This window comes from Streptomyces sp. NPDC002867 (genome assembly GCF_053591895.1).
The window spans coordinates 1-57,671 of record NZ_JBSFUR010000022.1 but is presented as its reverse complement, the minus strand read 5'-3'; the positions used below and the strand labels follow the sequence as shown (position 1 = coordinate 57,671).

The following is a 57,671-nucleotide window of genomic DNA, read 5'->3' as shown; positions in this document are numbered from 1 at the left end:
CTTCGACGACCGCGCCGCGATCATCCTGCGCGCCGCCGAGCTGCTGGCCGGCCCCTGGCGCGAGACCCTGGCCGCCTCCACCATGCTCGGCCAGTCCAAGACGGCCCAGCAGGCCGAGATCGACACCCCCTGCGAGCTCGTCGACTTCTGGCGCTTCAACGTCAAGTACGCCCGCGACCTGCTCGCCGAGCAGCCCCCGGCCAACTCGCCGGGCGTGTGGAACCGCCTCGACCACCGCCCGCTCGAGGGCTTCGTGTACGCGATCACGCCGTTCAACTTCACGGCCATCGCCGGCAACCTGCCGACCGCGCCCGCGCTGATGGGCAACGTCGTCGTCTGGAAGCCGTCCCCGACCCAGACCCACGCCGCCGTGCTGCTGATGCAGCTGCTGGAGGAGGCCGGTCTGCCGAAGGGCGTCATCAACCTGGTGACGGGCGACGGCATCGCGGTCTCCGAGGTGGCGCTGAACCACCCGATGCTCGCCGGTATCCACTTCACCGGCTCGACCAAGACCTTCCAGCACCTGTGGAAGACGGTCGGCAACAACATCGAGAAGTACCGCTCCTACCCGCGCATCGTCGGCGAGACGGGCGGCAAGGACTTCGTCGTCGCGCACCCGAGCGCCGACCGCGCCGTGCTGAAGACCGCGCTGACCCGCGGCTCGTTCGAGTTCCAGGGCCAGAAGTGTTCCGCCTCCTCGCGTGCCTACGTCCCGGCCTCCATCTGGAACTCCGGCTTCAAGGAGGAGTTCGCGGCCGAGGTCGACGGCATCAAGATGGGTGACGTCACCGACCTGACGAACTTCATCGGCGCCGTGATCGACGAGCGCGCCTTCGCCAAGAACAAGGCCGCGATCGACCGCGCCAAGTCCGACCCGGCCTGCACGATCGTCGCGGGTGGCAGCTACGACGACTCGGTCGGCTACTTCGTCCGTCCGACGGTCATCGAGTGCACGGACCCGGAGAACGAGGTCTTCACGACCGAGTACTTCGGCCCCATCCTCGCCGTCCACGTCTACGAGGACGACCGGTACGACGCCATGCTGGAGCAGATGGAGTCGGTGTCGGACTACGCGCTGACCGGCTCGGTCATCGCGAACGACCGCGCCGCCGCCGCGCACACGATGGAGAAGCTGCGGTACGCCGCGGGCAACTTCTACATCAACGACAAGTCGACCGGCGCCGTCGTCGGCCAGCAGCCCTTCGGCGGCGGCCGCGCCTCCGGCACCAACGACAAGGCCGGCGCCCCGCAGAACCTGATGCGCTGGACGCTGACCCGCGCGATCAAGGAGACGCTGGTCCCGCCGACCGACTACTCCTACCCGCACATGGGCTGACGCCCGGCGCCCCTAGGACACCGCCCCCCTTCTGGCCCCCCGAGCCAGGACGGGGGCGGTTCTCAGGCCGCGATCCTGCCCGACTCGCGCAACGAGGCGATCGTGCCCTCCAGGTGGCCGCCTCCCACGTTGTCCACGTACGCGTCGATGCCGGTCGGCGCCGCCTTCGCCGGCAGTTCGGCCACCGGTCCGTCGTGGTAGTCGAACGCCGCGTCGTACCCGACCCGTTCGGTCAGGTACCCGACCTTCTCCGCGGACCCCGCACTTCCTACGATCCGGTCGGCGCCGAGCAGTCGGGCGATGCGTCCCGCCGCCGTGCCGACCCCGCCCGCGGCGGCCGAGACGAACAGGTCCTCGCCCGCCTGCAGACGCAGCGTGCGGGTCAGCGCCGCGTACGCGGTCAGCCCCGTGCCGCCCAGGATGCTCAAGTACGCGAAGAGCGGGACGCCTTGGTGCTCCCGGAGCCTGCGGGCGCCGTCGGCGCCGGCCGTCACCAGTGCGTGGGTGCGCCACCCCGCCCGGTGGAAGACGAGATCGCCCTCGGTCAGACCGGCGTCCCGGGACGCCACGACCCGGCCTGTCGTCCGCCCCTCCAGCGGGCTGTTCAGCGCCCATCCGCCGTCCATCTCCTCGCGGTGGTACGGGTCCACGGACCAGTACACCTTCTCGACCACTGCCTGGCCGGGCCCCGGCGAGGGCAGCGGCGCCTCGGTGAAGGCGAGATCGGACGCGGTGGGGAAGCCGGTCGGCCGGGCGATCTGCTGCACGGTCAGCGCGGTGTCAGGCGTCATGATCGTGACGGTGGTCAGGATTGCCCCGGCCCGGCAGGGCGTGCCTCGGGTCGTCGCCGTCATGACGGTCCCCCTTGTGGACGATGTCCACGGGGCGCGGGTCACGGCGGGGCCGGCCGTGACCCGAAGGCGGTGGCGTCTCAGATAGTAGGAAGTCCGAGTAATTGTGGAGACAGGAGAGCGTGGCTGGCCTAACTTTGTAGGAGCCGAACGTCTCGCTCGATCCAGCGAATGGCGGCCGTGAGTCCGTGCCCGAGGCAGGCAACCCCTGCGGCACCGCTCCCCGCCCCTTCCGGCGCCTTCGAAATCTCTTCTGATTCCAAGGAGTCGATCATCATGCCCGCTGAGACCGTCCGCCGCGTCCGTCACTCCTCCCGCATGAGCGAAGCCGACCGCAAGAACGCCGCCGCCGCCCTGCAGCGCGCCCTGGACCGCCGCGACAACGGCGGCTCGACCGGTCACTGATCCGCCGCGGCCCCGTGCCGACATGTGTGTCCACATGGCGGACATGGCGTGTCAATGAATGGGACGGGGAGTAGGGTGCCGACATGTCTCGCAGCATCAATCTCGCAGTAGTCCCCGGTGACGGCATCGGCCAGGAGGTCGTGGCGCAGGGCCTGAAGGTCCTTGCCGCCGTCCTCCCGCAGGATGTGAAGCTGGAGACCAAGGAGTACGACCTCGGCGCCAGCCGCTGGCACCGCACGGGGGAGACCCTCCCCGACGCGGAGCTCGACTCCCTCAAGGGCCACGACGCGATCCTGCTCGGCGCCATCGGCGACCCGTCGGTGCCGTCCGGCGTGCTGGAGCGCGGCCTGCTGCTGAAGCTGCGGTTCGCCTTCGACCACTACGTCAACCTGCGCCCGTCGAAGCTCTTCCCGAACACCGCGACCCCGCTCGCCGGCCGTCCGGACATCGACTTCGTCGTCGTCCGCGAAGGCACCGAAGGCCCGTACACGGGCAACGGCGGCTCCCTGCGCACCGGCACGGAGCACGAGGTCGCGACCGAGGTCAGCCTCAACACGGCGTACGGCGTGGAGCGCGTCGTCCGCGACGCCTACGAGCGGGCCAAGGCCCGCCCCCGCAAGAAGCTGACGCTCGTCCACAAGAACAACGTCCTCGTGTACGCGGGCCACATGTGGAAGAACATCTTCGACAAGGTCGGCCAGGAGTACCCCGAGGTCACGACCGACTACCTGCACGTCGACGCCGCGACGATCTTCTTCGTCACCCAGCCGGAGCGCTTCGACGTCATCGTCACCGACAACCTCTTCGGCGACATCATCACCGACCTCGCCGCCGCCGTGACCGGTGGCATCGGCCTGGCGGCCTCCGGCAACATCAACCCGACGGGCGCGTTCCCGTCGATGTTCGAGCCCGTCCACGGCTCGGCGCCCGACATCGCGGGCACCGGCAAGGCGGACCCGACGGCCGCCATCCTGTCCGTCGCCCTGCTCCTGCGACACCTGGGCTACGAGACCGAGGCCGTCCGCATCGAGGACGCGGTCGCCGCCGACCTGGCGGAGCGCACCCCGGAGACCGTCCGCACGACGGACGTGATCGGCGACGCGCTCGCGGTACGAGTAGCGAGCTGACCCGCCGGACCGACTGTCCGGGGGTGTCCCCCGGACCCCCCAGAAGCCGCCGGGTCGCATTCCCACAGCGCCCGGCGGCTTTTCCTGTGCGGCCACCGGGTGCCACCATCGAACCCTGGGCCGCACCCACGCCTCCCTGACCGGTCCCCCGCGCGCGATAATCGGGCGTGGGCCGTGTCGGCCGGCAATGCTCGGACGTCCAAGCAGTCGGCGTGAGCGCGGTCCGCCACTGACAACCGGTGAAGGACACTGCACTCATGACGACGCCCACGATCGAGCTCAAGCCCTCCTCGCATCCGCTGTCCGACGCGGAGCGTGAGGCGATCCTGGCCAACCCCGGATTCGGCCGGCACTTCACCGATCACATGGTGACGATCAAGTGGACCGAGGGCCGCGGCTGGCACGACGCCGAGCTCGTCCCGTACGCGCCGCTGTCGATCGACCCGGCCAACATGACCCTGCACTACGCGCAGGAGATCTTCGAGGGGCTCAAGGCCTACCGCCGCCCCGACGGCTCGGTCGTCACCTTCCGCCCCGAGGCCAACGCCAGGCGCTTCCAGGCCTCGGCCCGCCGCCTGGCCATGCCCGAGCTGCCCGTGGACCTGTTCATCGCCGCCTGTGACGCGCTCGTCGAGCAGGACAAGGCGTGGGTGCCCGCGCACGGCGGCGAGGAGTCGCTCTACCTGCGTCCGTTCATGATCGCGACTGAGGTCGGGCTCGGCGTGCGCCCGGCCAACGAGTACCTCTTCCTCGTCATCGCCTCGCCCGCCGGCGCGTACTTCCCCGGCGGCGTCAAGCCCGTCTCGATCTGGCTCTCCGAGAACCGCGTCCGCGCCGTCCCCGGCGGCATGGGCGACGCGAAGACCGGCGGCAACTACGCGGCTTCCCTGCTCGCCCAGGCCGAGGCGGCCGCCAAGGGCTGCGACCAGGTCGCCTACCTCGACGCCGTCGAGCACAAGTGGGTCGAGGAACTGGGGGGAATGAACCTGTACTTCGTGTACGGCGACCGCATCGTCACGCCCGAGCTCACCGGTTCGCTGCTCGCGGGCATCACGCGTGACTCGCTCCTCCAGCTGGCCAAGGACCTCGGCTACACCTCGGAGGAGGGCCGCGTCTCGATCGACCAGTGGCGGGCCGACACCGAGAACGGCACCCTCACGGAGGTCTTCGCCTGCGGCACCGCCGCGGTCATCACCCCGGTCGGCCGGGTGAAGTCCGCGGGCGGCGAGTGGACGCAGTCCGGCGGCGAGCCGGGCGAGGTCACGATGAAGCTCCGCGAGGCGCTGCTGGACATCCAGACCGGCAGGGCCGAGGACGTCCACGGCTGGACCCACCAGCTCGGCTGAACCGGCTCAGGCCCCGGGCCCCGCACCCTGCACCGCAGGCTGCGGGGCCTGCTGCGTACGGGCGCCGAGTGCCGCGTAGGCGACCCCGCCCACCAGTCCGGAGAGGATGAAGCTGCAGTCGACGCCGCCGGTCAGGGGCAGCAGCGGGCCCTCGTGGACGGGGGTGGACACGGCCGCCAGACCGACCACCGCACCCACCGCCCAGGACGCCGTGGCGCGCGGGTGCCAGCCGGCGCGGAACCAGTACGCGCCGCCGCGCGCACGGCGGTTGTAGACCTGCAGCGCCTCCGCGTCGTACTCGCCGCCCAGGCGGACGTGCGCCATCAGTGTGATGACCGCCCACGGCGTGCCGATCGCGGTCAGCAGCAGCACGAACGACGTCATCGCGGACTGCGCGTCCCACACGAAGTGGCCGGCGAAGACGAATCCGGTCGCCACGACGGCGACGACGAGCGTGGCCCGGGTGCGCGTCGCCTTCGGCAGGATCGCGTCGAGGTCGAGGCCCATCGAGTACAGCATCAGACCGGCGTTGCCGACCGAACCGGCTGCCGCGGCGACCAGCAGCGGGATGACGTACCAGGCGGGGGAGGCGGCGACCAGCGGGCCGGCGTAGTCCAGTCCGGCGCGGGCGGACAGCGCCGTGTACGTGCCGAAGAGCTGCGGTACGAGCAGGCCGGCCGTCAGACCCACACAGGTCGCCCGCAGGACCTGACGCGGGCTGTGCCGCGCGGGCGAGATGTAGCGGGTGTAGTCGCCGAGCAGGGTGATGAAGGCGATGGGACCGCTCAGACCGGCGGCGACGGCGGACAGCAGCCAGGTCGGCCAGAACGAGCCGAGCAGGTACGGGGTGTCCGGCGGGGCGGCGGTGGTCAGATCGGGCGCGTACGCGATGAGGCCGAGCAGCAGCAGCACCGTCATGCCGACCGCGAGAATCCGGCTCAGCCGCAGCAGCAGCCGGTAGCCGTAGACCGCGCCGACCACCGTGCAGGCGGCGAGCGACGCGTAGACCACGGTGTGCGCGACGCCGCCGGTGGGCACGCCGGCGATGCGGGCCAGCGTGCCGAGCATCACGTCCCCGCCGATCCACAGGGTCAGCGCCGTGTAGCCGAGCGAGAGCAGCAGGCCGACGACCGAGCCGACGAGCCGGCCGCGCACGCCGAACGCCGCGCCGCTGGATGTCGACAGATTGGTCGCGGTCTGCAGGGAGATGAGCGCGAGCGGGGCGGTGACGGCGACGCCCACGACGGTGCCCGCCACCACGGAGGTGACCGCGGGCCACAGGCCGAGGCCGAAGGAGACCGGCAGCCAGCCGAACACGATCACCCCCAGGCAGAGGTTGGACCCCAGCAGGATCGATAGGAGATCCCTGGGAGTGCTGGTGCGCTCCGACTCGGGAATCGTGTCGACTCCGCGCTGCTCCACCGGCATGAGGTGCCCCCGTCGCTCGCTGTTTGAGTGGTGCTCTAATTGAGTGCTGCTCAATGTGAGCGATACCCGGGTGTAAGTCAATGGTTCCGTTCGATGGCATGGGCTTGTTAGAGTGACACTCAAACCTGGAGGTGTGGTGACGTGAGACTGACCCCGACCGAGCGCGACCGGCTGCTGCTGTTCGGCGCCGCCGAGCTGGCGCGGGCCCGCCGCGCCCGCGGGCTGCGGCTCAACGTTCCGGAGGCGACCGCGCTCATCGCCGACACCGTCTGCGAGGCCGCCCGCGACGGGCGGCGGCTCGCGGAGGCGATCGAGGCGGCCCGCTCGGTGCTCGGCCCCGACGACGTCCTCCCCGGCGTCGCGGACGTCGTCACCGAGGTCCACGTCGAGGCCGTCTTCGAGGACGGCTCACGCCTCGCCGTCGTCTCCGACCCCATCGGAGGCGGCGGGTCCGGAGCGGACGCGCCCGGTGCGCTGCTGCCCGGCCCGGCGTACGACGAGCCCGAACCGGCGCTGCGGCTGACCGTCCGCAACACCGCGACCGTGCCCGTCAGCGTCACCTCGCACTTCCACTTCTTCGAGGCGAACCCGCGCCTGCGCTTCGACCGGGCCGCCGCCTACGGCATGCGGCTCGCCGTTCCCGCCGGCTCGTCGGTCCGCTTCGACCCCGGCGGCGAGGCCGAAGTGGGCCTCGTGCCCATCGGCGGCGACCGCATCGCCATTGGCTTCGCCGGCCTGGTCGACGGCCCGCTGGACGCGCCCGGCGCGAAGGAGGAGGCCCTGCGGCGCGCGGCGGCCTGTGGCTACCTGGGATCGGAGGCCCACTGATGGACCCCTACGAATACGCGTCCGTGCACGGGCCGCGCGCCGGGGACCGGGTCGTCCTCGGCGACTCGGGACTGGTCGTGCGCGTCGAGTCGGACGCCCAGAAGCCCGGCGACGAGTTCCTGGCCGGCTTCGGCAAGACCGCCCGCGACGGGCTGCACCTCAAGGCCGCGGCCGTACGCGAGACCTGCGACGTCGTGGTGAGCAATGTGCTGGTGATCGACGCCGTGCAGGGCATCCGCAAGGTCTCCATCGGCATCCGCGAGGGCCGGATCCACGCGATCGGCCGGGCCGGCAACCCGGACACACTCGACGGCGTGGACGTCGTCGTCGGCACCGGCACGTCGATCGTCTCCGGCGAGGGGCTGATCGCGACCGCCGGCGCCGTCGACACCCACGTCCACCTGCTCTCCCCGCGGATCATGGAGGCCTCGCTCGCCTCCGGCGTCACGACCGTCATCGGCCAGGAGTTCGGCCCGGTGTGGGGCGTGGGCGTCAACTCTCCGTGGGCGCTGAAGCACGCGTTCAACGCCTTCGACGCCTGGCCCGTCAACATCGGCTTCCTCGGCCGCGGTTCCTCCTCCGATCCCGCCCCGCTCGTCGAGGCCCTCGCGGAGGGCGGCGCGTCCGGCTTCAAGGTCCACGAGGACATGGGCGCCCACACCCGGGCGCTCGACACCGCCCTGCGCGTGGCCGAGGAGCACGACGTCCAGGTCGCCCTGCACAGCGACGGCCTGAACGAGTGCCTGTCCGTCGAGGACACGCTGCGCGTCCTGGAGGGCCGTACGATCCACGCCTTCCACATCGAGGGCTGCGGCGGCGGGCACGTGCCCAACGTCCTCAAGATGGCGGGTGTACCGAACGTCATCGGCTCCTCCACCAACCCCACCCTGCCCTTCGGCCGGGACGCGGTCGCCGAGCACTACGGCATGATCGTCTCCGTCCACGACCTGAAGACCGACCTGCCCGGCGACGCGGCGATGGCCCGCGACCGGATCCGGGCCGGGACGATGGGCGCGGAGGACGTCCTGCACGACCTCGGCGCGATCGGCATCACGTCGTCCGACGCGCAGGGCATGGGCCGTGCGGGTGAGACCGTGCGCCGCACCTTCGCCATGGCCGGGAAGATGAAGGCCGAACTGGGGCCCATGGACGGCGACGGCGCGCACGACGACAACGCGCGCGTCCTGCGCTACATGGCCAAGCTGACCATCAACCCCGCGATCGCGCACGGCCTCGCGCACGAGATCGGCTCCATCGAGGTCGGCAAGATGGCCGACATCGTGCTGTGGCGGCCGGAGTTCTTCGGCGCGAAGCCGCAGCTCGTGCTGAAGTCGGGCTTCCCCGCCTACGGCGTCGTCGGCGACCCCAACGCCGCCACCGACACGTGCGAACCGCTCGTGCTCGGCCCCCAGTTCGGCGCGTACGGGGCCACCCCCGCCGACATCTCGGTCGCGTTCGTCGCCCAGGCGGCCGTCGACCTCGGGGCCGACCGCATGCCGACCCGCCGGCGCCGCGTCGCCGTGCGCGGCACCCGCGGTATCGGCCCCGCCGACCTGCTCCTCAACTCCCGTGTCGGAGACGTCTGTGTGGACGGCAGGACCGGACTGGTCACGCTCGACGGTGACCCGATCCGCTCCGAGCCCGCAGAGTCCGTCTCCCTCAACCGCCTCTACTTCCTCTAGGACGTGACGTGACCTTCCGCATGCCGGCCGAATGGGCCCCGCACGAGCGCACCTGGATGGCCTGGCCCGGCCCCAACCCCACGTTCGCCGACGACGGGGAGCTGGCCGAGGCCCGCGCCGCCTGGGCCGCGGTGGCCCGCGCCGTACGCCGCTTCGAACCGGTCACCGTGATCGCGGGCACCGGCCAGTCAGCTTCGGCCCGTGACCTGCTCGGCCCGGACATCGAGGTCGTCGAACGGGACCTGGACGACGCGTGGATGCGCGACATCGGCCCCACCTTCGTCACCGACGGCAGCCGACTGGCCGCGGTGGACTGGGTGTTCAACGGCTGGGGCGCGGCGGACTGGGCCCGGTGGGAGCACGACTCCAAGATCGCCCGTCATGTCGCCGACCTCGCGGACGTACCCGTCCACGCCTCCCCGCTGGTCAACGAGGGCGGTGCGATCCACGTCGACGGCGAGGGCACGGTCCTCCTCACGGACACCGTCCAGCTCGGGCCCGAGCGCAACCCCGGCTGGACCCGGCAGCAGGTGGAGAACGAGATCCACGCCCGCCTCGGCACCACGAAGGCGATCTGGCTGCCGCGCGGCCTCACCGGCGACTACGGCATGTACGGCACCCGCGGCCACGTCGACATCGTCGCCGCGTTCGCCGGTCCCGGTGTCGTCGTCACCCACACCCAGCCCGACCCGGCCCACCCCGACCACGAGATCTGCAAGGCGAACGTCGAGCTCCTGAAGTCGCAGACGGACGCCAGGGGCCGCCGGATCGAGGTCGTCGAGGTCCCGGCGCCGACGGTGCTGCGCGACGAGGACGGAGAGTGGGTCGACTACTCGTACATCAACCACTACGTCTGCAACGGCGGCGTGGTGCTGTGCGCCTTCGACGACCCGCGGGACGAGATCGCGGCAGGCATCTTCCGCCGGCTCTACCCGGGCCGTACGGTCACGCTCGTGGACGCGCGGACGATCTTCGCGGGCGGCGGCGGCATCCACTGCATCACGCAGCAGCAGCCGCAGGTCTGACATCCGCTGGTGGCCGCCGCGGGCTGCGTGTCGGCCTGCGGCCATGCCACCCATCGAACCCGCGACGGACCCCTACAGGCCGCCTGCGGGACCCGTCTCGCGGACCTGGCCGCGGACGCGGGCAGCGCCTCGCCCGAGGAGGTCCGGGCCCTGAAGGAACGGATGGCGGAGGACGGGTGGAGGATCAGGTAGAACGTACGAGTGAACGCATCCTTCCCGGTGGTCGCCGCATGACCCCCGCATCCCGCCGCCGCAATGTCGCGCCGCCGCGCGAGGCACTGCTCGCCGCGGCCATGGACACGATCGCCGAGCGCGGCCTCGAAGGGCTCACCATGGCCGGGCTCGGCCGCGAGGTCGGGATGAGCAGCGGACACCTGCTCTACTACTTCCGTACCAAGGACGAGCTCCTGCTGCAGACCCTGGAGTGGAGCGAGGGCCGGCTCGGCGCCGAGCGCAGCGCGCTGCTGTCCCGGCAGGGGTCCGCACGCGAGCGGCTCGACGCGTACGTCGACCTCTATGTGCCCGACGGGCCGCGCGACCCCCACTGGACGCTGTGGCTGGAGGTCTGGAACCGCTCGCAGAGCGCCGACGCCGACGCCCGCGTCCGGCAGGCCGCGATCGAGGGCGCCTGGCACCGGGACCTGGTGGCGCTGCTCGCGGAGGGCGTCTCGCGCGGCGAGTTCCGTGCGGTCGACGCCGACCGGTTCGCGGCGCGGCTGCGGGCGCTGCTCGACGGTTTCAGTGTCCACGTCGCGGTGGGGATACCGGGCACGGGACGCGAGCAGGTGCTCGCCCACGTCCGGGACTTCATCGAGGACACGCTGCTGCCGTGACGGCCCCGTCCCGGGGCCGGGGTGTTCCCCCACCCCGCCCCTTCCCGAAACCGGGGCTCCGCCCCGGACCCCCGTAGCCACCCTGCGAGCCCGCGCACTGCCGGGGCTCCGCCCCACGGCGCGGCTCCGCCGCCGTGGGGCGGGCCCATTGCGGGCCTGTAGCGGCCGGCGGACGACCGTCGGGGCTCGCCCTCGAACCGGTGCCGCGCCCGGGGCGGCATCGTACGGGGCCTTTGGCGGTCCGGCGGACGGCGTCCATTGTCGGGGTTCCACCTTCCAACCGGTGCCCCGCACGGAGCGGTCACCGTGCGGAGCCTGCAGCGGCCGGTGGACGACCGTCGGGGCTCGCCTTCGAACCGGTGCCGCGCCTGTGGCGGGCCCTGTGGGGCCTGCAGCCGTCCGATGGACGGCGTCCATTGTCGGGGGCTCGCCCCCGAACCCGGTGCCGGGCCGGGGCGGCATCGTGCGGGGCCTGTAGCGGTCCGGCGGAGGGCGCCCATGGTTGAGGGGTCGCCCTCGAATCCGCTGCCGCGTTCGTGGGCCGGTCCATGCGGGCCGGGTAGCCGTCCGGCGCACGGACGGCGTCCGTGCCGGGCTTCGCCCGCTTCGGGCCCACCGCCCGGTACGGCCTTGGTGGTTCCCCTCGACGCCCGGGTGCCCGGTCGGGGCGGGGCACCTGCAGTGGGGAGCTTGTTCAGCCCCGCCGGCGAGTGAGGCGCGGGGCCCGGGGCCCGGCCCCGGAAAGGGGGCGACCGCATCGTGAGATGCGTGTCCAGTGGCGCCGCCGCCTGTGGCAGACTGCCCCCGTGCTCTCGTTCGCCATGATTATCGGCAGCAGCGCGCCGGTCCGCAGTGACCGCTGACCCGTGGACAGCAATCCCGCGGCAGGCGGCACCGTGCCCCAGACCCGCGCGCAAACCTCTCGCACCCGCGAGAGGTTTTTTCGTTTTACGGCCTCACCCATGGCCGGGAGCGAGACGCACGCGATGATGGGGGCAAGTGGAGCCAGACATTCCGGAGCCACTCATCCGACAGGAGTCAGGACAGCATGACCACCAACGCCCAGGACACCCACGTCGACGACAGTTTCCACGTCTTCGACACGACGCTGCGCGACGGCGCCCAGCGCGAGGGCATCAACCTCACGGTCGCGGACAAGCTGACCATCGCCCGGCACCTGGACGACTTCGGCGTGGGCTTCATCGAGGGCGGCTGGCCGGGTGCCAACCCCCGCGACACCGAGTTCTTCTCCCGCGCGCAGAAGGAGATCACCTTCCGGCACGCCCAGCTCGTCGCCTTCGGCGCCACCCGCCGCGCCGGGTCGACGGCGGCCGAGGACCCGCAGGTCAAGGCGCTGCTCGACTCCGGCGCGCCGGTGATCACCCTCGTCGCCAAGTCGCACGACCGCCACGTCGAGCTCGCCCTGCGCACCACCCTGGACGAGAACCTGGAGATGGTCCGCGACACCGTCTCGTACCTGCGCGAGCAGGGCCGCCGGGTCTTCGTGGACTGCGAGCACTTCTTCGACGGCTACCGCGCGAACGCCGAGTACGCCAAGTCGGTCGTACGCACCGCGCACGAGGCCGGCGCCGACGTCGTCGTCCTGTGCGACACCAACGGCGGCATGCTGCCCGCCCAGGTCCAGGCCGTCGTCTCCACGGTCATCGCGGACACCGGGGCCCGGCTCGGCATCCACGCCCAGGACGACACGGGCTGCGCCGTGGCCAACACGCTCGCCGCCGTCGACGCGGGCGCCACCCACGTGCAGTGCACGGCCAACGGCTACGGCGAGCGCGTGGGCAACGCCAACCTGTTCCCGGTCGTGGCCGCGCTGGAGCTCAAGTACGGCAAGAAGGTCCTGCCCGAGGGCGCGCTCGCGGACATGACCCGCGTCTCGCACGCGATCGCCGAGGTCGTCAACCTGACGCCCTCGACCCACCAGCCCTACGTGGGTGTCTCGGCCTTCGCGCACAAGGCCGGGTTGCACGCCTCCGCGATCAAGGTCGACCCGGACCTGTACCAGCACATCGACCCCGAACTGGTCGGCAACACCATGCGCATGCTGGTCTCCGACATGGCCGGACGCGCCTCGATCGAGCTCAAGGGCAAGGAGCTCGGCATCGATCTCGGCGGCGACCGCGAGCTGGTGGGCCGGGTCGTCGAGCGGGTCAAGGAGCGCGAGCTCCAGGGCTACACGTACGAGGCCGCCGACGCGTCCTTCGAGCTGCTGCTGCGCGAGGAGGCGGAGGGCAGGGCCCGTCGCTACTACCGCACGGAGTCCTGGCGCGCGATCGTCGAGGACCGCCCCGACGGCACGCACGCCAATGAGGCCACGGTGAAGCTGTGGGCCAAGGGCGAGCGCATCGTCGCCACCGCGGAGGGCAACGGCCCGGTCAACGCCCTGGACCGCGCGATGCGGGTCGGGCTGGAGAAGATCTACCCGCAGCTCGCGAAGCTGGAGCTGATCGACTACAAGGTCCGCATCCTCGAAGGCCGCCACGGCACCGGCTCGACGACCCGCGTGCTGATCACGACCGGTGACGGCGCGGGCGAATGGTCGACCGTCGGCGTCGCGGACAACATCATCGCCGCCTCCTGGCAAGCACTGGAGGACGCCTACACCTACGGCCTGCTGCGCGCCGGGGTCGAGCCGACGGAGTGAGGCGGCCGGCTCGGCAGGCGTCGTCGGCGCGTTCCTCGAACTCCTCGCGGAGCACGGCCTGTTCGTCCGCCCGGACCTCGCCGGGTTCCCGCGCCTCCGGGTGCGCGGCGCGGAGGCGGGCGACGCCGACGTACGCGTAGTCGGCGGCAGCATCCGGCAGGACGGATGCTGCCGCCGAGATCCGCGCGACCGTCGGGTCGCTCCGAGACGCCCGGAACCGCCGCGGAGCGACATCGGATGGCTATGTCCCCTTTGCTCCTGTTCGGGTAGCGTCGATGTATGAGGACACGGCCGTTCACCCTTGTGTCGGCTCTCGCGGGGCTGACGCTCATGCTGCTCCTGATCCTGGCCCCGGCCTCCGCCGCCAGGGCCACGGGTCTGTCCGACGCCGCCGCCGCCCTGAAGCAGGGGCCGGTGTACGTCCACCCCGCCATGACCGGCCAGGTCTCGCAGTCCGAGGCCGACGCGCTCGCCGAGAGGATCGAGCAGGCCGACAAGCCGGTGTTCGTCGCGGTCCTGCCCGCCACCGCGGAGTTCCCGCCGGACAACCTGCTGGTCAACCTGCGCACCGAGACCGGGATCACCGGCCTGTACGGGGTCCGGCTCGGCGACGGCTTCGACGCGGGCGCCGACCGCAGCGTCATGTCCAACCAGGCCGTCGACAACCTCGCCCAGGCGGTGCGGGGCAGCGGATCCGTCGACGCCGCCACCCAGCTGGAGAGCTTCGTCGACCAGGCCCTGACCCAGGTCCGAGGAAGCGCCCCGGTCTCCTGGGACGCCGGAGCCGGTGACGAGGGCGTCGACGCCGGCGCGCTGATCGCCCTCGGCGCGGTCGTCGCGGCAGGCGGCGCCGGAGCCTACGCGGTCGTGCGCAACAAGCGCCGCCGCAAGGCGGAGGAGGAGCGCGCCGCGCTCGACAAGCTGCGCGTGGTCGTCGACGAGGACATCACCGCCTTCGGCGAGGAACTCGACCGTCTGGACTTCCACCCCTCGGAGAAGGGCGCGGACGACGCCATGCGCGCCGAATACGAGCGTGCCCTCGACGCGTACGACACGGCCAAGTCGCGCATGGGCGCGGCCGAGCACCCGCGTGACGTCCGCGGTGTCACCGAGGCGCTGGACGACGGCCGCCACTCCCTGGCCGTTCTCGCGGCCCGCCGCGAAGGCCGGCCCGTGCCCGAACGCCGCGCGCCGTGCTTCTTCGACCCCCGCCACGGCCCCTCGGTCACGGACATCTCGTGGATGCCGGCCAGCGGCGCGGCGGCCCGTGACGTCCCGGTGTGCGCCGCCGACGCGGCCCGCCTGGAGGAGGGCATGGAGCCCATGTCCCGCACCGTGGAGACCGGCTACGGCCGCCGCCCTTACTGGGAGGCGGGCCCGGCCTACGGTCCCTGGGTCGGCGGCTACTTCGGCGGTGGCATCCTCCCCGGGCTGCTGATGGGCACGATGCTCGGCAGCATGCTCGCCACCCCCGCCTACGCGGCGGACTACGGTGCCGGCGAGTTCAGCGGCGGCGAGTACGGCGGCGGCGACGTCTCCGGCGCCGACTTCGACACCTCGGACTTCGGCGGTGGCGGTGACTTCGGCGGTGGCGGTGACTGGGGCGGCGGCGGCTTCGGCGGCGGCTTCGACGGAGGCGGAGGCTTCTAGCGGACGCTTCTCGTCACGAACCATGAGCCACGCGGGCGACCGGTCGGCCCGGAGCACGAGCAGCGGCACCGAGTACGGCAAACGGCGGCAGCACCTGTCGGATCGCCTACTGAAAGCAGCAAATCGCTACGCCAGGTGATTGATCACGATCTTGGTGCGTGTTTCCCTCTGCCGCATGTCAACCAGAACAAGGCTTCGTGCCCTCGCGACAGCGGTCACCGCGGCTGCCGCGGTCCTGCTGGCGTCCGGGCCGCCGACCGCCGCCGATCCGTCCGATCCCTCACCGTCCCATTCGTCCACCGCTCGGACCCCCGCCCCGCTGATCCGCTCGGCGAACGCCCTGCCGGGCCGGTACATCGTGACCCTCGGCGACACCGCCGACGCCACCGACATGATGGGGACGGTAGGAGCGAAGGCGCTGTACACGTACAGCTCGGCCATGCGCGGCTTCGCCGCGAACCTCAGCGCCGCCCAGCTGGAGAAGGTGCGGCTGACACCCGGCGTCGTGTCCGTCGAGGAGGACGCCAAGGTCACCGCTTTCGGCGCGTCGGGCGCGGGGACAGGTGTGCCGGCCTCGTCGTGGGGGCTCGACCGGATCGACCAGCGCGCTCTGCCGCTCGACAGCGACTTCACCGCGGCGGGCGACGGCAAGGGCGTCACGGCGTACATCCTCGACACCGGCATCGACTACGGGCACACCGAGTTCGGCGGGCGTGCCAGGTTCGGGTACGACGCCATCGGCGACGGCCGGCGCGGGCAGGACTGCCAGGGGCACGGGACGCACGTGGCGGGCATCGTGGGCGGCGCCACGCACGGCGTGGCACGCGATGCCTCGCTCGTCAGCGTCCGGGTTCTCGACTGTACGGGCAGCGGTGCCTGGTCCGGCGTCATCGCCGGATTCGACTGGGTGGCCGCCAACGCCGAGAAGCCGGCCGTGCTCAACGCCTCGCTCGGCGGCGTCAGGTCCACGGCGGTGAACAACGCGGCCGAGGCCCTCGCGGAGAGCGGTGTCCTGCCGGTCGTCGCGGCCGGCAACGACGCGCAGGACGCCTGCAACGTCTCCCCGGCATCCGCGGACGACGTGGTCACGGTCGGCGCGACCGACCGTTCCGACCGGGAGACCCACTTCTCCAACTACGGCGAGTGCCTGGAGCTGTACGCCCCCGGGGCCTCGATCGTCTCGGCCCGGATGGGCGGCGGCAGTATCGCGCACGACGGCACTTCGATGGCGTCCCCGCATGTCGCGGGTGTGGCGGCGCTCTATCTGGCGGAGCACTCCACGGCTTCCCCCGGCAGGGTCGCGGACTGGCTGAAGGGCACCTCCACGACGAACGTGGTGACGGGCACCACCGCGGGGTCGCCCAGCCGTCTGCTGTACACCGGCGGCCTGTGAGGCAGCCTGCGCACGACCGAGCGCCCGCCATGCCGAGGGAATCGGCAGGGCGGGCGCGCTCGTTGGATCGCGCCAGGGGCGCGCGGGGTCAGGCGGCCTGCGGGACGCTCTTGATCGCGGAGATGTCGAACGTCAGCTTGACCTTGTCGCTGACCATCACGCCCCCGGCCTCCAGGGCCGCGTTCCACGTCAGACCCCAGTCGGACCGCAGGATCTCGGTGGAGCCCTCGAAGCCGACGCGCTCGTTGCCGTAGACGTCGGTGGCGGAACCCTGGAACTCCAGGTCGATGGAGAGCGGGCGCGTCACGTCCTTGATCGTCAGGTCGCCCGTGATCCGGTACCGGTCGCCGTCCAGCTGCTCCGCGCCGGTGGAGCGGAAGCTCATCCTCGGGAAGTTCTCGGCGTCGAAGAAGTCGCCGCTGCGCAGGTGGCCGTCGCGGTCGGCGATGCCGGTGTCGATGCTCGCGATGTCGACGTCGATGACTGCCGACGAGCGGGACGGGTCGGTGCCGTCGAGGCTCAGGGTGCCCTGGTGGGAGCCGAAGCTGCCGCGCACGTTGGTCACCATCGCGTGCCGCACGGTGAAGCCGATGCTGCTGTGGGCGGGGTCGATCGTGTAGTCGCCGCTCAGGGCCGCGAGCTGGGGGTCGACGGTGGTGGTGGCGACCGCGGTGGCCGCGGCGGACTCGTTGTTCCTGCGGTTGAAGAGGCCCATGACTGCTCCTTGGGGACGGATGCCGGAGGGGCTCCTGGCATATTGTTTAAGCTTCAATGAAATTGACTGTAGACCCATTCCATTTAATTTTCAACATCTCCGGCGTGGGTCGTCCCGCCGATCACCGGATGGACGCCGACGCGCTCTGGCCGACGCGCGTACACCTCTGGTAGCAGGAGGGAACATCGCCGGGGTACGGAGACCGGGCACGCGGGCGGCGCGTACGGCTGCTGACGGCGCGGCGGCGCGGAAGAAACGTGCGGGCGCTCGTCCCCGGAGGCCGGGCGCCCGCACGGGTGCCGCGAGCCGACTTGGACTGACCGACGGGGGTTGTTGGACTGCGGCGTCCGTCCGGGCCCCGGTTCGTTGACGCCCCCGAAAGCCGGGGACTACTCAGTCCCCATGCCTCAAAGACACCACGCGGCCTGTGCGATGGCCGCCGCCTCCTGTGCCGTGCTCGTCCTGGCCGGGACCGTACAGCCGGCCGCCGCCGAAGCCGACGGGCCCGCCGCCGTGACCGCGGCCGGCGGCGGGCCCGTCATCACCTCCGGCACTCTCTCGGTCACCGTCGCCGACGACTTCCCCCGGGTGCTCTCGTACACCGACCGCGCGTCCGGCGCGTCGCTGCTCGGCAGCACCCGTCCGGTCACCGAGGTCACCCTCAACGGCAAGCCGTACGCGGTCCGGCCGGCGGGCGCCCCCCGCGTCGACGCCGCTTCCGTGCGCCACACCCTGGTCTTCCCCGACCTGCCCGGCGTCGGGATCGACACCCTGGTGTCGGTGTCCGGCCGGGCCGTGACCTTCAAGGTCACCGCCGTGCGCGACACCGACGCCTTCCGCGTCGGGACCCTCGACATACCCGGGCACGACCTCGTGTCCGTCGGCAGCACGGAGGGGGGCGCGGCCACCGCGTTCACCAAGCTCGACCCCGACTCCACCCGGACCGCGGACGTGTTCGGCAAGGTCACCGCGGAGACGCCCGCCGAGGCCGCCCCCGTCGGCGCCACGTACGCCATCGTCAACACCGCCTCGCTCGCCGCCGCCGTCGAGTCCAACTCCTCGTACGACAAGCCGAGCGGCGCCACCGGCGGCGACGACGCGCGCCTGTGGCACCAGGCCCGCAAGGCCGGTGACGGCACGGTGCGCGTCGGCGTCTCCTCCGGCCAGTGGACCTACCGGGGCGACGGCGCACCGCAGCCGGAGAGCGGCGAGAACCTGCCCTGGGCGAAGGTCGTCGTCACCCCGGACGCCAACGCCGACAGGAAGGTCGACTGGCAGGACGGCGCGGTCGCCTTCCGCTCGATCGGCATCAAGGCGCCTGGCGGCGAGGACACCCCCGACCGCGTGATCACCCACATCCCGTTCAACTTCGCGAGCCAGGCCACCCACCCGTTCCTGCGCACCCTCGACGACGTCAAGCGCATCTCGCTGGCCACCGACGGCCTCGGCCAGCTCGCCGTGCTCAAGGGGTACGGATCCGAGGGCCACGACTCCGCACACCCCGACTACGGCGGCAACTACAACAAGCGCGCGGGCGGCCTGGCCGACCTCAACACGCTCCTGAAGTCGGGCCAGAAGTGGGGGGCGACCTTCGGCGTGCACGTGAACGCCACCGAGTCCTACCCCGAGGCGAACAACTTCAGCGAGACCCTCGTCGACAGGACGAAGCCCGGCTGGAACTGGCTCAACCAGAGCTACTACATCAACCAGCGCCGCGACATCAACAGCGGTGATCTCGCCCGCCGTTTCCAGCAACTGCGCGACGAGACCGACCCCAATCTCGACTTCCTCTACATCGACGTCTATTACACGCACGGCTGGATCGCCGACAAGACCATGCAGGCCGTGCAGAAGCAGGGCTGGAACGTCGGCACCGAATGGGCGGACAAGTTCGAGCGGGCCTCGCTCTGGTCGCACTGGGCCAACGACCTGGACTACGGCGGAGCCACCAACAAGGGCCTCAACTCCCAGATCATCCGCTTCATCCGCAACGGCGAGAAGGACGTCTGGAACAACCACCCGGTCCTCGGCCAGACCGTCCTGGAGGACTTCGAGGGCTGGACCGGCGAGACCGACTGGAACGCCTTCTACGACAACGTCTGGCAGCGCAACCTGCCCGCCAAGTACCTCCAGCAGAAGCGGATCACCCGCTGGAACGGCAACGACATCACCTTCACCGGCGGCCTGCGCGGCACCGTCGAGGACGGCCGGCGCGCCTTCTACGACCACGGCCGCAAGGTCCTCGACGGCGATCGCTACCTGCTGCCGTGGGACGGCGGCGCCAAGCTGTACCACTACAACGCGGCGGGCGGCACCAGCAGTTGGGCCGTTCCCGGTCAGGGCGCCTACACCGTCTACAAGCTGACCGACAACGGCCGGGTGAGGACCGGGACCGTACGGCCCGAGGGCGGGAGGATCACGCTCACCGCCGAGGCAGGGCAGCCGTACGTGCTCTACCCGGACCGCGCCCCCGAGCAGCGCGAGGCCCACTGGGGCGAGGGCGGTCATGTCGCCGACCCCGGCTTCAACGACGCCTCGCTCGACGCCTGGACCCGGCGCGGCACGGTCACCCGTGACACCGACGACCACGGCCGCAACAGCGCCGCCCTGACCGGTGGTGCCACGGCGTCCGTCTCCCAGAGGATCACGGGCCTCGCGGCAGGCGAGCGGTACACCGCATCCGCCTGGATCGAGGTGGAGCCGGGCAGCTCCCGCCGCACGACGCTGTCCGCCGGCGGGAGGTCCGTCGTCGTCGAGCGTTCCACGGCCAAGGACATGGTCGCCGCGTCCGACCGGCACGGCACCTACTTCCAGCGCGCCAAGGTCAACTTCACCGCGCCCGCCGACGCCACCACCCTGCGCGTCGAAGCCGCGGCGGGCGGCACGGCACGCGTCCGCGTCGACGACGTGCGCGTCGTCGCCAACGCCCCCGCAGGCAAGGAGGGCGCACTCGTCCGCGACGACTTCGAGGACGTCGATCAGGGCTGGGGTCCGTTCCTCAAGGGCGACGCCGGCGGCGTCACCGACCCGCGCACCCACATCAGTCAGTTGCACGCCCCCTACACGCAGGCCGGGTGGAACGGGAAGCTGATCGACGACGTGCTCGCGGGCAAGGAGTCCCTCAAGTCGCACGACGAGAACACCGGCCTCGTCTACCGGACCGCGCCGTGGACCGTGCCGATGGAGAACGGCCACACCTACCGCGTCGAGTACGACTACCAGTCCAGCCACGCCGGGGCCTACGAGTGGGTCACCGGCTACGACCGGGCCGCAGGCGGGTCCGTGGAGCGCCGCCGCACCCCCATCGGCGCGCAGCGAACCACGGGTCACTTCTCCGAGACGGTCACCGCGGGCTGCGGTGACACGTGGACCGGTCTGCGCAAGCGCGGTGACGCCCCCGACGGCGCGGACTTCGTGATGGACGGCTTCACGGTCACCGACCTCGGCCCCGCGGCCGAGCAGGCCGCCTGCGGCACGCTCGCCGTGACGGCGCCGGAGACCCTGGTGCCGGGCAGGCCGAACGAGGTCAAGGCCGCGTTCAGCAACGACGAGACGACGGCGGCGGGCCAAGTGACGCTGGCACTCGCGCTGCCCGACGGCTGGACGGCCGAGCCCGTTGGCCCGGTGAGCTTCGCGTCGGTCGCGCCGGGCGCCAAGGCCACGGGCACGTGGCAGGTGACCCCGCCGGCGGACGCCGCGTACCGGACGTACCCGATCGGTTCGACGGCCGCGTACACGGTCGGCGGCACGCCCCGGAAGCTCACCGCGTCCACGTCCGTGCGCACCCTGCCGCCGCCGCCCTCCGCCGACGCCTGGGCGAGCGACCTCGACTGGACGTCCGCGCAGAACGGCTGGGGGCCCGTCGAGCGCGACCTGTCCAACGGCGAGACCGGCGCCGGCGACGGCAAGCCCCTGACGATCGGGGGAGTGACCTACGGGAAGGGCCTCGGCACCCACGCCCCCGCGAAGATCCGCTACTACCTGGGCGGCCGGTGCACCTCCTTCACCGCCTCGGTGGGCGTGGACGACGTCCAGACCACACGCGGCACCGTCCGGTTCGGCGTGCTCGCGGACGGCGCCGAGAAGGTGACCTCGCCCGTGCTGAAGGCCGGCGACCCGGCCTGGTCCCTGACCGCGGACGTGACCGGAGCCGACTACGTCGAGCTCGTCGTCGGCGACGGCGGCGACGGAAACGGCAACGACCACGCCGACTGGGGCGCCGCCCGCTTCCACTGCGGCGCCTGACGCCCCGGCCCCTCCCTCCGTCCCGTCCGGACCGCACCCGCGAGGCCGGACGGGACGGAGGTTTCCGGGCCCGGTACGGTGGGTCCGCCCCGCCTCGCGCCCCCGGGAATTAACCCGACCGGCGCAGGCGCGACACCTGGCTGTGAGCCGGCTCTCACCTGGTCCCGTTGTTGGACCCGCACAAAGAAGGACCGGCCTGGGCTGGCGGTTGGCGCTCCATGTGGAAGGCTTCTGTCAGAGGTCGACAGGAGAACGGTCGCGAGACTGTACGGAGTCGACGGCATGCTTTTCTTGGGTCTCTCCGTAGGGTCGATGCATGACCGTTTTGGACCAGACCACCAGCGAGCCGACCGAGGCCGGGGAGCCGGCCGACGCGCGCGGCCGTGTGGCCGAGCTGCACGCCCTGCGCGAGCAGGCGCAGCGCGGCCCCAGTGACCGGGCAACCGAGGCGCAGCACGCCAAGGGCAAGCTGACCGCCCGGGAGCGCATCGAGCTGCTGCTGGACGAGGGTTCGTTCAAGGAGGTCGAGCAGCTGCGCCGGCACCGCGCCCAGGGCTTCGGCCTGGAGGCCAAGAAGCCGTACACGGACGGTGTCGTCACCGGCTGGGGAACGGTCGAGGGCCGGACGGTCTTCGTCTACGCGCACGACTTCCGGATCTTCGGCGGTGCCCTGGGCGAGGCCCATGCCACCAAGATCCACAAGATCATGGACATGGCCATCTCGGCAGGCGCACCGCTGGTGTCGCTGAACGACGGGGCCGGAGCACGTATCCAGGAGGGCGTCTCGGCGCTGGCCGGATACGGCGGCATCTTCCAGCGCAACACCAAGGCCTCCGGCGTCATCCCGCAGATCTCGGTGATGCTCGGCCCGTGCGCCGGCGGCGCGGCGTACTCGCCCGCACTGACCGACTTCGTGTTCATGGTCCGCGAGACCTCGCAGATGTTCATCACCGGCCCGGACGTCGTCAAGGCGGTCACCGGCGAGGAGATCACCCAGAACGGCCTGGGCGGCGCGGACGTCCACGCGGAGACCTCGGGCGTCGCGCACTTCGCGTACGACGACGAGGAGACCTGCATCGCGGAGGTCCGCTACCTGCTGTCGATGCTCCCGCAGAACAACCGCGAGAACCCCCCGGCCGTCGCCTGCGAGGACCCGGCCGACCGCCGCTCGGACGTGCTGCTGGACCTGGTTCCCGCCGACGGCAACCGTCCGTACGACATGCACAAGGTCATCGAGGAACTCGTCGACGAGGGCGACTACCTGGAGATCCACGAGCGCTGGGCGCGCAACATCATCTGCGCCCTGGCCCGCCTGGACGGTCAGGTCGTCGGCATCGTGGCCAACCAGCCGCAGTCGCTGGCCGGCGTCCTCGACATCGAGGCGTCCGAGAAGGCGGCCCGCTTCGTCCAGATGTGCGACGCGTTCAACATCCCGATCGTCACGCTGCTGGACGTGCCGGGCTTCCTGCCCGGCGTCGACCAGGAGCACGGCGGCATCATCCGCCACGGCGCGAAACTGCTGTACGCGTACTGCAACGCGACCGTCCCGCGGATCTCCCTCATCCTGCGCAAGGCGTACGGCGGCGCCTACATCGTCATGGACTCGCAGTCCATCGGCGCCGACCTGACCTACGCCTGGCCGACCAACGAGATCGCGGTCATGGGCGCCGAGGGCGCGGCGAACGTCATCTTCCGCAAGCAGATCGCCGAGGCCGAGGACCCCGAGGCCATGCGCACGCGCATGGTCAAGGAGTACAAGGCCGAGCTGATGCATCCCTACTACGCCGCGGAGCGCGGCCTGGTCGACGACGTGATCGACCCGGCCGAGACGCGCGAGGTGCTCATCCGCTCCCTCGCCATGCTCCGCACGAAGCACGCCGACCTGCCGTCCCGCAAGCACGGCAACCCCCCGCAGTAACCCTGCGACAGGACTGGAGCCCGACCCATGAGCACTCCTACCGACCCCTCGTCCGTCGTCCGCGTCGAGAAGGGCCACGCCGAGCCCGAGGAGCTGGCGGCCATCACCGCGGTCCTGATGGCGCGTGCGGCGTCCCGCGCCGACGCGTCGCAGCCGCACCGCGGCCGCACGACGGCGGGCTGGCGCCGTCTGGAGCGCCAGCGCGGCTTCCAGCCGTCCCACAGCTGGCAGGGCTGACGCCCTGACCTGGAAGGCCCCGCACACCAACGGTGTGCGGGGCCTTCCCCGTTCCGGGGGCGTGGGCCCGCTGCGCGGGGCCGTTCCCCCACCCCGCCCCTTCCCGTAACCGGGGGCCCGCCCCCGGACCCTCCCCCTACGGCCAGGCGGCCGTGGGAGGGACCCCCAGCGCCTCAATCGCGGGCGGGGCTGATTTCGCGCAGCGAAATCCAGCCCGTCCGGCGCTTGAGGACACCGCGCGAAGCGCGGTACCGGGGTCCGGGCGGAGCCCGGTTCGGGAACGGGCGGGCAGGGGGAAGCCTCGCGTCAGTCGTCCGCGCCGTCGTCGTCTGCTGCAGCCTTCTCCCGCGACACGTCGCCAGTCCTGGCGTCGACCGTCACCTCGGCCTCGTCGTCCGCGCCCTTGCCCTCGTGGAGTTCGACCTCCCAGCGGTCGCCCCCGTCGTCGTCGAAGTCGGCCGACGTCACCGTCGCACCCGGGTGGGACCTCAGCGCGGCCTCCAGCGCCTCGCGGGCGTCCACCGACGTGGCGCGCAGCGCGGCACGGTCGTCGTCGCGGTCGTCGTCGTTCCGGTCGTCGGCCCGCACCGCGCCGGTCCTCGCGTCGACGTTCAGCTCGTGCTCGCGGTCGTCGTCCTTGCCGACGACCTCCACCTCCCAGTGGCCCGCTCCGTCGTCGTCGAGGTCCACGGAGGCCACCGTCCCCGGTGTGTGCTTCAGGGCCGCCGCCACGGCCTCGGCGGCACCGAACCCGCCCGCGGGCCGCTCGGCGCGGTCGTCGTCCCGGTCGTCGTCCCGGTCCTGGACCGAGCGCGACGCCGGCGCGGACGCCGACGGGCCGTCGTCGGCCGCCACCGCCACCGCCGTGTACGCGCCGCCGCCCACCAGCACGGCCGCCGCGACGGTCGCGATCACCAGGTTGCGCTTCATGAGGGTTCCTCCCGAGTCGTCCGTTCGTCGCCGGTCGCGACAGGAACCAATCTCGCCGCGCGATGCTGAACGCGGCCTGAAGCCACCTGAAGAGATCTTCAGCCACGGTTTGCGACGCTGAGCGCATGAGGTTGTTGATCGTGGAGGACGAGAAGCGGCTCGCCCTGTCCCTCGCCGCGGGGCTGACGGCGGAGGGATACGCCGTGGACGTCGTCCACGACGGCCTGGAGGGGCTGCACCGCGCCGCCGAGGGCGTGCACGACCTCGTGGTGCTCGACATCATGCTCCCCGGCATGAACGGCTACCGGGTCTGCGCCGCCCTGCGCGCCGCCGGTCACGACGTGCCCATCCTGATGCTCACCGCCAAGGACGGCGAGTACGACGAGGCCGAGGGGCTCGACACCGGTGCCGACGACTACCTGGCCAAGCCCTTCTCGTACGTCGTTCTCGTCGCCCGCGTGAAGGCCCTGCTGCGCCGTCGCGGCCGGGCCGGCGGCTCGCCCGTGCTGGCCGTCGGCGACCTGCGCGTGGACACGGCCGCCCGACGGGTGTTCTGCGGGCAGGACGAAGCGACCCTGACGGCCAAGGAGTTCGCGGTGCTGGAGCAGCTGGCGACCCGCGCCGGAGAGGTCGTCGGCAAGCCCGACATCCTCGAACACGTCTGGGACTTCGCCTACGAGGGCGATCCCAACATCGTCGAGGTGTACATCAGCTCCCTGCGCCGCAAGCTCGGCGCCGCCCGCATCCAGACCGTGCGCGGCGCCGGCTACCGCCTGGTGGCGGCGTCATGAGGTCCGTACGGGCACGCGCCGCGCTCGGCGCCACCCTCGTCGTCGCCGTCGCGCTGATCGCCGCCGGCGCGGCCGTGCTGCTGGCGCTGCGCTCCAACCTCATCGACCGGACGGACCTGCAGGCCGAGGTCGTGGCCCGGGAGGTGGCCTCCCGGATCGCCCTCGACACGCCGCTGGACCGTCTGGAACTGCCGGACGACGAGGAACGGCCCGTGCAGGTCGTCGAGGAGGGCGGGCGGGTGGCCGCCGTCAGCGAGGGCCTGGGCGCCGTGTCCGGGACGTCGAGCACCGCTGTCGCGCCCCAGCCCTCGGCGCCGGCGTCGCCCGGCGGCGATGACGACGACGATGACGACGACGACCCGGCCCGCGGGGAGGTGGCGAACGGCGCCCCGCGGTTCACCTCGGGCACCGCCACCGTCGACGGCGAACGCGCCGACTACCGGTTCGCGGCCGTCGAGGTGACCTCCGGCCGGGAGCAGCGGACCTACACCGTGTACGCCGGGGCGCCGCTGGCGACCGAGCAGGAGGCCGTGGGCACCGTCCGCGACGCGCTGCTGGCCGGCCTGCCGCTGCTCCTCGCGGTCGTCGGCTCGGTGACCTGGCTGGTGACCCGCCGGGCCCTGAGGCCCGTGGAGGACATCAGGAGCGAGATGGCGGCCATCACCGCCTCCGAGGACCTCTCCCGCCGCGTCCCGGAGCCCGGCTCGCGGGACGAGGTGGCCCGCCTGGCACGTACGACCAACGAGACCCTGGCCGCGCTGGAGGAGTCGGTCGAACGGCAGCGCCGGTTCGTCGCGGACGCCTCGCACGAACTGCGCAGCCCCATCGCCTCGCTGCGCACCCAGCTCGAAGTGGGCGCGGCGCACCCCGAGTTGCTGGACGTGCCGGGAGCGGTGGAGGACACCGTACGGCTCCAGCAGCTCGCCGCGGATCTGCTGCTGCTGGCGCGCCTCGACGCGGGGGAGCGGCCGGGGGAGACGCGCCTCGACGCGGCGCGGCTGCTGCGCGAGGAGGTGGCGCAGAGGGCGGGCGACCGGGTGCCGGTCTCCGTGAGCGCCGAGGAGGGGCTCGACGTGGCCGGATCGCGCGGTCAGCTGGTCCGGGTGCTGGGCAACCTGCTGGGCAACGCGCAGCGCCACGCGGCCACCTCGGTCACCGCGTCCGTACGGGGGGAACGCGGCCGGGTCGTGTTCGCGGTCGGCGACGACGGGGTGGGCGTGCCCGAGGACCAGCGGGAGCGGATCTTCGAGCGGTTCGTCCGCCTGGACGACGCCCGCAGCCGGGACGAGGGCGGTGCGGGGCTGGGCCTGGCCATCGCCCGGGATGTGGCGCAGCGCCACGGGGGAACGCTCACGGTGAGCCGTTCCCCGGCGGGAGGAGCGCTGTTCGAGCTGAGCCTGCCGCGTGCCGCGGAGCCCTCGTAGGGCGGGCGCGGGCCGGGGTGGCGGCCCCGGGTCGCTCGGCTCGGTCGCTCAGAGCTTGCCGCGCCGTCCGCGCAGGTGCTCGGCGACCGGAGTCAGGGACTCCCGCAGGTCGGCGAGGGCCTCAGGCGTCAGCAGATCGATGAAGTGCTTGCGCACGGAGGCGACGTGGTGCGGCGCGACCTTCTGCATCGTCGCGATGCCCTCGTCGGTCAGGACCGCGTACAGACCGCGCCGGTCCGACTCGCAGTTCTCCCGCCGGACGAGGCCGGCGTTCTCCATGCGGGTGATCTGGTGCGAGAGGCGGCTCTTGGACTGCAGCGTGGCCGCGGCGAGGTCGCTCATGCGCATGCGCTGGTCCGCCGACTCGGAGAGGTTGACCAGGATCTCGTAGTCGTTGTTGGTCAGGCCGAACGGCTGGAGGTCCTTCTCGAGCTGGTGCATCAGAAGCTTGTTGACCTCCAGATGCGTGCGCCAGGTGCACTGCTCGTCATCGGTCAGCCAGCGAGTGGCCGTCTCGGTCTCCATATATGGATTCTACCTAAGAAGTTGAAAAGCGGACGAAGTTGGGGGGTGTGACGTCCGGCACCCGCCGCAACCCGAAGGCCGCACAAGGTGCGCAGACGTTCGACGTCACACTCCGCAGACTACCGCTCACAGGCCGAAGCGACGCTGGAGGTCACCGAGCTGGCCGGGAAGGCGCGGTGACGAACCGTGCTGACCCGCGCCGCCCATGGGCCCGCCGCTCCCCGGAACGCCCGGTTCCGGTGTCACGGAGCCCGTCGCCAGCTCCGGCATCAGCGCCTCGCTCGACTGCAGCAGCACCGTACCCGCCCCCACGAACTCGAACTGGTGCTCCTCGCCGGACGCCCCGCCGATCCCGGTCAGGGCCCGCAGCCCGCCCATCACGCCCTTCATGTACCCGTGGTCGTAGTGGTGGCACGGGGAGGGGCAGTCCGCCCAGCCCACCAGGGCCTGCGGATCCACCCTGATCGGCGGTTCCATGAACACCACCGGCCCGTTGGAGGCGGCCACGAACTTGCCCGTGCCGATCAGGGTCAGGAAGCCCGGCACGATCGACTGCTTGAGCGCCAGCGTCGGCTGGTAGGCGAGCAGGTTCCCCGACCGGATCGTGAGGTTCCCGTCCTCGAGGTCGTAGGAGTTGACGTCGAAGGCGCGGTCGGCGAGCAGCATCTTGCCGCTGCCCTCGGCGACCACCCAGTCGCTCGCGTGGAGCGGCGAGTGGAACGACGTACGCATCAGCCGGTCGAGCCGGCCGTGGCCGATTCCGTTGAAGTCGATGCGCCCGTAGTAGGCGATCATCTTGCCCTTCTGCAGGAACCACTGGCTGCCCTTGAGCTCCACGCAGAAGGTGTGCGCGTTGACGTTGTCGTCGCTCGGCAGGGTCGTCGGGTCGAGAATGACGGGCGTGCTCACAGCTTCTCCTCCGACGCCTGGACGTACACCGCACCACTGCCGCTGAGCTCCAGCTGGAACGCCTCGCCCGAGCCGCGCCCCACCATGTCGCGCCAGCCGAGCGCCGTGGAGAGCTTGTTGCGTACGTCGCCGTGGTGCGCGACGTATGCCTGGGGGTCGACATGGACGGCCCGGCCGGGGGTGATCGGCAGTTCGATCACTCCTCCGTGCGCCATCACGGCAACCGCGCCGTGGCCCTTGAGGGTCGTGGTGAACAGGCCCTGGCCGGTGACCTGCCCGCGCACCATGCCCATGACCCCGCCCTGCGAACCCATGAACATCGTGCCCTGCTGCAGCGTCCCGTCGAAGGCGAGCAGCCGGTCGGCCTCCACGTAGAGCGTGTCGCCGGTCAGCTGGATCACCTGGATGTGGTGGCCGCCGTGGCCGAACAGCACCGTGCCGCTGCCGTCGACGGTCATCAGCGGCGTCGCCTCGTTCGCCACGCGCCGGCCGATCATCGACGCCAGCCCGCCCTGGCCGCCCTGGATGTTGGGGGTGAAGGACAGTTCACCCTTGTAGGCGAGCATCGCGCCCCGCTGGCTGAACATCTTCTGGCCGGGAGCGACCGTCGCCTCGACCATCTTCGAGTTGATCTCGCGGAACGGCATGTCAGACGTCCCCTCCCACCGTGTTGCGCTCGCTGGGCTGGACGTAGACCAGCCCGTCGCCCTCGAAGCGGATCTGGAACGCCTCGCCGCCGCCCTCGCCCAGGAAGGTGCGGAACGTCACACCGGACTGGAAGTCCTGGCGCAGGTTCCCCTGGTGGGCGATGTAGGCGCCGGGGTCGACGGAGAGCGGGTAGGCGGGCGTCACCCGCAGGACGACGGCCGGGCCGTCCGACATGACGGCGACCTGGCCGCTGCCCTCGACGGTCGTCGTGAACAGGCCGTTGCCCTGCGAGGCGCCCCGCAGGCCGGTGAAGGTGGTGCCGGTGCGCAGTCCGCCGTCGGTGCACAGCAGGTTGCTCGACTCGACGTAGAGCTTGTCCCCGTGCAGGTGCACCAGGTTGATCTCACTGGCGCGGTCGGCGAAGTAGCAGGTGCCCTGCCCCTTCACCTCCATCATCTCCATCTGCTCGCCGGTGAGCCGGCGGGTCACCATCCCGCGGATGCCCTCACCGCCGCCGGACATCTTCTTGAACGCCATCTGGCCGTCGTACGCGACCATCGAGCCGTTCTTCGCTTTGACGGCGTCGCCGGTCATGTCGACGGCGAGCACTTTGCTGCCTTGGAGTCGGAACGTTGCCACGGGCTGACGTTAACTGGTGATTCGGGCTCCGGACAGCATTCTCGGGGAGGACGCGGACCCTGATAAAGGCTTGGCAAAGAGAGCTGCCACAATAGGGGCGGCGCTTGTGCATTCGTTCACAAGATCGCCCGCCCGTCATGCCCGCCCGACGTCGAAGGTGCCTTCCGTGGACATCAAGACCGCCTCCTCCCTCCACCGCCTCCGCCTGGTCTCCGCGCCGGAGGCCGTGTCGTTCCTGCTGCTGCTCGTCTGCTCGGTGCTCAAGCGGACGACGGAGTTCAACGCGGTCCCGGTCATGGGTGCGATCCACGGTGTGCTCTTCATCCTCTACGTCCTGTTCTGGCTGGACGCCTGGAACCGCACCAAGTGGAACCTGAAGACGGCGGCGCTCTACTTCGTGCTCTCCGTCCTCCCGTTCGGCGGCTTCTTCGCCGATCGCAAGCTCAAGCGCGAGGCCGAGGCCGCCGTCATCGCCTCCCGCGCCCGCCGGGAAGGCAAGGTCAACGCATGATCGTCGCCTTCTCCGTCACGCCCCTGGGCGTCGGTGAGGACGTCGGCGAGTACGTCGCCGACGCCGTCCGCGTGGTGCGCGAGTCCGGACTGCCCAACCGTACGGACGCGATGTTCACCTCGATCGAAGGCGACTGGGACGAGGTGATGGACGTGGTCAGGCGCGCCGTCGCCGCGGTCGAGGCCCGCGCTCCGCGCGTCTCGGTCGTCCTGAAGGCCGACATCCGTCCCGGCGTCGCCGACGGCCTCACCTCCAAGGTCGACACCGTCGAGCGGCATCTGAGGGGCTGAACCCCGCTCGCTTCGCGAACCCCCGGCCGGTGCGGCCGGGGGTTTTGTGCTCGCTCGTCCTGGTGCGGGAGGTGTGCCGAGCGGGCCGGACCGCCGCAGGACCGCCGCCGGAGCGGCAACCGCACCGGCAACTGGGACCGAAGAGCGAGACAGGGCTGACCACGTTATGACCAGTCGGTAAGGTCTCTGCCGTGCCGAAGCCGCTCAGCCTCCCCTTCGACCCGATCGCCCGCGCCGACGAACTCTGGCAGCAGCGATGGGGTCCTGTGCCGTCGATGGCGGCGATCACCTCCATCATGCGCGCGCACCAGATCCTGCTCGCCGAGGTCGACGCCGTGGTCAAGCCGTACGGACTGACCTTCGCCCGTTACGAGGCGCTGGTGCTGCTGACCTTCTCCAAGGCCGGCGAGCTGCCCATGTCCAAGATCGGCGAGCGTCTGATGGTGCACCCGACGTCCGTGACGAACACCGTCGACCGCCTGGTGCGGTCCGGCCTGGTCGACAAGCGTCCCAACCCCAACGACGGACGCGGCACGCTCGCCTCCATCACCGACAAGGGCCGCGAGGTCGTCGAGGCGGCCACCCGCGAGCTGATGGCGATGGACTTCGGGCTCGGCGTGTACGACGACGAGGAGTGCGCCGAGATCTTCGCGATGCTGCGTCCGCTGCGGGTGGCGGCGCACGACTTCGAGGAGAAGTAGCCCCGGCAACCCGGGCGAAGATCGCCCCTTGCGCCCCGTTACGCTCGACGCCATGAAAGCGAATGTGCTGACCCGCTACCGGGTGATGGCCTACATCACCGCCGTGTGGCTGCTCGTGTTCACCGGCGCCATCGTCCTGAAGCACGGGTTCCACACCGGCGACACCATGCTGATCTCGCAGATCCACGGTGTGCTGTTCATCATCTACGTGATCTTCGCCTTCGACCTCGGCTCCAAGGCGAAGTGGCCGTTCGGCAAGCTGCTGTGGGTGCTGGCCGCCGGCTGCATCCCGTTCGCCTCCTTCTTCGTCGAGCCGAAGGTGACCCGCGAGGCCCGCGCCCTGGTCACGGACGGGGCGACTCCGGTCAAGGCCGAGGCGTAATCCCTGGTGACGGCCGCGAGCAGGGGCTCGCGGCCGTCAGGCGTCGACATTTACTAGGACGTCCTAGTAAATTTGAAGCATGGACGCTGACGCGATCGAGGAAGGCCGCCGACGCTGGCAGGCCCGTTACGACAAGGCCCGCAAGCGGGACGCCGACTTCACCACGCTCTCCGGGGACCCGGTCGAGCCGGTCTACGGGCCACGGCCCGGGGACACCTACGAAGGATTCGAGCGCATCGGCTGGCCCGGTGAGTACCCCTTCACCCGCGGGCTGCACCCCACCGGCTACCGGGGCCGCACCTGGACCATCCGCCAGTTCGCCGGCTTCGGGAACGCGGAGCAGACGAACGAGCGCTACAAGATGATCCTGGCCGCCGGCGGCGGCGGGCTCTCCGTCGCCTTCGACATGCCGACGCTGATGGGCCGCGACTCCGACGACCCGCGCTCGCTCGGCGAGGTCGGCCACTGCGGTGTGGCCATCGACTCGGCCGCCGACATGGAGGTCCTGTTCAAGGACATCCCCCTCGGCGACGTGACGACGTCGATGACGATCTCCGGCCCGGCCGTCCCGGTCTTCTGCATGTACCTGGTCGCCGCCGAACGCCAGGGCGTCGACCCGGCCGTGCTCAACGGCACCCTGCAGACGGACATCTTCAAGGAGTACATCGCACAGAAGGAGTGGCTGTTCCAGCCCGAGCCCCATCTGCGCCTGATCGGCGACCTGATGGAGCACTGCGCACAGGGCATCCCCGCCTACAAGCCGCTGTCCGTCTCCGGCTACCACATCCGCGAGGCCGGCGCGACGGCCGCGCAGGAGCTCGCGTACACCCTCGCCGACGGCTTCGGCTACGTCGAGCTCGGTCTGTCCCGCGGTCTGGACGTGGACACCTTCGCGCCCGGCCTGTCCTTCTTCTTCGACGCGCACCTCGACTTCTTCGAGGAGATCGCCAAGTTCCGTGCCGCGCGCCGGATCTGGGCCCGCTGGATGAAGGAGGTGTACGGGGCGAGGACGGACAAGGCGCAGTGGCTGCGGTTCCACACCCAGACCGCCGGCGTCTCGCTCACCGCCCAGCAGCCGTACAACAATGTGGTGCGCACCGCCGTCGAGGCCCTGTCCGCCGTCCTCGGCGGCACCAACTCGCTGCACACCAACGCCCTCGACGAGACCCTCGCGCTGCCCTCCGAGCAGGCCGCCGAGATCGCGCTGCGCACCCAGCAGGTGCTCATGGAGGAGACCGGCGTCGCCAATGTCGCGGACCCGCTGGGTGGTTCGTGGTACGTCGAGCAGCTGACCGACCGGATCGAGGCCGACGCCGAGAAGATCTTCGAGCAGATCAAGGAGCGCGGACTGCGCGCCCACCCGGACGGCAAGCACCCCATCGGCCCGATGACGTCCGGCATCCTGCGCGGGATCGAGGACGGCTGGTTCACCGGCGAGATCGCCGAGTCCGCCTTCCGCTACCAGCAGGCGCTGGAGAAGGGCGAGAAGAAGGTCGTCGGCGTCAATACCGCCACCGGCTCGGTCACGGGCGACCTGGAGATCCTCCGGGTGAGCCACGAGGTCGAGTGGGAGCAGGTCCGCGTGCTCGGCGAGCGCAAGGGCCGGCGCGACGACGCGGCGGTGCGGGCCGCGCTGGACGCGATGCTCGTCGCCGCTCGCGACGGCTCCAGCATGATCGGCCCGATGCTCGACGCCGTCCGCGCGGAGGCGACTCTCGGCGAGATCTGCGGGGTGCTGCGCGACGAGTGGGGCGTCTACACGGAGCCGCCGGGCTTCTGACGGCCGGCTCGCGCCGCATGCACCGGCCGGGGCCGGGTACCGACTCCGGTCGCCCGGCCTCGGGCGGTGGATCAACGGTCACCTGACCCCGGGCCGGCCCGGTCACGGGCACCCGGTCTTCCGACCAGCGGGGCCGGAGGCGCGTCAGGCCGACGGAGCAGCCGGGAGGCCCGGGCATCCTGGTCACGCGGCCGTCAGGCCGAGAGCGCGCCGAGGCCGGACAGCAGCAGGGAGGTGAACCGGCGCGCCCACTCCTCGTCCACCGGCTCCGCGCTCACCAGCGCCCGGTGGACCACGGCGCCCGCCACCACGTCGAAGATCAGGTCCGTGGCGCGGGCCTCCGCCTCGGGGTCGTCGTCGTGCGGAAGCTCGCCCCGGGCCTGTGCGCGTTCCCGGCCCTCCACCACCAGCCGCTTCTGCCGCTCGACGATCGCCTCGCGGATCCGGCCGCGCAGCGCGTCGTCGCACGTGGACTCCGCGACGACGCCCATGAGCGCGGTCTTGGTCTCCGGCTGGGCGAGCAGGTCCCCGAACTGGAGGACCACACCCTCCACATCGGCGGCGAGGCTGCCCCGGTCGGGGAGTTCGAGTTCGTCGAAGAGCACGGCGACGGCGTCGACCACGAGTTCGTTCTTGTTGGTCCAGCGGCGGTAGAGCGTGGTCTTGGCGACTCCGGCCCGGGAGGCCACATCCCCCATCGTCAGCTTCGACCAGCCGAGCTGGACGAGCGCGGCACGGGTCGCGGCCAGGATCGCGGCGTCGGTCTCGGCGCTGCGGGGCCGTCCCGTACGACCCTTACGCACGGGTTCGGGGTGGGCGGTGCTGGGCATGCCCGAGACCATACCGGCCGGTAAGCAGATTGCTGTGAGGCAGTTCACCGGGGAAATCTCACACGCGTCGAACAGGATGCAGATACGCTACGACTCGTAGCGAAAGCCTGGTCCGAGCGGCCGGGCCCGGAGCGACGACCACAGGCGCCGAGGTGGGGACCCGGTGCCGTTCCGGCTGATCGTAGGGCCGGTTTTTCACATGCGCGCGCGGAAGGGGGAGGATGTACCCATGCAGCCTAGGAACATGTCCATGAGCGGCGTCGTCGACCTCGCCGCGGTGAAGGCGGCCGGAGAGGCCAAGGCGAAGGCGGAGCAGGCCCGCGCGGAGTCCGCCCGGCAGGGTGGCGGCGGTGCCGTGTCGCCCGCCGCGCTGGTGATCGACACCGACGAGGCGGGCTTCGAGCGCGACGTCCTGCAGCGTTCCACCGAGGTCCCGGTCGTCATCGACTTCTGGGCCGAGTGGTGTGAGCCGTGCAAGCAGCTCAGCCCGCTCCTGGACCGCCTCGCGAAGGAGTACAACGGCCGGTTCGTTCTCGCCAAGATCGACGTCGACGCCAACCAGATGCTGATGCAGCAGTTCGGTGTCCAGGGCATCCCGGCGGTCTTCGCCGTGGTGGCGGGCCAGGCGCTGCCCCTCTTCCAGGGCGCGGCCCCCGAGGCGCAGATCCGCCAGACGCTGGACCAGCTGATCCAGGTGGCCGAGGAGCGCTTCGGGCTCACCGGCATCACCGTGGACCCGGACGCGTCGGGCGAGGTGGCCGAGGCCCCCGTTCCGGCGGGCCCGTACGACGCGCTGTTGAGCGCGGCCATGGACGCGCTCGACGCCGGCGACTTCGGCGGCGCGATCCAGGCGTACAAGAACGTGCTGGCGGACGACCCGGCCAACAGCGAGGCCAAGCTGGGCCTCGCCCAGGCCGAACTGCTCGGCCGTGTACGGGACATGGACCCGCAGAAGGTCCGCCGGGACGCCGCCGACAGCCCGGGCGACGTGCAGGCCCAGATCGCCGCGGCCGACCTCGACCTGGTCGGCGGTCACGTGGAGGACGCGTTCGGCCGGCTCGTGGAGGCCGTGCGGCGCACGGCCGGTGCGGACCGCGACGCGGCGCGGGTGCGGCTGCTCGAACTCTTCGAGGTGGTCGGCCCCGAGGACCCGCGGGTGACGGCGTCGCGTCAGGCGCTGGCGCGGGTGCTCTTCTGACGCACGTTGACAGACCTTCTGACAACGGCGCCCGAATGCGCCCTGTCTGAAGGGTTTTGCGGCGGTGGTGCCGGGCGCGGCACCACCGCCGATTTGGCGACACAGTGACAAAACGCAGCCGTGCTTTACCAAAACTTGGCAATGTGAACGGCTGTTACTCCGAGTACAACAGCCCGCTGGTTCTGTCCGTTTATTGACGGCAATCTCCCCTCTGTGCCCTTGCCGGGTGGCACCCTGTGTGCTCGGTCGACGCCGCGCGGTCGTGACGTGGTTATCAGGCCGTTACTAGTGAGTAACGAACCCCCTTGTGTCCGGGCTTGGAATGGACCACGATCGGCGACGCTCGGTCCAATACCGCATCCGCCCGGCTTCCAGCCGTGCCGCGGTCCGTTGGGTCCCCACCGGGCCGGTCGGCGGCAGTGGCGCCGGCCGCGGACAGGGGGGTTCCTGCTGACCGGCAGGGCCTGTCCGACCGGTTGCGCGAGAGTGCGGCCAGTGGTTGTCGCTCGGGGGTGATCGCCAGTGTTTCGGACGCAGCAGCGCCTGAAAGTACAGGCGCTCTCCTTCCCGAGGACGTAGCACTTCTCCCATCCCAGGACGGGCCCGAGGGCCCGGACCGGAGATGTACGTCCGAGAAGGAGGAAAGTCATGGAGTCTGTGGCTCGTGGCGGAACCAGATGGAAGCGGTTCGCCCTGGTCATGGTGCCGAGTGTGGCCGCGACGGCCGCGATAGGCATCGGCCTGGCACAGGGCGCGCTCGCCGCGTCGTTCGCTGTGTCCGGCCAGGAGTTCAAGGTCACCGCAGGCAAGCTCGTCGGACATGGGTTCTCCCAGTACGGCGGCGTCGACATGGGGTACAAGGACCTCAAGGGTGACGAGAAGGTCGCGCGTCCCGTCGCGATCTCGACCTTCAAGAACGCCTCGATCACCAAGATGTGCCAGTCGGTCGTCACCGACGTGCCGTTCGTCGGCAAGGTCACTCTGCGGCTGACCGCAGGTGACAAGGGCAAGGACGTCAAGGCGGAGAACCTCTACCTGGACGTGTCCGAGCTGGACGCGGACGCCAAGTTCGAGAACATCGACATCGGCGTCGCGGCCAAGGACACGGACAACCCCGGCGTGGGCAAGGGTCCTGAGGTCAAGGACAAGTCCATCCTGCCGAACGGCTTCGGACAGCAGGCCGATGTGGCCACGCTGACCGGTGTCGAGCAGAAGGCGTGGGCGACCACCGCCGGCACCTTCGAACTGAGTGGTCTGAGCATGCGCCTGCACAAGGGTGACGGACCCAAGGTCGAGTGCTACTGACGGTCATTCCGTCCGGGCGGGCGGGTGAAACTCTGGCAGCTTCGCCCGCCCGTCACTCTCTTCACACAGCAACGCCAGTACCAGGGAGCTGTTTTCCATGAGCGCCGAGTCTGCAGTGTCACAGGGGCGGGACGAGCACGTCGTCCGCGTCGTTCGGCGGAACTTCCGCAACTGGCGGGGACAGCGGCCCTTCTGGGCCGGCCTGTTCACCCTGCTCGGCGGAATCCCGATCGCCTACTTCCCGTATGCGACCTTCAAGCTCGGTCACATGACCCTGTCGATGGCGACAACGGCGGGCGCGGGCTCCCTGATCATCGGCGTACTGCTGGTCACGCTCGGTCTGACGATGTGGTTCCACCACATCGTCAGGGTGTTCGCGGGCATAGCCACGATTCTCCTGGCACTGATCTCCATCCCGATCGCCAACCTGGGCGGGTTCATCGTCGGCTTCCTGTTCTCTCTCATCGGTGGCGCGCTCGCTCTGTCGTGGGTGCCGGGGAAGCCCACGGCGGCGACGGCCGTGCCGTCCGCCGACGAGACCGCTCCGCCGAGCGACGTGGAGATTCCCGCCGTGCCCGAGCAGTGGGACGGCTACGGCGCGGACGCACACGAGACAACCATCGAAGGCAACGGCGGGAGGAACAGTGCCGGGTGACGTGACACCACCGCTGACCGCGGGCGCGGGCGGCGACGGTTCGCGCGAGAGGAAAGGGCCGCGGCACGCCGCCCCCAAGAAGTCGCTGCTGACCAGGATGCAGCTGCCCGCGAGCAAGGCCATAGCCCTGGCCGCGATGCCCACCGCCGTGTTCGTGGGCATGGGCCTCACCCCCAAGCTGGCGCTCGCCGACGACAAGGACATCCCGTTCGCTCCCGGTCCGTGCGTGACCCGCTCGGACGAGCCGGCGGAGTCCGAGTCCCCGTCGCCCTCCGAGTCGGCGAAGCCGTCCGAGACGCCGTCGCCTTCCGACAGCGCGAAGCCGGAGCCGACGCCGAGCGACACGTCCCTCACGGACGTCCTGAAGCCGAAGCCGTCCGAGAGCCCGTCCGCGGACACGGCCGACAAGACCGCGGAGGCCGCGTCACCGGAGCCGACTCCGAGCGAGACCAGGCACCCGCTGGACCCGCTGGGCGTGGGCGACGCGCTCAAGGACCTGTTCGACGGCCCCGACAAGGAGCCGGAGACCAGCCCGACGCCGACGCCGACGCCGAGCGAGAGCGCGAGCACCGAGCCGGCCGACGAGCCCTCCGGGACGCCGTCCGAGAAGCCGTCCGAGACGCCGACGGAGAAGCCCGCCGACGCCGTGGGCGACGTGGTGGACGACACGGTCGACACGTCCAAGGAAGCGATCAAGGACGCCGCCGACAAGGTGGGCGCGACGGTCGAGGAGCTGGACGAGGACGCCAAGGGGCTCGACCCGAAGGCGGACGAGGACATCCCGGACGGCGCCAAGCCGCGCTTCCCGTGCCCGACCCCGGACCCGGAGGCGCTCGCCGCCGCGGAACTGGAACCGGGCCGCCCGCTGCTCCCGGACGAGCCGTGGATCCTGGAGAGCACCCGGCTCACCCTGAACGGCCTGGACTACCACGGCATCGTCGAGGTCAAGACGGGCAGCGGAAAGATCAAGAAGGTCCTGAAGTTCACGGCGACGGGCGTCGACATCAAGGACCTGCACCAGCTGGTGCAGGGCCCGAACGGCACGATCGCGCACGTCGAGGCCGACAAGGGCTCCACCTCGACGATCCGCGACGGCGAGGTCACGATGTACACCGAGGAGCTGAAGGGCAACCTCTTCGGTATCATCCCGGTGACGTTCAGCCCGGAGACACCGCCGCCGCTGAATGTCCCGTTCGCCGTCTTCACCGACGTGAAGGTCACGCAGGCCGGCCAGTTCGGCGGCACGCTGACGGTCCCCGGACTGCACAACTACTTCACGGGCGCGTAGAGCGACCCGAGAGGACCGGAACCACCGGGAGCCGCGAAAAGAACTGCGGGCCGCACCCCTTCAGGGTGCGGCCCGCAGTCGTGTGGTGTCAGGACTTCGACTGACCGCCCAGGTGGTGCACCCGGACCATGTTCGTCGTGCCCGGGACGCCCGGAGGGGAGCCCGCGGTGATGATCATGGTGTCGCCCTCGTTGTAGCGCTGGAGCTTCAGCAGTGCCGCGTCCACCAGGTCCACCATCGCGTCCGTCGTCTCCACGAACGGCGCCAGGAAGGACTCCACGCCCCAGCTCAGCGACAGCTGGTTGCGGGTGGACTCGTCCGTCGTGAAGGCCAGGATCGGCTGGGACGCGCGGTAGCGGGACAGACGGCGGGCCGTGTCGCCGGACTTGGTGAAGGCCACCAGCGCCTTGCCGTCCAGGAAGTCCGCGATCTCGCAGGCCGCGCGGGCCACCGAACCGCCCTGGGTGCGCGGCTTCTTGCCCGGGACCAGCGGCTGGAGGCCCTTGGAGATCAGCTCCTCCTCCGCGGCAACGACGATCTTCGACATCGTCCGGACCGTCTCGATCGGGTACGCGCCGACCGAGGACTCCGCGGAGAGCATGACCGCGTCCGCGCCGTCCAGGATCGCGTTGGCGACGTCGGACGCCTCGGCCCGGGTGGGACGGGAGTTGGTGATCATAGACTCCATCATCTGGGTCGCCACGATCACCGGCTTGGCGTTGCGGCGGCACATCTCGATGAGCCGCTTCTGCACCATCGGGACCCGCTCGAGGGGGTACTCGACGGCCAGGTCGCCGCGCGCCACCATCACGCCGTCGAACGCCATCACGACGTCCTGCATGTTGGCGACGGCCTGCGGCTTCTCCACCTTGGCGATGACCGGGACCCGGCGGCCCTCCTCGTCCATCACCTTGTGGACGTCCTTGACGTCGCTCGCGTCGCGGACGAACGAGAGCGCCACCAGGTCGCAGCCCATGCGGAGCGCGAAGCGCAGGTCCTCGACGTCCTTCTCGGACAGGGCGGGGACGTTGACCGCCGCGCCGGGCAGGTTGATGCCCTTGTGGTCGGAGATCACGCCGCCCTCGACGACGATCGTCTTGACCCGCTGCCCGTCGACCTCGACGACGCGCAGCTCGACGTTGCCGTCGTTGATCAGGACCTGGTCGCCCTTGGAGACGTCTCCGGGCAGGCCCTTGTACGTGGTACCGCAGATCGACTTGTCGCCGGGGACGTCCTCGGTGGTGATGGTGAACTCGTCGCCGCGGACCAGCTCGACCGGTCCCTCGGCGAAGGTTTCCAGGCGGATCTTGGGACCCTGGAGGTCGGCCAGCACGCCGACGGCGTGCCCCGTCTCCTCGCACGCCTGACGCAGGCGGTGATACCGCTCCTCGTGCTCAGTGTGGGTCCCGTGGCTCATGTTGAAACGGGCCACGTTCATGCCGGCCTCGATGAGCGCTTTCAGCTGCTCGTAGGAGTCGACGGCGGGGCCCAGTGTGCAGACGATTTTGGAACGGCGCATAAGGCGGATCCTATCGGTTTGTTTCCCTGCGGAATATTCCGTCTGGTGGAATGTACAAATGGGCGCCATGCCGCTCAGGCGTTCACCCTTTCTCGCACCAGTTCGAAGGTCTGTCGGGCGATCTCCAGCTCCTCGTCGGTCGGGACCACGGCCACCGCGACCCGTGCGCCCTGCGGCGAGATCAGCCGCGCCTCGTCCGAGCGCACGGCGTTCAGCCCGGCGTCCACCGCGAGGCCCAGCTGCTCCAGGCCGGCGATCGCAGCCTCCCGCACCGGCGCGGCGTTCTCACCGACGCCGGCCGTGAAGGCGACCGCGTCCACCCGGCCGAGTACCGCGTAGTACGCCCCTATGTACTTCTTCAGCCGGTGGACGTAAATGTCGAACGCCAGCTTCGCCCGCTCGTCGCCCGCGTCGACACGGCGGCGGATCTCCCGCATGTCGTTGTCCCCGCAAAGGCCCACCAGGCCGCTCTTCTTGTTGAGCAGGACGTCGATCTCGTCGGCCGACATTCCCGCCACCCGCATGAGGTGGAACGTCACCGCCGGGTCGATGTCCCCGGAGCGCGTACCCATCACGAGCCCTTCCAAGGGGGTCAGCCCCATCGAGGTGTCCACGCAGCGGCCGCCCGCCACCGCGGAGGCGGACGCGCCGTTGCCGAGGTGCAGCACGATGACGTTCACCTCGGACGGGTCCTTGCCCAGCAGTGCCGCCGTCGCCCGCGACACGTAGGCGTGCGAGGTGCCGTGGAAGCCGTAGCGGCGGATCCGGTGGGCGTCGGCCGTCTCGACGTCGATGGCGTACCGGGCGGCCGGTTCGGGCATCGTCGTGTGGAACGCGGTGTCGAACACCGCGACCTGCGGCAGGTCGGGCCGCAGCGCCTGCGCGGTACGGATGCCGGTGATGTTCGCCGGGTTGTGCAGCGGGGCGACCGGGACCAGACGTTCGATCTCCGCCATCACCTCGTCCGTGATCACGGTCGGCTCGGTGAACCGCAGGCCGCCGTGCACCACCCGGTGGCCGATCGCCGCCAGTTCGGGGGAGTCCAGGCCGAGGCCGTCGTGCGCCAGCTCGTCGGCGACCGCCTTCAGCGCGGCCGAGTGGTCGGCGATCGCGCCCGTGCGCTCCCGCCTCTCGCCGCCGGCCAGGGGGGTGTGCACCAGGCGCGAGGTGGACTCGCCGATCCGCTCGACCAGGCCGACCGCCAGCCGGGTGCTGTCACGCATGTCCAGCAGCTGGTACTTCACCGACGACGAGCCGGAGTTGAGGACGAGAACGCGGGTCGCGGTGCGGGTCATGCGGGAAGCTCCTGAGCCTTCGACGGATCCTGGGACTGGATCGCGGTGATAGCGACCGTGTTGACGATGTCGCTCACGAGCGCGCCGCGCGACAGGTCGTTGACCGGCTTGCGCAGGCCCTGCAGCACCGGGCCGACCGCCACGGCGCCGGCCGAGCGCTGGACGGCCTTGTACGTGTTGTTGCCCGTGTTCAGGTCGGGGAAGATCAGGACGGTCGCCCGGCCCGCCACCTCCGAGTCGGGCAGCTTCGTCGCCGCGACGGACGGCTCGACCGCCGCGTCGTACTGGATCGGGCCCTCGATCCGCAGGTCGGGCCGGGACTCCCGGACCAGCTTGGTCGCCTCGCGGACCTTGTCCACGTCCGCGCCCGTGCCCGACGTGCCCGTGGAGTACGACAGCATCGCGATGCGCGGCTCGACGCCGAAGCGGGCGGCCGTCGCCGCCGACTGGATCGCGATGTCCGCGAGCTGCTCGGCGTCCGGATCGGGGTTGACCGCGCAGTCGCCGTACACGAGCACACGGTCGGCCAGGCACATGAAGAACACGGACGAGACGATCGACGCTTCGGGCTTCGTCTTGATGATCTCGAAGGCCGGGCGGATCGTCGCCGCGGTGGAGTGGACCGAACCCGACACCATGCCGTCGGCCAGGCCCTCGTCGACCATGAGTGTGCCGAAGTAGTTGACGTCCGCGACCACGTCGTACGCCAGCTCCACCGTCACGCCCTTGTGGGCGCGCAGCGCCGCGTACTGCTCGGCGAAGGTCTGGCGCAGCTCCGAGGTCTGCGGGTCGATCAGCTGGGCCGGCGCGAGGTCGATGCCGAGGTCGGCGGCCTTCTTGCGGATCTGCTCGGTGTCGCCGAGCAGCGTCAGGTCGCACACGTCGCGGCGGATCAGCACGTCGGCGGCGCGCAGCACCCGCTCCTCCGTGCCCTCGGGCAGTACGACGCGGCGGCGGTCGGCACGGGCCTGCTCCAGCAGCTCGTGCTCGAACATCATCGGCGTCACCCGGCCGCTGCGCGCGACCGCGAGCCGGGCCAGCAGGTCCGCGGTGTCCGCGTGGCGGTCGAACAGGCCCAGCGCGGTCTCCGCCTTGCGGGGCGTGGCGGCGCTCAACTTGCCCTCGAGAGCGAACAGTTCCCCGGCCGTCGGGAAGCTGTTGCCGGGGACCGACACCACCGGCGTGCCGGGGGCGAGGCGGGAGGCGAGGGTGAGGATCTCCTCGCTCGGGCGCTCGTTCAGGGTCAGCAGCACGCCGGCGATGGGCGGCGTGCCCGCGGAGTGGGCGGCGAGCGCGCCCACCACCAGGTCGGCGCGGTCGCCCGGCGTGACCACCATGCAGCCGGGCGTCAGGGCGCCGAGGAAGTTCGGCAGCATCGCGCCGCCGAAGACGAAGTCCAGGGCGTCGCGCGCGAGGCCGGAGTCGTCGCCGAGCAGCACGGTGCCGCCGAGGGCGTGCGTGATCTGGGAGACCGTGGGGGCGGCGAGCGCGGGCTCGTCGGGCAGCACGTAGCAGGGGACCGGGAGGCGCGCGGCGAGCCGCTCGGCTATCGCGGCGCGGTCGCCGGGCACGACCCGGTTCGCGACCATGGCGAGGACGTTGCAGCCCAGGCCCTCGTAGGCGCGGTAGGCGTTGCGGGTCTCCGCCCGTACGGACTCCGGGGTCTGGCCCTTGCCGCCGACCACGGCGATCACCGAGGCGCCGAACTCGTTCGCCAGCCGTGCGTTGAGCGCCAGCTCGTCCGGGAGCTGGGTGCCCGCGTAGTCCGTGCCGAGGACCAGGACCACCTCGTAGTCCCTGGCCACCCGCAGGAAGCGCTCGACCAGGGCGGAGACCAGCTCGTCGGTGCCCTTCTCGGCCTGCAGCGCCGCCGCCTCGTGGTAGTCGATGCCGTACACCGACGCCGGGTCCTGGGAGAGTCGGTAGCGCGCCCGCAGCAGCTCGAAGAGCCGGTCGGGGCCGTCGTGGACGAGCGGGCGGAAGACGCCCACCCGGTCCACCTGGCGGGTCAGGAGCTCCATGACCCCCAGCTCGACCACCTGCCGTCCGTCTCCGCGGTCGATCCCGGTCACGTACACGCTGCGCGTCACGCGTGCTCTCCCGTCCATAGCGTCGTTCCGGTACGTCGTTCCGGCCGTGCCGCGGGCGGGCGGCCGACCGGATGCGGGCGTGCAGAAAAACCGCCCGGGGCGGCATTGCCCTCTTGACAATACCCCTGAGGATGGATAGGGCGCCCGTCGGGCACCGTAGGGCCCGGCCTCCGGGGCGGCTGGGAGCGCGCGGGCGGTTCGGGCACCGTGGGACAATCGGACCGGGCTCACACGTACCACGACGAGCAGGAGACACGGCACGATGCGTATCGGAGTTCTCACCGCAGGCGGCGACTGTCCTGGCCTGAACGCAGTGATCCGGTCGGTCGTGCACCGCGCCCTGACCGGCCACGGCGACGAGGTCATCGGCTTCGAGGATGGCTTCCGTGGTCTGCTCGACGGCCACTACCGCCCCCTCGACCTCAATGCTGTGGGCGGCATCCTCGCCCGCGGCGGCACCATCCTCGGCTCCACCCGCCTGGAACGCGGCCGCCTGCGCGAAGCCGCCGAGAACGCGGCCGACTTGGCGAAGCAGTACGGCATCGACGCGCTCATCCCCATCGGCGGCGAGGGCACGCTCACCGCGTCCCGCCTGCTGTCGGAGGCCGGGATGCCCGTCGTGGGCGTCCCCAAGACGATCGACAACGACATCTCGTCCACCGACCGCACCTTCGGCTTCGACACCGCCGTCATGGTCGCCACCGAGGCCATCGACCGCCTCAAGACCACCGCCGAGTCGCACCAGCGCGTGATGGTCGTCGAGGTCATGGGCCGGCACGCGGGCTGGATCGCCCTGGAGTCGGGCATGGCGGGCGGTGCGCACGGCATCTGCCTGCCCGAGCGGCCCTTCGAGGTCGACGACCTGGTGAAGATGGTGGAGGAGCGCTTCGCGCGCGGCAAGAAGTTCGCGGTCGTCTGCGTCGCCGAGGGCGCGCACCCCGCCGAGGGGTCGATGGAGTACGCCAAGGGCGAGATCGACCAGTTCGGTCACGAGCGCTTCCAGGGCATCGGCAACCGGCTGGCCGCGGAGCTGGAGCGGCGCCTGGGCAAGGAGGCCAAGCCGGTCATCCTGGGCCATGTGCAGCGCGGCGGCACACCGACCGCGTACGACCGGGTCCTCGCCACCCGCTTCGGCTGGCACGCGGTGGAGGCGGCGCACCGTGGCGACTTCGGCAAGATGACGGCGCTGCGCGGCACGGACGTGGTGATGGTGCCGCTGGCCGACGCGGTCACGCGGCTGAAGACCGTGCCGGAGGACCGGGTGTTCGAAGCGGAGTCCGTCTTCTGAGCGGTCCGCCCCCGCTGTTCTCCGACGAGCGGCCCCGAACGTCCTTCCGCGGACGGTCGGGGCCGCTCGTGCTTCCCCCGTGATTCCCCCGTTTCCCCCGTGATCCCCCGTGCTTCCCCCGTACGCCCCGGGTGGCCCGCGCGGTCGGCGCGGAATCCGGTTGGCGCAGATCACTCTTGAGTTCCGCGGCCCTCGTCGCAAGGCTGTTTCCCGTCCGGGACATGTCCCACCCTGTCCCAGCTGGTGAGTCGGCACAAGGAGAGCGGATGGCGGGGACCAGGAGCGGTGCTCCGGATCCGGAACGGGCCACTGACGCGGCCGAGTTCGTGGCCGCTCTTCAGGCGCTGAAGGACTGGTCGGGGCTGACGTATCGCGAACTGACGTCCCGCGCCGACGCGGTGGGCGACGTGCTGCCGCGCTCCACGGTCGCCAACATGCTCGGCCGCGCCACGGTGCCGCGCGAGGAGCTGGTCGCCGCCTTCGTGCGGGCGTGCGGCTGCGACCCGGGCGACCTGGACACCTGGCTGCGGGTGCGCAAGGAGCTGGCCCGCGGGGAACGGCAGGCCTCGGAGACACCGGACGCCGCCCCGCCCGCTTCCGAGGCGGCGGGCCGCGAGGCCGTGGGCGGGGCCGCCCAGGCACCCGACAGCGCACCCGCCGGGCCCGCGTCCGCATCCGGCCCCTCCGCGCCCCGGCCGCGCCGCCGGGCACGGCTCCTGCTGCCCGTCGCCGGGTTCCTGGTCGCGGCAGCGGCGGTGGCCGCGGCCGTCGTGCTTCCCGGTGACGGCGACGGCGACGAGGACGGACGCGGTCAGGGGCGGGGGAACGGCCGGCCCGTCGCCGCCGCGTCCGGGCCGGGGCCCGCGCCCGCTCCCGGGGCCGTGACGATCCGAGCCGTGCACTCGGGTCTCTGCCTCGCCGAGGACGGTGGCCAGAACGGCCAGTTGTACCAGCGCGCCTGCGCACCGGACTCGGTCCCGCGCTTCTCGCTCAAGCGGATCGAGGGCGGCTGGCGGCTGGTGACGTTCCACCAGAAGTTCGGTGAAGGCTGCACGGGCGTGCAGGACAAGTCGGTGGAGGACGGCACCCCCGTCGAGGACCAGGAGTGCGGCAAGCGCGGCCCGGCCGAGGCGTTCCGCCTGGAGCCGGTCGGCAGCCCCGTCCGCGGATACCGGCTGCGGCCGCTCCACAGCGACCTGTGCGTCGGCGTGGAGGAGGGCACCGAGCGGGCGGGGGCGCCGCTGCGGCAGCTCGCCTGTGCCGCTGACGCGAAGGGCCAGCTCTTCGCCTTCGACCGCAGGTCCTCGACGACGACGGGGTGAGAGGCCGCCCACCCGGCGCGCGCACGTTCCGCGTGCCGCGCGTTCCGCCTGACGACGTTCCGCGTGCCGCGCGTTCCGCCTGACGCACGTTCCGGGTGAACCGCGCCTTCCCGCTGTCGCCGTCAATTCACCCAGAACGGGCTTGAGCAGCCCGTCGGCGGGCACCTCGGGCGGGCAAAACGGAAATCGCCGCTGACGCGATTCGGCATGTCGGGTATACGACAGCCGTTCATTTGTCTGACCACTGTCATTCGACCGCCGGTTACTGGCAGTCTCGGCCGGGTTCCACCAGGCAGGCCGAACACCGCGCCCCTGTCCGGCACTTCCTCCCCACGTCGTGCTCCGGGCCGCGGTACCGGTCTGCCCGCCAGCTCCTGACACCCCATCAGAGCGGCCCACCCCCGCCGCTCACCCCCCACCGGGCCGCGGACCCCGCGCGGCTCCCTGCCGAGGAGACCTGAGTGACACGCAGCACCACCCGCAGGGCGACCACCCGAGCCGCGGTTCTCGTGGCGTCGGCCGCGATGGTCGTCGTCGGTATGCAGACCGGTTCGGCGACCGCCCGGGCGGACCGGGCCGACGACGCGACGGCCACCGCCCAGGCGCCCGCCGACCGCGTCTTCGCCCTCAAGGCGGCGCAGGCCGGGGCCGGCGCCGAGGCGCATGCCCTCGGTCTCGGTGACAAGGAGAAGCTTGTCGTCCGCGATGTCGTCGAGGACGCCGACGGCACTGTGCACACGCGGTACGAGCGCACGTACGCCGGACTGCCGGTCCTCGGCGGCGACCTCGTCGTCCACGAGAGGAAGAACGGCAAGCGCTCGGTCACCAAGGCGACCGCAGCCCGCATATCCGTGCCCGGCACGGACGCGAAGGTCTCCGCGCCGGCCGCGGAGAAGTCCGCGCTGAAGGCCGCTGCGGCCGGGGACACCGACGAGGTCGCCGCCGAGGGCGCGCCGCGCAAGGTCGTCTGGGCGGCGTCCGGCAAGCCCGTACTGGCCTGGGAGACCGTCGTCACCGGCGTGCAGCACGACGGCACGCCGAGCGAGCGGCACGTCGTGACCGACGCGACCAGCGGAGCCGAGCTGTTCTCCTACGAGACGGTCCACACCGGCACCGGTACCGGCGACTACAACGGCACCGTCCCGCTCACCACCACGGCCAACGGCAGCACCTTCGACCTGAAGGACGGCCAGCGCGGCGGCCACCGCACCTTCGACCTCAACGGCGGCACCTCGGGCACCGGCACCCTGTTCAACGACGCCGACGACGTCTGGGGCGGCGGCCGGCAGAACGCCGCGGTCGACGCGCACTACGGCGCCGCGGTCACCTGGGACTACTACAAGAACGTGCACGGCCGCAGCGGCATCAGGAACGACGGGGTCGCCGCGTACTCCCGCGTCCACTACGGCAACGCGTACGTCAACGCCTTCTGGTCGGACTCCTGCTTCTGCATGACCTACGGCGACGGCGCGAACAACACCAAGCCGCTCACCTCGCTCGACGTCGCCGCCCACGAGATGACCCACGGCGTCACCTCCAACACCGCCAGGCTCGTCTACCGCGGCGAGTCGGGCGGCCTGAACGAGGCCACCTCCGACATCTTCGGCGCCGCCGCCGAGTTCGCCGCGTCGAACACCGCCGACGCGGGCGACTACCTCATCGGCGAGAAGATCGACATCCGCGGCAACGGCACCCCGCTGCGCTACATGGACAAGCCCAGCAAGGACGGCAACTCCAAGGACTACTGGTACCGGGGCATCAACCGGATCGACGTCCACTACTCGTCCGGTCCCGCCAACCACTTCTTCTACCTGCTGTCCGAGGGCAGCGGCGCCAAGACGATCAACGGCGTGAGCTACGACAGCCCGACCTACGACGGCAAGGCCGTCAGCGGCATCGGCCGCGACAAGGCCGAGCGGATCTGGTACAAGGCGCTCACCGCGTACATGACCTCCACGACGGACTACGCGGGCGCCCGCACCGCCACCCTGTCGGCCGCGACCGATCTGTACGGCGCGAGCAGCGCCGAATACCAGGCGGTGAACGCCGCCTGGGCCGCGGTCAACGTCAAGTGACCACGCGCTGATCGAGCGGGGCGACACCGTCGCCCCGGGCCGTGCCGTACCGCCGCTCCACCGTCGCCCCGGGCCGTGCCGTACCGCCGCTCCACCGGCGGTGCGGCACGGCTTCTCGCGCCTTTGGCAAGGCGCCCGCAAAAACTGTGGTTCCCCTCACCGCGCTCCGGCCGGGCCTCTGAGATCATCCCTTGCGCCGAACGCAACGGGCCGAGGGGAGCTGACTGTCATGGCGGAGCGGGTAAGAGGCAAGGGCCGCGTCCTCCCGGTCGACGACCCCGTCGCGGAGGAGGTCTACGCCGAGCTCGCCCGGTCGCCCTGGCTGGAGATCGCGGAGCTGGCCGCCCTGACCTCCCTCACCGAGCACGAGACCCAGGAGGCGCTCGGCCGCCTGGTGGACATGGGGGCCGCGGAGCACGCCGCCGGGGTGCCGCTGAACGTGGTCGTCCTGCCGCCGAGCGCGGTCGCCGCCGAGTGGGTGCGCCGGCTGGAGGACCAGGTGATCCAGTCGCACCAGGCCGTCGAGACGCTCACGCAGGAATACCTCGCCGCCCGTGGCGCGGGCAACGCGTCGCGGATACGGGCCGTGTCCGCCGAGGAGATGCTGCACCTCTTCGAGACCGGCCAGGAGAACTGCCGCAGCAGCGTGCGGGGGATAGCGGCGCCGCCCTTCGCGGCGGTGATCGGCACCAACGACGAACGTCAGCTGCGGCGGATGAGCCAGGGCATCTCGTACCGGACGGTCTACGCGGCCGAGGCGCTGAACAACCCGGCCGCCCGCACGAGCATGCTCCACATGCTCGCGCACGGCGAGGAGGGGCGTTTCATCGCCAGGACCCCGATGAAACTCGTCGTCTTCGACGAGGATCTCGCCCTGGTGCCGGTGGTGTCGCGGACCCGGACCGCCGAGTCCCTGGTGATCGGCCGCTCCGACCTGCTCGACGGGTTCCTCAGCCTCTTCGAGACCGTCTGGGAGATGGCGATGCCGCTGGGTGTCGAGGGTACGGTCGACACCGATCTGGGCGACGACGAACGGGAGTTGCTGTACCTGATGGCGGCGGGCTCGACCGATCTGCGCATCGCCCGCCACTTCGGGGTCTCGTCGCGCACGGTCGAACGCCGGATCAAGACGGTGCTCGAACGGCTGGGCGCCACGAGCCGGTTCCAGGCCGGTGCCCTGGCCGCCCGCCGCGGCTGGCTGTGACCCCCGCCCGCGCCGGCCGTGGTCAGCCGCCGGACAGGGCCCAGAAGTGGTCCACGATGCGCTCCAGGAAGTCACGGCCGGGCTCGCCGGTGTCCCTCGACGTCTCGCCCCAGCTCAGGGTCGCCATCATCCGGGCCTGGTAGTCGGCGTGCAGCCGCTGGAGCACGGCCTCCAGGTGGCCGCGGTCCAGCGGGAGCATCTTGCCGACCGGACGGACGTACGCCTGCCAGCGCGCGGTCACCGCGCTGCGCAGGAGCTCCGCCAGCTCCTCGTCGCGGCCCGTGGCAGCCAGCAGCGCGCGCGGGGTCAGGCGCAGGGTCTCGGCGAGCGCGGCGGTCTGGCGCTCGTTGCCGCGCCAGCGGCCCGATTCCTCCATCCGCTGGTACACGGCCGTGTCGAGACCGACCCGGCGGGCGAGGTCGTCGGGGGCCATGCCGCGCGCGATGCGGTGCTCGCGCAGGGTCGTCGCGTCGGCGAGCAGTTCGCCGGGGGAGCACCACAGGACGCCCGCGAGGGCGGTCAGTTCACGGGTGCCGGGCGTCGCGACCCCGCGTTCCCAGGCCATGACCGTGTCCGGCGAGACGTGGAGTCCGTACTGGGCCCGCAGTCCGTAGGCGACGTGACCGGGCGCCATCCCCAGGGCCTCGCGGAGTCGGCGCGCGGCGGGGGCGTTGAAGGGTGGGGAAGGGGTGTGCTGCACGGGCACAACGTACGGGGAAGCGAACGCCTGCGACTACGGTGCGTTCCCCTCAAGTTACATGTCGTAGGAATCTCCGAGCTGATCCACAACCGTGGACGTACGCCGGAGCTACCGAAGGGTACCGGCGTGCCCGTGTGGCCCCGGGCCGGGCGTCACCCCTTGACCGCGCCGCCGAGGGCGAACCCGCCGCCGAGCCTGCGCGCGATCAGCACGTAGAGCACCAGCACGGGCGCCGAGTACAGCAGCGAGAACGCCGCCAGCTGACCGTAGACCACGGAGCCGTAGTTGCCGAAGAACGTGAAGATCGAAACGGACGCGGGCAGTTGGTCGGGGGACAGGATCAGCATGAAGGGGACGAAGAAGTTCCCCCACAGCATGATGAACGTGTAGATCGTCACCACCGTCACGCCGGGTCCCATCAGCGGCAGCACCACCCGGGTCAGGGTCTGCAGGTGCGACGCGCCGTCCGTCCAGGCCGCCTCCTCCAGCACCACCGGCACACCGTCCATGAAGTTCTTCATCAGCCAGATGGCGAAGGGGAGTTGGGACGCGGCGAGGAACAGCGCCGTACCGTACGTCGTGTCGATCAGGTTCACCTGCACGAACAGCCCGTACACCGGGACCATGATCGCGGTGATCGGCAGGCACGTCGTGAAGAGGATCGTGAGCAGGTACGGGCGGGTGAACCGCGAACGGTGCCGCGAGAGCGGATACGCGGCGAGCGCCGCGCACACCACCGACACCACGGTCGCCCCGCCGCACAGCACCAGGCTGTTGAGCATCGGCGTGAACGTGATCTCGTCCGTGAGCACCGCGTCGAAGTTCTCCGCCGTCGGCGACGCCGGAATCCGTACGCGCAGGTCGGCGTCCGCGTCCACCGACGCCAGCAGCAGCCACACCAGCGGCAGGGCGAACGCCGCCGCAGTCAGCAGCAGTGCGCCGTTCGCCGCGAGGCGGGCGCGGGTGGCACGGCGCATCACGGCCCGCATCACACCTCCACCTTCATCAGACGCAGGTACACCACCGAGAACAGCGACCCGACCAGCAGAAGCAGCAGAGCCACCGCCGTGCCGTAGCCGATCAGGGACTTCAGGAACGCCTGGTCGTACATGAACACCGGCAGCGTCTGGCTGCGGTTGCCCGGGCCGCCGCGGGTCATCGCCCAGATCAGACCGAAGACGGACAGTGTGGAGAGGGTGTTGAGCATCAGGTTGGTGCCGATGGAGCGGCGGATCATCGGCAGCGTGACGTGCCAGACGCGGCGCGGGCCGCTCGCCCCGTCGACCTCGGCCGCCTCAGTGATGTCACGCGGGATCTCGGCCAGGGCGGCGGAGTAGATCAGCATCGAGAAGGCGGTGCCCCGCCAGACGTTGGCGAACGACACGGCCAGGATCGGCAGTGTGAACAGCCAGTTCTGCGAGGGGAGCTGGAGCCAGTCCAGAATCGCGTTGAGCGTGCCCTCGCGCCGGAAGAAGGTGTACAGCAGGAACGCCGCGACGATCTCCGGCAGCACCCATGCCGTGATCACCAGAACGCCCGTGAGCGTGCGCACCGGACGCGACGCGACGCGCATCAGACCGGCCAGCGCCAGGCCCAGCGTGTTCTGGCCGACGATCGCCGAGACGAAGGTGAAGACGAGCGTGAGCCACACCGCGTTGCGGAAGTCGTCGTCGGCGAAGGCCCGCCGGAAGTTCGCGAGGCCCACGAAGTCCGCGCCCGACTGGCCGGTGAGCTGCGTGTTCGTGAAGGCGATCCACACGCAGTAGCCGATGGGGCCCGCGAGGAACAGCAGCAGGAGGACGGTGGCGGGGGCGAGCGGGGCCCACCGCCACCGTCCCGTCCGGGACGCGCTCACCGGCCGCTCACCGGGAGGCGACCGCGCCGTCGGCGATGGTCCTCAACTGCTCGTCGTACGCCTTCGCCGCGTCGGCCGGCGACGCGTCACCCGTGGTCACCTTCTCCATGGCCTCGCCGATCGCCGTCGACACCTGCGGGTAGACGGGCAGCGCCGGCCGGTAGTGGGTGTAGCGCACCAGGCCGGTGAAGAAGTCGATGCCCGGCATGGACTTCAGATACCGGGGATCGGCGGCGACGTCCTCGCGCACCGCGATCTGCGCGCCGACCACGCACCACTCGGTCGCGTTCTCCTTCGACTGCAGTGTCCTGATGAACTCGAAGGCCAGATCCGGGTTCTGGGCCTTCGCCGGGATCGACCAGGCCCAGCCGCCGGACATCGAGACCTTGCCGGGCGCCTGGCCGTTCTGCGTCGGCATGGGCGCCTGCGCCAGCTTCTCGCTCCACTCCGGCCACTCCTTGGGGCCCTCGTTCACCCAGTTCTGGCCCATCCACGAGCCGTCGAGGGAGATCGCCAGCTTCCCCTCCGGGAAGAACTCGGTGGCGACCCGCGTGCCGATGTTCGGGTCGAGGGCGTCGGACACGTCCGGACCGAGCTTCTCCTTGTACACCGTGCTCACGAAGCCGAGGGCGTCCTCGAACCCCTTGCCGCCCGCCACCCACTTCTTGGCCGACGCGTCGTAGAGAGGGTCCTCGCCCGTGCCGTAGAGCAGCATCTCGAAGCCCTGCATGACCGCCGCCTCGCCGGGTCCCTTGCCGGTGTAGACGTTGATCGGGATGACGCCGGGGACCTTCTTCCTGACCGTACGGGCCGCGTCCAGGACCTCCGCCCAGTTCTTCGGCGCCCAGTCGGCCGGCAGCCCGGCCTTGGCGAAGATCTCCTTGTTGAACCACAGCCCGCGGGTGTCGGTGCCGTCCGGCACCCCGTACGTCTTGCCGTCCTCCGCCTTCGCCGCGGCCTTCGCGGTGTCCACGAAGCGGTCCCACTGGTCCCACTCGGCCAGATAGTCGTCCAGCGGCTTCAAGTAGCCGGCCCTGATGTCGGAGTTGATGCGGAAGGTGTCCTCGTAGACCAGGTCGGGCGCGGTCTTGGGGGAGCGCATCATCTGCTGCGCCTTGGTGGCGTAGTCGTTGTCCGGGGCCTGGATCGGGATCAGCTTGACCTTCTTGCCCGGATGCTCCTTCTCGAACTGCTCCTTGGCCGCCACCAGATAGGCGTCCTTGAAGCGGATCTTGTTGTCGGTGGACCGGTTGTAGGCGACCTCGACGGTGTCCGGATCGCCGCCGGAGCCGCTGCCGCATGCGGTGAGGCTCGCCGCGAGGGCGGTGACGGCGGTGATGAGGACCAGTGGGGCGGTGGGGCGCACGGGCACGACCTCCTCTGAGCCGGGGGAGCCGGGCGCCGGGCGGGCGGCGCGGGGCTGCGGGCTGCTGTCCGTGACGGTATGACCGGTCAGTTGACAAAATCAATCCCCGTGCAGAGCACGGCGGTTGAGGCCCGTGGCGGTGCTCAGCGCCGGGCGCTGACCCATCGGTACTGGAGCTCCGGGCGGCCGATCTGGCCGTACTGAGGGCTGCGGACGGCCCGCCCGGCCGTGACCAGATGCTCCAGGTAACGGCGGGCCGTGATCCGGGAGATGCCGACGGCCGCGGCGGCCTCGGTGGCGGTCAGCCCCTCGCCGGAGTCGCGCAGAGTGCGGGTGACCGCCTCCAGAGTGGGCGCGCTCAGGCCCTTGGGGAGCGTCGTTGCGTTGCGCGGCGCGCGCAGTGCGGAGAGGGCGCGGTCGACCTCCTCCTGGCCGCTGGCCTCTCCGGCGGCGGCCCGGAACTCGGCGTAGCGGCCGAGGCGGTCGCGGAGGGTGGCGAACGTGAACGGCTTCAGCACGTACTGCACGACCCCGAGCGCCACGCCCTCCCGGACGATGGCGAGGTCGCGGGCGGAGGTCACGGCGATGACGTCGGTGGAGTGTCCGGCGGCGCGCAGGGACCGTACGAGATGCAGGCCGTGCCCGTCGGGCAGGTAGAGGTCGAGCAGCAGGAGGTCGACCTCGGCCCGCTCCAGCGTGCGCACCGCCTCGGCACGGGAGTGCGCGACCCCCACGACGACGAACCCGGGCACGCGCCCGACGTAGAGCGCGTGCGCGTCGGCGGCGACGGGGTCGTCTTCGACGACCAGCACCCGGATGGTCACGGACGCACCTCCCGGGCTCGGGCCACCCCGGCGCCGCCGCGCCCCGCGGGGGCGCCGGGGTGGCCGGCCACGGGCAGGCGCCCCGTCGACGGAGCGTACGGGCCGGACCGCGTCCCCCGGCCGACCGCGGTCCTGCGCCCGCGTGAGACGTCCACGGTCACCTGCCGGGTGCGGGCGTCCGGCCTTCGGCCGGGGCGGGTGGCCTCGGTCCGCGCCTGCGGGGAGGCTGCGCGCGCCCGGGGTGCACGGTCGGGGCGGGTGCTCGTGGACCGTGGCCATGGGGCGGGCGGCGTCGCCGGGGCGTACAGGGGCGTCATGGGCGGGGCTCCGGGGTCAGGGGAAGACGGACCGTGAATTCCGCTCCGCCTTCCGGAGCGCGCGTGAGCGTGATCGTGCCATGGCCGCGGTGGACCGCCTGGCGGACCAGCGCCAGACCGATGCCCCGGCCGGGGCCGTGCGTGGACCAGCCGCGGCGGAAGACGTCCTCGGCGGACTCCGGTTCGACACCGGGACCGGTGTCGGCGACGCGCAGCAGCAGCTCGTCCCGTTCGGCCCGCGCCGTCACGGTGACGCGTGCGCGGACGCCGCCCGGCGGGGGCGACGCGATCCGCAGGTCGTCGCCCGGCCCGGCGGGGCCGGCCGGCACCAGGGCGCCGACGCCGGCCGCCGCGTCGACCGCGTTGTCGACCAGGTTGCCCAGGATCGTCACCAGGTCCCTCGACGGCAGCGACGCCGGCAGGACGCCGTCGTCGATGCGGCTGTCCTCGGTGAGGACCAGCTCCACACCCCGCTCGTTCGCCTGCGCCGCCTTGCCGAGCAGCAGCGCCGCGAGGACCGGTTCGCCGACCGCGCCCACCACGCGGTCGGTCAGGGCCTGCGCCAGCTCCAGTTCCGCCGTCGCGAAGTCGACCGCCTCGTCCGAGCGGCCCAGCTCGATCAGCGACACCACCGTGTGCAGCCGGTTCGCCGCCTCGTGGGCCTGCGAGCGCAGGGCCTGCGAGAAGCCGCGCTCCGAGTCGAGCTCGCCCGAGAGCGCCTGGAGCTCCGTGTGGTCGCGCAGGGTCACCACCGTGCCGCGCTTCTCGCCGCCGACGACCGGCTGCGTGTTCACCACGACCACCCGGTCCGCCGTCAGGTGCACCTCGTCGACCCGCGGCTCGGACGCCAGCAGCGCACCCGTGAGCGGGGCGGGCAGGCCGAGGTCCGCCACCGGGCGGCCCACGGCGTCGTCGCCGAGCCCCAGCAACTCCCGCGCCCCGTCGTTGACGAGTGCGATGCGCCGGGAGCCGTCGAGCATGATCAGGCCCTCGCGCACCGCGTGCAGCGCGGCCTGGTGGTAGTCGTGCATCCGCCCCAGCTCCGCCGCGTTCATGCCGTGCGTGTGCCGGCGCAGCCTGGCGTTGATCACGTAGGTGCCGACGCCGCCGAGCGCGAGCGCCCCGCCCGCCATCACGAGCAGCGCCGTGACCTGCTTGGCCACCTGCTCGCTGATCTCCTCGATCGTGATGCCGGCGCTGACGAGCGCGACGACCTCCCCGCCGTCACGGACCGGCGCCACGGTGCGTACGGAGAGACCCAGCGTGCCCGTGTACCGCTCGCTGTAGATCTCGCCGCGCAGAGCCGGCTCGATGTGGCCGAGGTACGTCCGCCCTATCTCACCCGGCTCCGGGTGTGTCCAGCGCCGCCCCCGCGGATCCATGATCACGACGAAGTCCATGCCCGCGTCCTTGCGCAGGGCCTCCGCGTACGGCTGGAGCGCCGCCGACGGGTCGTCCGAGCGGACCGCCTGGACGACCGACGGGGACCGCGCCGCGGCCGCGGCGGTCGCGCTGGTCTGCAGCCGGGCCGACTCCTCGGCCTGGGAGCGGTCGGTGAAGTACGCGAAGAGCGCGCAGCCCGCGACGATCGCGGCGACCAGCACGACCTGCATCGCGAAGAGCTGGCCCGCGAGGCTGCGGGCGCGGGGAATGCGCATGGGTTAAGTCTGCCTGGCCGGATTTGTGTGAACGAAACGAACGCAAGGGTGACCGGGGTCACAGGGCTGGTGGATATTCACGGCATCCATCGGGACATGGACGCACAGGAAATCGAGGAGGACCCCGTGGCCACAGGAGCCGTCAGGCGGGACCGTACCCACTATCTCTACATCGCCGTGATCATCGCGGTGGCGCTCGGCATCGCCGTCGGCCTGGTCGCTCCCGACTTCGCCGTGGAGCTCAAGCCGATCGGCACCGGGTTCGTGAACCTGATCAAGATGATGATCTCGCCGATCATCTTCTGCACCATCGTGCTGGGCATCGGCTCCGTGCGGAAGGCCGCCAAGGTCGGCGCGGTCGGCGGCATCGCGCTCGGCTACTTCGTGGTGATGTCACTGGTCGCCCTGGGGATCGGCCTCGTCGTCGGCAACGTCCTGGACCCCGGTTCGAGCCTCGCGGTGACCGACGCGGTCAAGGAAGTGGGCCAGGAGCAGGTCTCCGCCGAGGCCAAGGACACGACCGAGTTCCTGCTCGGGATCATCCCGACCACGATCGTCTCCGCCTTCACCGGCGGTGAGGTCCTGCAGACCCTCCTCGTCGCCCTGCTCGCGGGCTTCGCGCTCCAGGCCATGGGCCCGGCCGGCGCCCCGGTGCTGCGCGGCATCGAGCACATCCAGCGGCTCGTCTTCCGCATCCTGGCGATGGTCATGTGGGCCGCGCCCGTCGGTGCGTTCGGCGCGATCGCCGCGGTGACCGGTTCGGCCGGTCTCGACGCGCTCAAGAGCCTCGCCGTGCTGATGCTCGGCTTCTACGTGACCTGCTTCCTGTTCGTCGTCATCGTGCTCGGCACGCTCCTGCGGGTCGTCGCGGGCCTCAACATCCTCTCGCTCTTCAAGTACCTGGGCCGCGAGTTCCTGCTGATCCTCTCCACCTCCTCCTCCGAGTCCGCTCTCCCGCGGCTCATCGCGAAGATGGAGCACCTGGGCGTGAGCAAGCCGGTCGTCGGCATCACCGTCCCGACCGGATACTCCTTCAACCTCGACGGCACCATGATCTACATGACCATGGCCTCGCTCTTCATCGCCGACGCCATGGGCAACCCGATGTCGGTCGGGGAGCAGATCGCGCTCCTGCTGTTCCTCTTCGTCGCGTCGAAGGGAGCGGCCGGTGTCACGGGCGCCGGTCTGGCGACGCTTGCGGGCGGTCTGCAGTCGCACCGGCCGGAACTGGTCGACGGTGTGGGCCTGATCGTCGGCATCGACCGCTTCATGAGCGAGGCCCGCGCCCTGACGAACTTCGCGGGCAACGCCGTGGCGACGGTGCTCATCGGCACCTGGACCAAGGAGATCGACAAGGGGCAGGTGCGCGAGGTCCTCTCGGGACGTCTGCCGTTCGACGAGAAGACCCTGCTGGACGACCACGCGGTCGCGGAGAAGGCCGGCGTGCCGGAGCCGCGCGAGGACGAGCGCGAGCCGGTGAAGATCTGATCCCCGCCACCACCGGCGGAGGTGACGACCGTCGCCACCGCCACCGGCGGAGCTCCGCTCCCGCCACCGCCACCGGTGTGCGCCGGGCCCCACCCCCTCGGGCGGGACACAGACCGCGCATGGCACGTCCGGACCATTTGGAACCTGGCCTTCCCGGGCCCCTCGTCCCCGCCCTCACGCCGG

47 protein-coding genes and 1 pseudogene (1 of these 48 running past the window's edge) are annotated in these 57,671 nt (G+C 71.2%); 30 read left to right on the top strand and 18 right to left on the bottom strand.

Translation table 11 applies throughout. From position 1 onward, the window contains the following. Positions 1-1,336, top strand: the 3' portion of a protein-coding gene (pruA, locus tag ACWD0A_RS21470) for an L-glutamate gamma-semialdehyde dehydrogenase (protein WP_451300346.1). It extends 296 nt beyond the left edge of the window; 1,336 of the gene's 1,632 nt are visible here — the last part of the coding sequence; its start codon lies off the left edge, out of view; it ends in the stop codon at positions 1,334-1,336. Positions 1,337-1,404: 68 nt separating this feature from the next. On the opposite strand, the pseudogene ACWD0A_RS21465 reads toward pruA, so the two are convergent. Continuing rightward, positions 1,405-2,127: pseudogene (locus ACWD0A_RS21465) on the bottom strand (zinc-binding dehydrogenase); the annotation flags it as partial. Between the two features lie 336 nt (positions 2,128-2,463). Between ACWD0A_RS21465 and ACWD0A_RS21460 the strand changes: the two are divergent. The 3 genes from ACWD0A_RS21460 (at position 2,464) to ACWD0A_RS21450 (ending at position 5,065) form a co-directional block, all read left to right on the top strand. Beyond that, entirely contained in the window at positions 2,464-2,592 is a 129-nt protein-coding gene (locus ACWD0A_RS21460; RefSeq protein WP_256355792.1) for a hypothetical protein, read from the top strand. Between the two features lie 83 nt (positions 2,593-2,675). Next, the gene (locus ACWD0A_RS21455) at positions 2,676-3,719 is read left to right on the top strand and encodes a 3-isopropylmalate dehydrogenase (protein ID WP_307713278.1); all 1,044 of its coding nucleotides are present in this window, start codon (positions 2,676-2,678) and stop codon (positions 3,717-3,719) included. A gap of 257 nt (positions 3,720-3,976) precedes the next feature. After that, complete coding sequence (locus ACWD0A_RS21450; RefSeq protein WP_177147736.1) at positions 3,977-5,065, top strand: branched-chain amino acid aminotransferase; 1,089 nt, start codon at positions 3,977-3,979, stop codon at positions 5,063-5,065. Between the two features lie 6 nt (positions 5,066-5,071). Here the strand turns inward: ACWD0A_RS21450 and ACWD0A_RS21445 are convergent, their stop codons facing one another. Then, positions 5,072-6,493 carry a cytosine permease gene (locus tag ACWD0A_RS21445; RefSeq protein WP_451300343.1) on the bottom strand — a complete coding sequence of 474 codons (1,422 nt, stop codon included), beginning with the start codon at positions 6,491-6,493 and terminating at the stop codon, positions 5,072-5,074. 141 nt (positions 6,494-6,634) lie between these two features. Between ACWD0A_RS21445 and ureA the strand changes: the two genes are divergently transcribed. From ureA to ACWD0A_RS21410, 7 genes are all read left to right on the top strand, one after another. Next, entirely contained in the window at positions 6,635-7,321 is a 687-nt protein-coding gene (ureA, locus tag ACWD0A_RS21440) for an urease subunit gamma (RefSeq protein WP_177147738.1), read from the top strand. Continuing rightward, on the top strand, positions 7,321-9,003 hold the full coding sequence (locus ACWD0A_RS21435) for an urease subunit alpha (RefSeq protein ID WP_451300341.1): 1,683 nt from the start codon (positions 7,321-7,323) through the stop codon (positions 9,001-9,003). Before ureA ends, ACWD0A_RS21435 begins: the two co-directional genes overlap by 1 nt. An 8-nt stretch (positions 9,004-9,011) precedes the next feature. Continuing rightward, positions 9,012-10,028 (top strand): agmatine deiminase family protein, encoded by a 1,017-nt coding sequence (locus ACWD0A_RS21430; protein WP_451300339.1) that lies wholly within the window; start codon positions 9,012-9,014, stop codon positions 10,026-10,028. Between the two features lie 230 nt (positions 10,029-10,258). Beyond that, positions 10,259-10,861, top strand: a complete 603-nt coding sequence (locus ACWD0A_RS21425) for a TetR/AcrR family transcriptional regulator (RefSeq protein WP_451300337.1) — start codon at positions 10,259-10,261, stop codon at positions 10,859-10,861. Between the two features lie 1,048 nt (positions 10,862-11,909). Beyond that, positions 11,910-13,523, top strand: a complete 1,614-nt coding sequence (gene cimA, locus ACWD0A_RS21420) for a citramalate synthase (RefSeq protein ID WP_451300335.1) — start codon at positions 11,910-11,912, stop codon at positions 13,521-13,523. Positions 13,524-13,802: 279 nt separating this feature from the next. Further along, complete coding sequence (locus ACWD0A_RS21415) at positions 13,803-15,173, top strand: hypothetical protein (protein ID WP_451300333.1); 1,371 nt, start codon at positions 13,803-13,805, stop codon at positions 15,171-15,173. 175 nt (positions 15,174-15,348) lie between these two features. After that, the gene (locus ACWD0A_RS21410; RefSeq protein WP_451300331.1) at positions 15,349-16,566 is read left to right on the top strand and encodes a S8 family peptidase; all 1,218 of its coding nucleotides are present in this window, start codon (positions 15,349-15,351) and stop codon (positions 16,564-16,566) included. Positions 16,567-16,654: 88 nt separating this feature from the next. On the opposite strand, the gene ACWD0A_RS21405 is transcribed toward ACWD0A_RS21410, so the two are convergent. After that, positions 16,655-17,281: a YceI family protein gene (locus ACWD0A_RS21405; RefSeq protein ID WP_451300329.1), complete on the bottom strand. Its 627-nt coding sequence runs from the start codon at positions 17,279-17,281 to the stop codon at positions 16,655-16,657. Positions 17,282-17,683: 402 nt separating this feature from the next. Here ACWD0A_RS21405 and ACWD0A_RS21400 point away from each other — a divergent pair, with 402 nt between their 5' ends. The 3 genes from ACWD0A_RS21400 to ACWD0A_RS21390 all read left to right on the top strand — a co-directional run bounded on the left by ACWD0A_RS21400 (position 17,684) and on the right by ACWD0A_RS21390 (position 23,681). Then, positions 17,684-21,526: an endo-alpha-N-acetylgalactosaminidase family protein gene (locus ACWD0A_RS21400; RefSeq protein ID WP_451300327.1), complete on the top strand. Its 3,843-nt coding sequence runs from the start codon at positions 17,684-17,686 to the stop codon at positions 21,524-21,526. 316 nt (positions 21,527-21,842) lie between these two features. After that, complete coding sequence (locus ACWD0A_RS21395) at positions 21,843-23,444, top strand: acyl-CoA carboxylase subunit beta (protein WP_177147835.1); 1,602 nt, start codon at positions 21,843-21,845, stop codon at positions 23,442-23,444. A gap of 27 nt (positions 23,445-23,471) precedes the next feature. Beyond that, positions 23,472-23,681, top strand: coding sequence for an acyl-CoA carboxylase subunit epsilon (locus ACWD0A_RS21390; protein WP_177147836.1), 210 nt, complete (start codon positions 23,472-23,474; stop codon positions 23,679-23,681). Between the two features lie 306 nt (positions 23,682-23,987). Here the strand turns inward: ACWD0A_RS21390 and ACWD0A_RS21385 are convergent, their stop codons facing one another. After that, the gene (locus ACWD0A_RS21385; protein ID WP_451300325.1) at positions 23,988-24,611 is read right to left on the bottom strand and encodes a PepSY domain-containing protein; all 624 of its coding nucleotides are present in this window, start codon (positions 24,609-24,611) and stop codon (positions 23,988-23,990) included. A gap of 125 nt (positions 24,612-24,736) precedes the next feature. Here ACWD0A_RS21385 and ACWD0A_RS21380 point away from each other — a divergent pair, with 125 nt between their 5' ends. Together ACWD0A_RS21380 and ACWD0A_RS21375 are read left to right on the top strand one after the other, a co-directional pair. Beyond that, on the top strand, positions 24,737-25,402 hold the full coding sequence (locus tag ACWD0A_RS21380) for a response regulator transcription factor (RefSeq protein ID WP_451300323.1): 666 nt from the start codon (positions 24,737-24,739) through the stop codon (positions 25,400-25,402). Then, complete coding sequence (locus ACWD0A_RS21375) at positions 25,399-26,826, top strand: ATP-binding protein (protein ID WP_451300321.1); 1,428 nt, start codon at positions 25,399-25,401, stop codon at positions 26,824-26,826. The genes ACWD0A_RS21380 and ACWD0A_RS21375 overlap by 4 nt, the downstream gene beginning before the upstream one ends. A gap of 48 nt (positions 26,827-26,874) precedes the next feature. Here the strand turns inward: ACWD0A_RS21375 and ACWD0A_RS21370 are convergent, their stop codons facing one another. The 4 genes from ACWD0A_RS21370 to ACWD0A_RS21355 form a co-directional block, all read right to left on the bottom strand. Beyond that, the gene (locus tag ACWD0A_RS21370) at positions 26,875-27,351 is read right to left on the bottom strand and encodes a MarR family winged helix-turn-helix transcriptional regulator (RefSeq protein ID WP_307713383.1); all 477 of its coding nucleotides are present in this window, start codon (positions 27,349-27,351) and stop codon (positions 26,875-26,877) included. Between the two features lie 126 nt (positions 27,352-27,477). Continuing rightward, the gene (locus tag ACWD0A_RS21365) at positions 27,478-28,260 is read right to left on the bottom strand and encodes an AIM24 family protein (RefSeq protein WP_451300319.1); all 783 of its coding nucleotides are present in this window, start codon (positions 28,258-28,260) and stop codon (positions 27,478-27,480) included. Then, a complete protein-coding gene (locus ACWD0A_RS21360) occupies positions 28,257-28,907 on the bottom strand; it encodes an AIM24 family protein (RefSeq protein ID WP_451300317.1) in 651 nt (216 codons plus the stop codon). Before ACWD0A_RS21360 ends, ACWD0A_RS21365 begins: the two co-directional genes overlap by 4 nt. Position 28,908: 1 nt before the next feature. Further along, positions 28,909-29,547: an AIM24 family protein gene (locus ACWD0A_RS21355; protein ID WP_177147629.1), complete on the bottom strand. Its 639-nt coding sequence runs from the start codon at positions 29,545-29,547 to the stop codon at positions 28,909-28,911. Between the two features lie 166 nt (positions 29,548-29,713). Between ACWD0A_RS21355 and ACWD0A_RS21350 the strand changes: the two genes are divergently transcribed. The 5 genes from ACWD0A_RS21350 to ACWD0A_RS21330 all read left to right on the top strand — a co-directional run bounded on the left by ACWD0A_RS21350 (position 29,714) and on the right by ACWD0A_RS21330 (position 33,211). After that, positions 29,714-30,058 carry a DUF3817 domain-containing protein gene (locus ACWD0A_RS21350; RefSeq protein ID WP_451300315.1) on the top strand — a complete coding sequence of 115 codons (345 nt, stop codon included), beginning with the start codon at positions 29,714-29,716 and terminating at the stop codon, positions 30,056-30,058. Then, entirely contained in the window at positions 30,055-30,348 is a 294-nt protein-coding gene (locus ACWD0A_RS21345) for an MTH1187 family thiamine-binding protein (RefSeq protein ID WP_451300313.1), read from the top strand. The genes ACWD0A_RS21350 and ACWD0A_RS21345 overlap by 4 nt, the downstream gene beginning before the upstream one ends. A gap of 191 nt (positions 30,349-30,539) precedes the next feature. After that, positions 30,540-31,049, top strand: a complete 510-nt coding sequence (locus ACWD0A_RS21340) for a MarR family winged helix-turn-helix transcriptional regulator (RefSeq protein WP_177147632.1) — start codon at positions 30,540-30,542, stop codon at positions 31,047-31,049. Between the two features lie 52 nt (positions 31,050-31,101). Beyond that, positions 31,102-31,431, top strand: a complete 330-nt coding sequence (locus ACWD0A_RS21335; RefSeq protein ID WP_451300311.1) for a DUF3817 domain-containing protein — start codon at positions 31,102-31,104, stop codon at positions 31,429-31,431. Positions 31,432-31,510: 79 nt separating this feature from the next. Then, positions 31,511-33,211, top strand: a complete 1,701-nt coding sequence (locus ACWD0A_RS21330; protein WP_451300309.1) for an acyl-CoA mutase large subunit family protein — start codon at positions 31,511-31,513, stop codon at positions 33,209-33,211. Between the two features lie 194 nt (positions 33,212-33,405). Here the strand turns inward: ACWD0A_RS21330 and ACWD0A_RS21325 are convergent, their stop codons facing one another. Further along, positions 33,406-34,053 carry a TetR/AcrR family transcriptional regulator gene (locus ACWD0A_RS21325; protein ID WP_451300449.1) on the bottom strand — a complete coding sequence of 216 codons (648 nt, stop codon included), beginning with the start codon at positions 34,051-34,053 and terminating at the stop codon, positions 33,406-33,408. A gap of 217 nt (positions 34,054-34,270) precedes the next feature. On the opposite strand from ACWD0A_RS21325, the gene ACWD0A_RS21320 reads away from it, so the two are divergent. The 4 genes from ACWD0A_RS21320 (at position 34,271) to ACWD0A_RS21305 (ending at position 38,487) form a co-directional block, all read left to right on the top strand. After that, the gene (locus tag ACWD0A_RS21320; protein ID WP_451300307.1) at positions 34,271-35,239 is read left to right on the top strand and encodes a tetratricopeptide repeat protein; all 969 of its coding nucleotides are present in this window, start codon (positions 34,271-34,273) and stop codon (positions 35,237-35,239) included. 648 nt (positions 35,240-35,887) lie between these two features. Further along, positions 35,888-36,544, top strand: coding sequence for a DUF6230 family protein (locus ACWD0A_RS21315; protein WP_451300305.1), 657 nt, complete (start codon positions 35,888-35,890; stop codon positions 36,542-36,544). A 97-nt stretch (positions 36,545-36,641) separates the two neighbouring features. Beyond that, positions 36,642-37,199 (top strand): DUF6114 domain-containing protein, encoded by a 558-nt coding sequence (locus tag ACWD0A_RS21310; RefSeq protein ID WP_451300303.1) that lies wholly within the window; start codon positions 36,642-36,644, stop codon positions 37,197-37,199. Then, entirely contained in the window at positions 37,189-38,487 is a 1,299-nt protein-coding gene (locus tag ACWD0A_RS21305; protein ID WP_451300301.1) for a hypothetical protein, read from the top strand. Before ACWD0A_RS21310 ends, ACWD0A_RS21305 begins: the two co-directional genes overlap by 11 nt. A gap of 88 nt (positions 38,488-38,575) precedes the next feature. Here ACWD0A_RS21305 and pyk read toward each other — a convergent pair whose 3' ends face one another. The 3 genes from pyk to pta all read right to left on the bottom strand — a co-directional run bounded on the left by pyk (position 38,576) and on the right by pta (position 43,391). Then, positions 38,576-40,006 (bottom strand): pyruvate kinase, encoded by a 1,431-nt coding sequence (gene pyk / locus ACWD0A_RS21300; protein ID WP_451300299.1) that lies wholly within the window; start codon positions 40,004-40,006, stop codon positions 38,576-38,578. Positions 40,007-40,080: 74 nt separating this feature from the next. Further along, complete coding sequence (locus ACWD0A_RS21295; protein ID WP_451300297.1) at positions 40,081-41,301, bottom strand: acetate kinase; 1,221 nt, start codon at positions 41,299-41,301, stop codon at positions 40,081-40,083. After that, positions 41,298-43,391, bottom strand: a complete 2,094-nt coding sequence (pta, locus tag ACWD0A_RS21290) for a phosphate acetyltransferase (protein ID WP_451300295.1) — start codon at positions 43,389-43,391, stop codon at positions 41,298-41,300. Before pta ends, ACWD0A_RS21295 begins: the two co-directional genes overlap by 4 nt. A 262-nt stretch (positions 43,392-43,653) precedes the next feature. Between pta and ACWD0A_RS21285 the strand changes: the two genes are divergently transcribed. The 4 genes from ACWD0A_RS21285 (at position 43,654) to ACWD0A_RS21270 (ending at position 49,280) form a co-directional block, all read left to right on the top strand. Next, the gene (locus tag ACWD0A_RS21285) at positions 43,654-44,679 is read left to right on the top strand and encodes an ATP-dependent 6-phosphofructokinase (RefSeq protein ID WP_177147643.1); all 1,026 of its coding nucleotides are present in this window, start codon (positions 43,654-43,656) and stop codon (positions 44,677-44,679) included. Positions 44,680-44,945: 266 nt separating this feature from the next. Then, positions 44,946-46,001, top strand: a complete 1,056-nt coding sequence (locus ACWD0A_RS21280; protein WP_451300293.1) for a helix-turn-helix domain-containing protein — start codon at positions 44,946-44,948, stop codon at positions 45,999-46,001. 524 nt (positions 46,002-46,525) lie between these two features. Then, entirely contained in the window at positions 46,526-48,076 is a 1,551-nt protein-coding gene (locus ACWD0A_RS21275) for a M4 family metallopeptidase (RefSeq protein WP_451300447.1), read from the top strand. 229 nt (positions 48,077-48,305) lie between these two features. Then, on the top strand, positions 48,306-49,280 hold the full coding sequence (locus ACWD0A_RS21270; RefSeq protein ID WP_451300291.1) for a LuxR C-terminal-related transcriptional regulator: 975 nt from the start codon (positions 48,306-48,308) through the stop codon (positions 49,278-49,280). A gap of 22 nt (positions 49,281-49,302) precedes the next feature. Here ACWD0A_RS21270 and ACWD0A_RS21265 read toward each other — a convergent pair whose 3' ends face one another. The 6 genes from ACWD0A_RS21265 to ACWD0A_RS21240 all read right to left on the bottom strand — a co-directional run bounded on the left by ACWD0A_RS21265 (position 49,303) and on the right by ACWD0A_RS21240 (position 56,000). After that, on the bottom strand, positions 49,303-49,914 hold the full coding sequence (locus ACWD0A_RS21265) for an XRE family transcriptional regulator (RefSeq protein ID WP_451300445.1): 612 nt from the start codon (positions 49,912-49,914) through the stop codon (positions 49,303-49,305). Between the two features lie 218 nt (positions 49,915-50,132). Then, complete coding sequence (locus ACWD0A_RS21260; protein ID WP_307713364.1) at positions 50,133-50,969, bottom strand: carbohydrate ABC transporter permease; 837 nt, start codon at positions 50,967-50,969, stop codon at positions 50,133-50,135. Then, positions 50,969-51,835, bottom strand: coding sequence for a carbohydrate ABC transporter permease (locus ACWD0A_RS21255; protein ID WP_307713363.1), 867 nt, complete (start codon positions 51,833-51,835; stop codon positions 50,969-50,971). The genes ACWD0A_RS21260 and ACWD0A_RS21255 overlap by 1 nt, the downstream gene beginning before the upstream one ends. Positions 51,836-51,842: 7 nt before the next feature. Beyond that, positions 51,843-53,201: an ABC transporter substrate-binding protein gene (locus ACWD0A_RS21250; RefSeq protein WP_451300289.1), complete on the bottom strand. Its 1,359-nt coding sequence runs from the start codon at positions 53,199-53,201 to the stop codon at positions 51,843-51,845. A 143-nt stretch (positions 53,202-53,344) separates the two neighbouring features. After that, positions 53,345-54,025, bottom strand: coding sequence for a response regulator (locus tag ACWD0A_RS21245; protein WP_451300287.1), 681 nt, complete (start codon positions 54,023-54,025; stop codon positions 53,345-53,347). Positions 54,026-54,338: 313 nt separating this feature from the next. Beyond that, positions 54,339-56,000 (bottom strand): sensor histidine kinase, encoded by a 1,662-nt coding sequence (locus ACWD0A_RS21240; RefSeq protein ID WP_451300285.1) that lies wholly within the window; start codon positions 55,998-56,000, stop codon positions 54,339-54,341. 96 nt (positions 56,001-56,096) lie between these two features. Here ACWD0A_RS21240 and ACWD0A_RS21235 point away from each other — a divergent pair, with 96 nt between their 5' ends. Continuing rightward, positions 56,097-57,488: a cation:dicarboxylate symporter family transporter gene (locus ACWD0A_RS21235; RefSeq protein WP_451300283.1), complete on the top strand. Its 1,392-nt coding sequence runs from the start codon at positions 56,097-56,099 to the stop codon at positions 57,486-57,488. Positions 57,489-57,671 lie beyond the last annotated feature (183 nt).

Coding starts and splice junctions, on each gene's coding strand:
- ACWD0A_RS21460 (WP_256355792.1), top strand. CDS start 2,464: ATGCCCGCTGAGACCGTCCGCCGCGTCCGTCACTCCTCCCGCATGAGC.
- ACWD0A_RS21455 (WP_307713278.1), top strand. CDS start 2,676: ATGTCTCGCAGCATCAATCTCGCAGTAGTCCCCGGTGACGGCATCGGC.
- ACWD0A_RS21450 (WP_177147736.1), top strand. CDS start 3,977: ATGACGACGCCCACGATCGAGCTCAAGCCCTCCTCGCATCCGCTGTCC.
- ACWD0A_RS21445 (WP_451300343.1), bottom strand. CDS start 6,493: ATGCCGGTGGAGCAGCGCGGAGTCGACACGATTCCCGAGTCGGAGCGC.
- ACWD0A_RS21435 (WP_451300341.1), top strand. CDS start 7,321: ATGGACCCCTACGAATACGCGTCCGTGCACGGGCCGCGCGCCGGGGAC.
- ACWD0A_RS21425 (WP_451300337.1), top strand. CDS start 10,259: ATGACCCCCGCATCCCGCCGCCGCAATGTCGCGCCGCCGCGCGAGGCA.
- cimA (WP_451300335.1), top strand. CDS start 11,910: ATGACCACCAACGCCCAGGACACCCACGTCGACGACAGTTTCCACGTC.
- ACWD0A_RS21415 (WP_451300333.1), top strand. CDS start 13,803: ATGAGGACACGGCCGTTCACCCTTGTGTCGGCTCTCGCGGGGCTGACG.
- ACWD0A_RS21410 (WP_451300331.1), top strand. CDS start 15,349: ATGTCAACCAGAACAAGGCTTCGTGCCCTCGCGACAGCGGTCACCGCG.
- ACWD0A_RS21405 (WP_451300329.1), bottom strand. CDS start 17,281: ATGGGCCTCTTCAACCGCAGGAACAACGAGTCCGCCGCGGCCACCGCG.
- ACWD0A_RS21400 (WP_451300327.1), top strand. CDS start 17,684: ATGCCTCAAAGACACCACGCGGCCTGTGCGATGGCCGCCGCCTCCTGT.
- ACWD0A_RS21395 (WP_177147835.1), top strand. CDS start 21,843: ATGACCGTTTTGGACCAGACCACCAGCGAGCCGACCGAGGCCGGGGAG.
- ACWD0A_RS21390 (WP_177147836.1), top strand. CDS start 23,472: ATGAGCACTCCTACCGACCCCTCGTCCGTCGTCCGCGTCGAGAAGGGC.
- ACWD0A_RS21385 (WP_451300325.1), bottom strand. CDS start 24,611: ATGAAGCGCAACCTGGTGATCGCGACCGTCGCGGCGGCCGTGCTGGTG.
- ACWD0A_RS21380 (WP_451300323.1), top strand. CDS start 24,737: ATGAGGTTGTTGATCGTGGAGGACGAGAAGCGGCTCGCCCTGTCCCTC.
- ACWD0A_RS21375 (WP_451300321.1), top strand. CDS start 25,399: ATGAGGTCCGTACGGGCACGCGCCGCGCTCGGCGCCACCCTCGTCGTC.
- ACWD0A_RS21370 (WP_307713383.1), bottom strand. CDS start 27,351: ATGGAGACCGAGACGGCCACTCGCTGGCTGACCGATGACGAGCAGTGC.
- ACWD0A_RS21360 (WP_451300317.1), bottom strand. CDS start 28,907: ATGCCGTTCCGCGAGATCAACTCGAAGATGGTCGAGGCGACGGTCGCT.
- ACWD0A_RS21345 (WP_451300313.1), top strand. CDS start 30,055: ATGATCGTCGCCTTCTCCGTCACGCCCCTGGGCGTCGGTGAGGACGTC.
- ACWD0A_RS21335 (WP_451300311.1), top strand. CDS start 31,102: ATGAAAGCGAATGTGCTGACCCGCTACCGGGTGATGGCCTACATCACC.
- ACWD0A_RS21330 (WP_451300309.1), top strand. CDS start 31,511: ATGGACGCTGACGCGATCGAGGAAGGCCGCCGACGCTGGCAGGCCCGT.
- ACWD0A_RS21325 (WP_451300449.1), bottom strand. CDS start 34,053: ATGGTCTCGGGCATGCCCAGCACCGCCCACCCCGAACCCGTGCGTAAG.
- ACWD0A_RS21320 (WP_451300307.1), top strand. CDS start 34,271: ATGCAGCCTAGGAACATGTCCATGAGCGGCGTCGTCGACCTCGCCGCG.
- ACWD0A_RS21315 (WP_451300305.1), top strand. CDS start 35,888: ATGGAGTCTGTGGCTCGTGGCGGAACCAGATGGAAGCGGTTCGCCCTG.
- ACWD0A_RS21310 (WP_451300303.1), top strand. CDS start 36,642: ATGAGCGCCGAGTCTGCAGTGTCACAGGGGCGGGACGAGCACGTCGTC.
- pyk (WP_451300299.1), bottom strand. CDS start 40,006: ATGCGCCGTTCCAAAATCGTCTGCACACTGGGCCCCGCCGTCGACTCC.
- ACWD0A_RS21295 (WP_451300297.1), bottom strand. CDS start 41,301: ATGACCCGCACCGCGACCCGCGTTCTCGTCCTCAACTCCGGCTCGTCG.
- ACWD0A_RS21285 (WP_177147643.1), top strand. CDS start 43,654: ATGCGTATCGGAGTTCTCACCGCAGGCGGCGACTGTCCTGGCCTGAAC.
- ACWD0A_RS21280 (WP_451300293.1), top strand. CDS start 44,946: ATGGCGGGGACCAGGAGCGGTGCTCCGGATCCGGAACGGGCCACTGAC.
- ACWD0A_RS21275 (WP_451300447.1), top strand. CDS start 46,526: ATGGTCGTCGTCGGTATGCAGACCGGTTCGGCGACCGCCCGGGCGGAC.
- ACWD0A_RS21270 (WP_451300291.1), top strand. CDS start 48,306: ATGGCGGAGCGGGTAAGAGGCAAGGGCCGCGTCCTCCCGGTCGACGAC.
- ACWD0A_RS21265 (WP_451300445.1), bottom strand. CDS start 49,914: ATGGCGCCCGGTCACGTCGCCTACGGACTGCGGGCCCAGTACGGACTC.
- ACWD0A_RS21260 (WP_307713364.1), bottom strand. CDS start 50,969: ATGCGGGCCGTGATGCGCCGTGCCACCCGCGCCCGCCTCGCGGCGAAC.
- ACWD0A_RS21240 (WP_451300285.1), bottom strand. CDS start 56,000: ATGCGCATTCCCCGCGCCCGCAGCCTCGCGGGCCAGCTCTTCGCGATG.
- ACWD0A_RS21235 (WP_451300283.1), top strand. CDS start 56,097: ATGGACGCACAGGAAATCGAGGAGGACCCCGTGGCCACAGGAGCCGTC.